We start from the raw sequence: 56,445 nt of genomic DNA on the forward strand, positions 1-56,445 counted from the left end.
TGTACGAGGCCGTCCGGGCCTTGTGGAAATAGGGGGCCGGAAACGGCTGAATTTGGCGGTGAACCTAGACTTTACCGCCATTTTTTTTTATAATAAATTAGTTAAGATGATTTTTCCGGCGACAGGAGGCAGGCCATGTACGAGCAGTATTTTCAGGATATTATCGGCCACGGCGCCATCAAGGAGCGGCTGATCCGCCTGCTGGAAAAGGACCGCCTGCCTCACGCCATGATTTTTGCCGGTCCGTCCGGCGTCGGCAAGACGATGATGGCCTTTGCCGTCGCGTCGGCCCTGGCCGGCCGCCGCGTCTTTGCCGGTCAGGACATGAAAGGCGACGGGCCCTTCGCGGCCGACGGCGACGAGGCCTATTACGTAGCGCCGCAGGGGGCGATGCTGAAGGTGGACCAGTTCCGCCAGCTTCAAAGCCGCCTGATACTGCAGGGACGGGTCGGCTGCATGCGGGTCTGCATCATCGACCACGTAGAGACGATGAACGCCGAGTTTGCCAACCGCATGCTGAAAATATTGGAAGAACCGCCGCAGGGCGTCTGCTTCATCCTCGTGACGGACCAGCCGTCTCTGCTGCTGCCGACGATCGTGTCCCGCTGCGCTGAGATCGCTTTTGAGCCCGTCGGCGACGCGGAGCTGACGGAAGGGCTCCTTCGCCTGCGCGGCGGCCGGCCTGCCGACTACGAGCAGGCCGTGGCCTGGGGCGGCGGCATCGTCCAGTCCGTCCTGGCCCATCTGGACGGCGGCGGGGGTGAGGAGGCGGCGCGGGCCCTGGAATTTCTCCGCATCGCGGCGACGCACCGCTGCCCCTACGCCAAGTGGCTGTCCGTCTGCGCCGATATGACCGAAACGGAAACGATAGAAACGCTGCGTTGGGCCGGCATGTTCCTGCGGGATATGGCTGTGCTGCGCAGCGGCGCCGAGCCGTCATTGTTGCGGCTGAAACGGCATACCGAAGACATGATGAAGCTCATGACCTATTGGACAGACGAGGCCATATTCGCCATGCTCCGGGCCTTCGACGAAGGCATGGAAGCGGCAGGCCGCCACGTCAATACGCGCCTTGTATGGGATTACGTCTGTATACAGTGCATACAGGCCAAAGGAGGTATTTAGTTGATAGTAGTAGGTATACGATTTAAACCTGCTGGTAAGATATATTATTTCGATCCGACGGGCATCCCCCTGGATTTGGAAGACGGCGTCATCGTCGAGACGGCCCGGGGCATGGAATACGGCTCCGTCGTCATCGCCCCGCGCAGCGTCGACTCGGCCGAGGTGGTGCAGCCCTTGAAGCCGATCATCCGGAAGGCCACGGCCAAGGACCTGCGCCAGGTAGAACGCAACAAAGAGCGGGAAAAGAAAGCCTTCGGCATCTGCCAGGAAAAAATTGCCAAGCATAAGCTGCCCATGAAGCTCATCGACGTGGACTACACCTTCGACATGGGCAAGATCATATTCTTTTTTACGGCCGACGGGCGCATCGACTTCCGCGAGCTGGTCCGCGATTTGGCCGCCGTGTTCCGCACCCGCATCGAGCTGCGCCAGATAGGCCTGCGCGACGAAGCGAAGATGGTCGGCGGCATCGGCTGCTGCGGCCGGCCCCTGTGCTGCGCCACCTTCCTGGGCGATTTCAAGCCCGTGTCGATCCGCATGGCCAAGAGCCAGGGCATGAGCCTGAACCCGACGAAGATTTCCGGTATCTGCGGCCGCCTCATGTGCTGCCTGCGCTATGAAAACTCCCTGTACACGTCGGGCGAGCTGAAATGCGCAAGCTGCCAGCAGAAGGCGGAGCAGCAGAAGCCGCCGGCCGTAGGCCGCAAGGTCATTACCGACGAAGGGACGGGCACGGTCCTGCGGGTCCACATGAAGGACCACACCGTCAAGGTACAGCTGGAAAACGGCCATACCATCAACGTGTCCTGGTCCGACGTAGCGGAAGTGGAACATGACTGACCTGCTGCGGCCCCACGAGCGCCTCGACGACCTCGTATTGGACGGCATGAAGCTCATCCAGCGGGACGACCAGTTCTGCTTTTCCATCGATACGGTGCTCTTGGCCCATTTCGGCCCGGTCCTGTGCGGCCCGGCCCTGGACCTGGGGACGGGGACGGCGGCCATTCCCCTCATCCTGACGGCCCGCGGCGCGGCGGACGTGACGGGCGTAGAGCTCAATCCGGTCATGGCCGACATCGCCCGCCGCAACGCGGCTCTCAACGGGCGGGACGACAGGATACGCATCGTCGAAGGCGACTACCGCCGCATTAAGGAATGGTCGCCCAGCGGCTATTACAGCGTCGTTTACGCCAACCCGCCGTACCGGGAAAAGAGCCGCGGCGCTTACAGCGAGGCCGACGGCATCCGCCGGGCCCGCCACGAAGAGACGGCTACCCTGGACGACGTGATGGAAGCCGTCAAATACGCCTTGAAATACCGGGGGCGGTTCCGCATGGTCCACATTACGGAACGGCTGACGGACATACTGGAATCCATGCGCCGCCACGACGTAGAGCCTAAGGTACTGCAGATGATTCACGGCCGGCCCGATAAAAAGGCCAAGCTGTTTCTCGTCGAAGGCGTCCGCGGCGGCAGCGCCGGCTTAGACGTACTGCCGCCCCTCGTCGTCCACGAAGCAGACGGCTCGTACAGCCGGGCCGTCCTGGATATGTACGGCAAGGAATAGGGGAAAGGAGATACGATGGCTGAAGTTTTTCAAAAGGGAACGCTCTATTTATGCGCGACGCCCATAGGAAATTTGGAAGATATTACGTACCGCGTCGTCCGCTGCCTGCGCGAGGCCGACGTCGTCGCCGCCGAAGACACGCGCCACACGAAGCAGCTTCTGGCGGCCTATGATATCGATACGCCCCTGACGAGCTATCATGAGCACAACAAGGCCGAAAAGGGGCCCCAGCTCATCGACCTGCTCCGCCAGGGGCAGATGGTGGCCCTGGTCAGCGACGCCGGCATGCCGGCCATCTGCGACCCCGGCAGCGACCTCGTGCGGCTGGCTATCGAGGCCGGTATTCCCATCGTGCCCCTGCCCGGGGCCAACGCCGGCCTGACGGGCCTCATCGCGTCGGGCATGGACACGACGCAGTTTACTTTTATCGGATTTCTGCCCAAGACACAGAAGCATCGCCGGCCCGTGCTGGAGCGCGTGAAACACTACGGCGGGACGCTCATCTTTTACGAAGCGCCCCACCGCATCCAGACGGTGCTCCGGGAGCTCCTGGACGTCCTGGGCGACCGGCAGGCCGTACTCTGCCGGGAACTGACCAAACGGTATGAACAATATATGCGCGGCCCCTTGAGCCAGGTGACGCAGGAGCTGGCCGAACAGGGCGCGCGCGGAGAATTTGTCATTCTCGTCGCCGGGGCGGCCGATTCGGAAGACGCGCCTGCCGGCGACGGCGATTACGCCGCCCAGGTCCGGGAACTCATGGATCAGGGCGTCGATAAAAAAGAAGCCGTCCGCATCGTAGCCAAGCGTTGCGGCGCGCCGAAACGCAGCGTCTATCAGGCTGCGCTCACGTTATCATAAGCCGGCTCATTTGCCGGTATAGGAGGAACAGAACTCATGGCTGAAAAGAAGACCTATTACATTACGACTCCCATCTACTACCCCAGCGCCAAGCTGCACATCGGGCATACGTACTGCACGACCATCGCCGACTCGCTGGCCCGTTTCCACCGCCTCCGCGGCGACGACGTCTTTTTCCTGACCGGCTCGGACGAACACGGCCAGAAAATCCAGCGTGCCGCCGAAGCCAAAGGCGTCAAACCTATCGAATACGTCGACGAAATCGTCGCCCTCTTCCAGCAGCTCTGGAAAAAGCTCAACATTTCCAACGACGACTTCATCCGCACGACGGAAGAACGGCACGAAAAGGTCGTACAGAAGCTCATGCAGATTTCCTACGACAACGGCGACATCTACAAGGGCGAATACGCCGGCTGGTACTGCACGCCCTGCGAATCCTTCTGGCCGGAAAACAAGCTGCCTGAAGGACAGCACATCTGCCCGGACTGCGGCCGTCCCCTTGAGCTGGTCAAGGAAGAAGCCTACTTCCTGAAAATGAATAAATACGCCGACCGCTGGCTGAAATTCATCGAAGAAAATCCCGATTTCATCCAGCCCGAATCGCGGCGCAACGAAATGATCGCCTTCGTCAAGAGCGGCCTCGAAGACCTGTGCGTATCCCGCACGTCCTTCGACTGGGGCATCAAGGTACCCTGGGACCCGAAGCACGTCGTATACGTCTGGTTCGACGCCCTGGCAAACTACCTGACGGCGGCGGGTTACATCGACGACCCGGAAAAATTTGAAAAATTCTGGCCGGCCAACCTGCACCTCGTCGGCAAGGAAATCGTCCGCTTCCATACGATCATCTGGCCGATCATGCTCATGAGCTGCGGCCTGCCCCTGCCGAAGAAGGTCTTTGGCCACGGCTGGCTCATCGTCGACGGCACGAAGATGAGCAAATCTTTGGGCAACGTCGTCGACCCCATTCCCCTCATCGAACGGTACGGGGCCGACGCCCTGCGCTACTACCTGCTCAAGGAAGTGCGCCTCGGCCAGGACGGCAACTTCTCCCTGCCGTCGTTCATCAACCGCATCAATTCCGATCTGGCCAACGACCTGGGCAACCTCCTGCAGCGCACCCTGGCCATGGTTGAAAAATACGAAGGCGGCGTCGCCGCCGGCCCGACGGTCAAAGAACCTGTCGACGACGAACTGGCAGCCTGCGCCGTCGAAACGGCCAAGCAGTTTGAAGCCCTCATGGACGACATGAAGATCAACGACGCCATCAACGACGTCTGGGGCCTCATCCGCCGCAGCAATAAATACATCGACGAAACGACGCCGTGGGTCCTGGCCAAAGACGAAGCCAAGGCCGAACGCCTCCAGACCGTCTTGTACAACCTCCTCGAATCGCTGCGGGTCATCGCCCTCCTCGTCAGCCCCTTCATCCCTGTCAGCGCCGCCGACATGTGGAAACAGCTCGGCCTGGCTGACTTCGACAAGGCCCTCCTTTCCGACGGCCAGACCTGGGGCGGCTATCCGGCCGGTACGAAGGTCTGCAAGGGCAATGCCCTCTTCCCGCGGTACGACTTGAAGGAAGAAATCGCTGAAGACGAAGCGGCTAAGAAGGCGGCCCAGGCCTGCCCGGCAGCGCAGGAACCGACGAAGCCGGAAATCTCCATCGACGATTTCGGCGCCGTAGATCTGCGCGTCGGCAAGGTCGTCGCCTGCGATAAGATTCCCAAGGCGAAAAAACTCCTGAAGCTGCAGATCGACCTCGGCACGGAAACGCGCCAAGTCGTCAGCGGCATTTCCCAGTACTACGAACCGCAGGACCTCGTCGGCAAGAGCGTCGTCGTCGTGACGAACTTGAAGCCCGTGAAGCTGTGCGGCGTCGAATCGAAGGGCATGATTTTGGCAGCCTCCGACGGCAATGGCAACCTGCAGGTCGTCTTCGCCGACGGCATGGCGCCGGGAAGCCGGGTGCGCTGATGCTGTTCGATACGCACTGCCACATTACGTCGGGCTCGTATACCAAAGACCGGGAAGACGTGATCCAGCGGGCCTTTGACGCCGGCATGAAATATATGATGTGCCCCGGTACGGACGTGCCGTCGTCTGCGGCGGCCGTCGCCCTGAGCCATCAGTACAAGGAAGTCTACGCCGCCGTTGGCATCCATCCCGAAGACGCGGCGTCGGCGACTCCCGAAGGCTTCGAGCAGATTCGCCAGTGGCTCAAGACGGAGCCGAAGGTCGTGGCTATTGGCGAAGTCGGCCTCGATTATTACTGGCCCGAGCCGTCCCACGAAATCCAGCAGGAAGTATTTATCGAGCAGATCAAGATGGCCCTCGAATTCGACATGCCCCTGGATATTCATGACCGGGAAGCCCACGGCGACACGATGGACCTCCTGCGCAAATACGGCAAGGGGACGCGGGGCGTCTTCCACTGCTATTCGGGGAGCCTCGAAATGGCCGAAGAGCTCATCAAGATGGGCTATTACATCGGCTTTACAGGTACTATGGTGTTCCCGAAGTCGACGAAGCTCAAGCGCATCGCCGCCGAACTGCCCATCGACCGCATCCTCATCGAAACGGACTGCCCGTACCTTACGCCGCCGCCGTACCGGGGCAAGCGGAACGAACCGGCCTACGTCCAGTACGTAGCCGACGAAATCGCCCGCCTGCGGGGCATGACGACGGAAGAAGTGCGGCAGATTACCCTGGAAAACGGCAAGCGCATCTTCGGCATCACCGGTGACGAAGGATGACGCGGCCGAAGATCAAGCTGACGCTCATCGATAAGAAGGGCCCCTGCGGATGCCATCGGGGCCACCGCATCGGCGATACCTTTGATTACGACACGGAGCGGGGCAAGCTCTGCCCCATGGCGATGCACGTCGCCTTTCCCTACGTCGATATCCTGCGCTATGGCGGCGCCATTCCGGGACAGCCCGAGGGCACGGCTGTCTTCTGCTGCCCCGACGCCGACGTCATCAACGTATTCAAAGCGGAAATCGTAACGGAATAACAACGAAGCAGCAGGCCGGTCCCGCGGGGCAGCCTGCTGCTTGCTATATCCTGTGATATTATTTGCTGCAAAGGAGCGAATCGGCATGATCCAACAGCTGTACCACAACCCCGACATCTACCAGATTCACGTAGATTTGCCGGACAACCCCCTGAAATACCTCAACTCGTACGTCGTCAAGGGGCCGACGCGCCACCTGGTCATCGACACGGGGTTCAACCGGCCCGAATGCCAGGCGGCCTTGTGCGGCGGCCTGCGCGAGTTGGACGTCGACCTGAGCCGGACGGACTTGTTTCTGACCCACCTCCACGGCGACCACAGCGGCCTCGTCGGCTTGTTTACCGCCGCCGGCTGCCCCGTATACATGAATGAAATAGACTATACCTATTTGTGCGACGAACACGCCGGACAAGCCTGGCAGTTCATCGAAGACACGTACATGAAGGAAGGCATGCCGCCGGAGGACATCAAGAGCCAGTTCACCAATCAGGCCCGCCGCTACTCGCCGCGCATCGATTTCCCCATCCATGCCGTAGCCGACGGCGACGTCGTGCGCCTGGCCGACATCGACTTTCACGTCATTCATACGCCGGGACACACGAAGGGTATCTGCTGCCTCTACCTGCCGGAGCAGGAAATCTTCTTCACCAGCGACCACATCCTCTTCGACATTACGCCGAACATCCAGGTGTGGCCCAATATGAGCGATTCGTTGGACCATTACCTGGAAAGCCTGGAAAAGGTGCGGAGCCTGCCGGTCAAGCTGGCCCTGCCGGGACACCGCAAGGGCAGTACGTCCATCGTCGGGCGCATCGACGAAATCAAGGAACACCACCGCCGCCGCCTGAACGAAGTCCTGTCCATCGCCGCCGCCCAGCCGGGCTCGACGGCCTACGACATCGCTCCCCATATGACCTGGTCCATGCGCGGCAAGAAGTGGCATGAATTCCCGCCGACGCAGAAATGGTTCGCCATGGGCGAGACCCTAGCCCACATCGAATACCTGCTCCATCACGGCCAGCTGCGCCGGGAAGAGCAGGGCGGATTGTTCCGCTATTATCCCGTATAAGGGAATGCAAAAAGACTCGTACTGCACGGAAGCGTACGAGTCTTTTTATGAAGAGGGGACACTTATTTTGCAATCAAGTTCAAAGCTTGTTCCAGGTCGGCGATGATGTCTTCTGCGTTTTCTAGCCCTACGGACAGGCGGACCAGCCCTTCGCTGATGCCGGCCATTTTTAATTCGTCCGGCGTGTAGGTCGAATGAGTCATGGATGCGGCGTGCTCGATGAGGGTTTCGGCGTCGCCTAAGGACACGGCCAGCTTGCAGAGTTTGACGTTGTCCATGACGACGGCTCCTTCGGCCTTGCCGCCCTTGAGCTCAAAGGAAATCATGCCGCCGGGCAGGGCCATCTGCTTCTTAGCCAGGTCGTACTGGGGGAAGCTCTTGAGGCCGGGATAGCTGACCGAGGCTACGGCCGGGTGGTCTTCCAGGAATGCGGCTACCTTCATGGCGTTGGCGCAGTGCCGTTCCATGCGGATTTCCAGCGTTTTCAGGCCGCGGGCGATGAGGAAGGCGTCGAAGGGGCTCAGGACGGAGCCTGTCATGTCCTTGATGCCGAAGAGGCGGACCTGGTCGATGTAGTCCTTGCGGCCGCAGACGAAGCCGGCGATGACGTCGCCGTGGCCGTTCAGGTACTTCGTCGCCGAGTGGACGACGATATCGGCGCCCAATTCGACGGGCCGCTGGATGTAGGGCGTGCAGAAGGTGTTGTCGACGACGACTTGGCAGCCCTCGATCTGGTGGGCCATGGCGCTGATTGTTTCGATATCCATGATTTTCAGCGTCGGGTTGGCCGGCGTTTCCAGATAGACGGCCTTCGTGTCAGGGCGCAGGGCCTTCTGCACGGCGTCTAGATCGGTCATGTCGACGAAGGTCACGTCGACGCCGTAGCGGGTCAGGCCGTGGTTCATGAGGGCGAAGGTGCAGCCGTACAGCGTTTCGCTGGCTACGAGGTGGCCGCCCTGCCCCAGGAGAGTCCACAGGGCCGAGGAAATAGCACCCATGCCCGAGCCGGCGGACACGCAGGATTCCGTGCCTTCCAGCAGGGCGATTTTTTCTTCGGCGACGGCGCAGGTCGGGTTTCCCAAGCGGCTGTAAATGTAGCCGTCCTCCTGCAGGGCGAAGCGGCTGCCGCCCTGGGCGGCCGAGTCGAAGACAAAGGTCGACGTCTGATAGATCGGGGCGGATAAGGCTCCGAACGTATTGGGCGCGGCTCCGCCGTGAATAGCCCGCGTAGCAAATCCTAACTGCATTAATTCTTCTCGTTTCATAAGTACCAGCCTCCTTGTCATACTATCGGCATGTATATAAATCCGAATGGCGAGGGCTTATCGGGCCCTCTTGCTATCTCAAAGTATATCAGCTATACTTTGACTTGAATAATATCGGGTAATGCCAATAAACCATAGATAAAAACTATGGAATAACGAGGAGGCGACAAAATATGACGCTGCAGCAGCTTAGGTATATCGTGGAGGTGTATAAGTGCGGGTCCATTACGGAGGCAGCCCACCGGCTGTTTATTGCCCAGCCGAGCCTGAGCAAGGCCATTAAGGACGTAGAGGACGAATTTCACATTACGATTTTAAAGCGCGGCCGCCACGGCGCGTCGTTTACGGAAGACGGCATGAAATTTCTCCAGTTTGCCCATCGGGTTCTGGACGCGTCCGACGACATCTACGAGTATTTCTCTCAGGGCCAGCCTAAGGAAAAGGATATCTATCTGTCCGTATCGTCGCAGCACTACATGTTCCCCGTCGACGCGCTGATACGGTTCATGCAGCGGAAGGCCGGCGCGGCGGGCTACGTCGCGCGCATTCGGGAGGTCAAGACGCTGCAGGTCGTACAGGACGTCCTCGTGCAGGACAGCCAGATCGGGATTTTATATGTGTCCGACCTCATCGCCTCGTATATGCACCGGCTGTTTGAGAAAAACAACTTGGAGTTTATCCCCTTTTATAAATTCCCGCCCTACGTCTATCTCAGCAAGCGTCATCCCCTGGCGGGGCAGAAATCGCTGACCGTGCAGAAGCTGGCCCGCTATCCCTATGTGCGGTATGAGCAGGGAGGCGATCCCTATCAGTTTTCCGAAGAATTCGTCATACCGGAAATCTGCTCCCAAAAGGTCGTCTACGTGACGGACCGCTCGACGATGTTCAGCATCTTGTCCCATACGGACGCCTACAATCTGGGCACGGGCTGCCTGATTCCTTCCGTTGCCAGCGACGACATTACGGCTATTCCCCTCAAAGGGGAATTCGGCGGCATGACGATCGGCTGGATACAGCTCAAGAACATGTCTCTCAGCGCGGAAATGGAAGAATACATCCGCCTCCTGCGGGAATCGCTGTGCCAGGTAGCCCATGTCAGGACATAGGATATATCCTGGGATGAATTTCCTATCCATATAAAATATCTATGGAATACTGTTACGGATATATATTTTTTGTTTGCCGCCGTTCATGGTATCATGAAGGAAAAATACATATGCCGCGGACGTATGTATATCTTGCGTGAAGAGTTTGATTATTTTTATACAGGAAGGAGCGAATACATGGATATTAAGGAAGAAATCAAAACGGGGAAAAAGCTGCTTCGCCAATCCGCCGTCGAGCCGAGCGGAAAGGCACTGATTCCCTTCGCCATCTTTGTCATCGTGTATTTAGGCTGCGGCGTCATCTTGGAATATCAAGGGGCGGAAATGGCCTTTTATCAGTTCCCGGCGCCGCTGGCAGCGATTATCGGCGTCATGGCCGCCTTCGTCTTGCTGACGGGGAGCTTTGACGAGAAGTTTGAGACCTTCGTCCGGGGCTGCGGCGATTCGAACATCCTCATCATGTGCATTATCTACCTGCTGGCCGGGGGCTTTGCCGCCGTGTGCAATGCCAGCGGCTGTCTGGACTCGACGGTCAACCTGGGGTTGACCTATATTCCGGCAGAATACTTGGCTGCAGGGATTTTCATCATTTCCGGCTTCATCGCGACGGCTACGGGCACGTCCTGCGGCAGCGCCGCCGCCGTCGGGCCCATCGCCATTGCTGTCGCCGACAAGGCGGGCATTTCCCTGCCCTTTATCATGGGCTGCGTTATCGGCGGCATCATGCTGGGCGACAACCTGTCCATCATTTCCGACACGACCATCGCGTCGACGCGGACTCAGGGCTGCGAAATGAAGGACAAGTTCAAGCTGAATTTCTGGCTGACCTTAGCGCCGGCAGTCATTACGGTCATCTTACTCATCGCCTTCGGCGAATCGGGAGCCGGCGCGACGTCGGGGCCTTACGAATTCGACTGGATCAAGGTCTTGCCGTATATCGCCGTGCTGGTGACGGCCGTCATGGGCGTGAACGTGTTCGTCGTCCTCGTAGGCGGTATTTTCCTGGCCGGAGCCATCGGCCTGTGGTACGGCGCGCTGGCTCCCTTGTCCTTTGCCCAGGCCATATATAAGGGCTTCCTCAGCATGAGCGACATTTTCCTCCTGTCCTTATTCACCGGCGGCCTGGCGGAAATGGTCAGCCGCGCCGGCGGCATCGCCTTCCTGCTGGACCGGGTGCAGCGCTTTATCCACGGGAAGAATTCGGCCGAGCTGGGGATTTCGGCCCTCGTGTCCATTACGGACATCGCCCTGGCCAACAATACCGTGGCCATCATCATCAACGGCGAAGTCGCCAAGGGAATCTGCTGTACCTTCCGCGTCGACCCGCGCCGCAGCGCCGCGTTGCTCAGCACCTTTTCCTCCATCTTCCAGGGCCTCATCCCCTACGGCGCCCAGATGCTCATTGTGACCAGCTTCGCCGCCGGCAGAGTCTCGCCGCTGGAAGTCATCCCCTACGCCTGGTTCATTTACCTCTTAGCCATTTCAGCTATCGTCTCGGTTTTCATCCCCTTTTCTGACGGCTTTATCAAGAAAGACCCGTGGAACTTTGAAACGGGGAAGCCGCAGAGCAAGTCGGCTCTGTAATTTCATAGGACGTTCGTGCAGACCTGCCCTCGTATTGCCGGGGGCAGGTTTTTTCTGTGTGAACTAGTTGACCGAAAAAAGAATACTTTGCTATAATGAGTAACATAAAAGAACAAATAAAAACATAAAATTTAGAAATCTAGGCTATATACCCTAAAGGAGGAGTACCCATGCTGCCTGTAGAACGACGGCAGTTCATTCTGGACGAACTGTATAAGAACAAGGCCGTGGCAGTAAACGAGCTGGCGCAGCAGCTCGGCGTCACGACGATGACCATACGAAGGGACTTGCAGCTGCTGGAAGACAACGGATTGGTGGAAAAGAGTCACGGCGGAGCCGTGCTGACGGAATCGCTAATCAAGGAAGCGACGTATCACAACCGCAAGCTGGTGCGGATACAAGAAAAGCGGCAGATTGCAGAAGCCGCCTTGCCGCTCATCGAATCGTCCATGAGCATTTACCTAGACGCTGGGACGACGAATTACGAATTGGCTGAATTGATCGCCAAGAAGCGCTGGGACGGGCTGACCGTCGTCACGAACGACCTGGCCATCGCCCAGGTATTGATGCCGGCGGCGGGGCTGGACGTGATTATGCTGGGCGGCTACGTCGACGAAGAATCGGGTTCGACCTGCGGCGCCTTGGCTACGAACATGGTCCGGCAGATGCATTTCGATTTGAACTTCCTGGGGACCCAGGCCGTGACGCCTGATTGGCGGGTCATGACGGCCAACGCCCAGAAAATTGATTTGAAGCGGGCCTGCGTGGAAGCCGCTGACAAGACCGTGCTGGCGGCGGATCATTCCAAGTTCAAAAAGCACAAGCTGCATTATATTTTTGATATCTGGGCCATGGATGTGGTCATCAGCGATTACGTCCTGGAGCCGGAGGAAGAAAAGCTGTTTCAAGAGCATAACGTGACGTTTATACACGTGTAACGGAGGGATAGCATGCATGAATTTGTTGTAATTGCCGACGATTTTACCGGCGCGAACGACACGGGCGTCCAGATCTGCAAGAAGGGGATTCCCGTGCGAGTGCTATTGGATGCGGCGCAGGTTGCCGGCAGCGAAGACAGCCTCGTCGTCGATACGGAGAGCCGTGTCGTATCGCCCCAGGAAGCGTACGACAAGGTCTTTGGCGCCGTACAGGCCGTCATGGCTTCCGGCGGCTGCCGCTATTTGTACAAAAAGGTGGATTCTACCCTGCGCGGCCATATACGGGAAGAAGTCCGGGCTGCTATAGACGCCTATGAGCCGGAAACGATTCTTTTCGCGCCGTCCTATCCGGCCCAGGGACGATGGGTGCAGGGGAAGCGACTGTATGTGCAGGGAACGGCGCTGCTGGATACGGAAATCGCCAAGGACCCGCGCAATCCGCTGGAGTGCGATAATATTGCCGAGCTGCTGGAGCCCTGTACGGGATCGGTTCGTCATTATGCCGTGTCCGATTTAGAAGGAGAGACCGTGCGCATTGGCGCAGGAGCCTATACCTTTGACGCCGTGTCGCCGGACCATTTGACGTATATCGCCCGGCAGGCCGTAGATTCGGGCCGCCGGATCCTGTGGATTGGTTCCGCCGGCTTGGCGGAAGCCTTGCTGAACGTCCTGTATCCGCCGAAACCGGCCGTCGCCATCGTCGGCAGCATCAGCGGCAAGACGATGGAGCAAATCGCCTATTGCCGGGCCCAGGGCGTGCCTGTCATTCGCATCGACATGGCGAAGGCTCATCAGACCGGCAGCATACGGGAAGAGCTTGCTCAGGCGGCGGCGTTCCTGCAGAGCGGTACGGATGTCGTCGTTACGGCGGCGGCCTGCCGGCAGGATTATGAAGACTTCGTCGCTTATGGAAAGCGGATCGGCTTGTCGACGGATGCCTTAGCCGAATGTACGAAGCGCACCCTGAGCGAGGCCGTCCCGCAGCTGCTGCAGAAGGCCGACGCGGCGGGATTGTTCCTGACTGGCGGAGACACGGCGATCGCCGTCATTCAGGCCCTGCAGTGCGCAGGCTCGCATATTCAGCAGGAAATCCTGCCGGGATTTGTGCAGGGACGACTTTGCGGCGGCCCATGGGACAGCATGGCTGTCGTCACGAAAGCCGGGGCCTTCGGCAGCAAGGCGGACATATGGGCCTGCATGCAGCGCTTGCGAATGCTGTAAAGAACATAAAGCCTAAATGAACGAAAAAGCTGCGGAATGGAGAAAGAATCTTCATTTCGCAGCCTTTTTGTTTGAATATGTTTGTTTGTGTTTTGGTCATGTTAAAATATCATAATGCAGACGTATTCAGCAGTTCAGAATCATGAACTAAAATAGCCGTACAGGCTGAAATGTTGCGGCGTATCGGCCGTTGCGGCACATGATAAAAAAGCATGCCGTCGATATGACTTTTGTATTGACTTATAGGGCGTTGAAATTTATAATAAAAGCAACAAAAATAAACAAAACAAAACAACATAAAACTTGCATATCTGTTGCTTTGTGGAAGGAGGAGCTGTCTTGGCAGCAAAATTTGTCGGCATTACGATGGGCGATCCTGCCGGTATCGGCCCTGAAATATCGTTAAAAGCTCTGGAATATCATCATGAATATCAGCAATCTACGGTGATTTACGGCAGCTACGGCGTGTTGAAATACTATCATGACGCGCTGAAGATGAAGACGCCCTTGGCGCGTATCGACAGCGTGGGAGATTTCAAACCGGGCTGTATCAACGTCATTTCCGTCGTAGAGTTGGAAGTGGGAAAGGACTTTAAAATCGGTCAGGTATCTGCCGCCGCCGGCGACGGCGCGTATCAGTATATCGCCCGGGCTATCGACGACGCCATGAAAGGCGATATCAGCGTCGTCACGACGGCGCCGCTCAATAAGGAAGCCCTTCACAAGGGCGGCCATAACTTCGACGGCCACACGGAAATATTCGCGACGCTGACCGGCACTCAGACGTATACGATGATGCTCTGGTGCGAAACGATGTCCGTCGTCCACGTTTCGACGCACTGTTCCCTGCGGGAAGCCTGCGACAGGGCGACGAAGGCCCGCGTCCTCGAATGCATCCATTTAGCCGACGACGCCATGAAGCGGCTGGGAAAACCGTCGCCGCGAATTGCCGTCGCCGGGCTCAATCCGCACAGCGGGGAAGCAGGTATCTTCGGCCGGGAAGAAATTGAAGAAATCACGCCGGCCATTGAAGCTGCGAAGCAGGAAGGCCTTTGCGTAGACGGGCCCGTATCGCCGGACACGGTATTCTTAAAGGCCCATAAGGGCGTATACGACATCGTCGTGGCCATGTACCATGACCAGGGACATATCCCCGTGAAGATGATGGCCTTTGATTCGGGCGTCAACGTCACCCTGGGCCTGCCGATCATCCGCACGTCTGTCGACCACGGCACGGCCTTCGATATTGCCGGAAAGGGAATCGCCAACGAAGAAAGCATGCTGTACGCCTTGGATTTAGGAAAAAACTTTATTACACAATAAGATGATCTTGAGGGAGGGGATAGAATGGCGTTTAAAGCGAAAGGGCTTATTACACCGGTAGTTACTGCATTGACAGAGGCAGAAGCGTTTAATAAATTAGAATATCAATCTTTTATTAACCATTTGATTGAAGCGGGAGTTCACGGTATTTTCCCTTTGGGGACGAACGGTGAATTTTACGCCTTTACGGCCAAAGAAAAATTGGAAATCATCGAAGCTGCTGTAGAAGCCGTCGACGGCCGCGTTCCCGTTTACGCCGGTACGGGCTGCGTGACGACGAAAGAAACGATTGAATTGTCCAAAGCTGTACAGGCTATGGGCGGCGTAGACTGTTTGTCCATCATCACGCCGTACTTCGCAAAGGCCTCTCAGGGCGATCTCATCGAGCACTACAGCGCCATTGCCAAGAGCGTAGATATGCCTATTCTCCTGTACAATATTCCAGCCCGGACGGGAAATTCTATCGAATATAAAACGGTGAAGCAGCTGGCGGCATATGAAAACATCATCGGCATTAAGGACTCGAGCGGCAACTTCGACAACATGCTCAAATATATCGAAAATACGGATCCGCGCTTGTGTGTATTAGCCGGCAGCGATTCTCTCATCCTGTGGACCCTCATGGCTGGCGGTACGGGAGCCATCTCGGGCTGCTCCAACGTCTTCCCCGAATTGATGGTCAGCATTTACAACTATTGGGAAGCAGGCGACATGGAAAAAGCGAACGAATCGCAGAAGAAAATCCGCGCCTTCCGCAACGTCATGCAGATGGGCAATCCCAACTCGGTCGTTAAATTAGCCGTCAACATGAGAGGCTACAACGTAGGGCCGGCCCGGCAACCGTTAAATTGTACGGATCCCAGTATAGTACAAGCGCTTAAAGAAGTATTCAAACTGTATGAGTAAGGAGTGATTCATCATGTCTATTTCCAGCACGTATCTCGATTCTTTAACTCCGTCGGCAATTCGCAGTATTACTGCAAAAATTAGAGATAAGGCAAGCCAAGGAATCAAAATTGATTCTTTTGCCGGGGGATTGCCGGCGCCGGATTTATTCCCTGTAAAGGAATTGGAAGAAATTACAGTTAAAGCCTTCCAAGAAGAAGGTGGAGAAGTAATTCAATATGCGGCATCAGATGGATATACTCCTTTACGAGAAGAGATTGCCCGCTTGATGAAAGAGAAATTTGATGTAACGAATATTACTTTTAAAAATGTCTTCATTACTTGCGGGTCTCAACAGGGCCTCAACTATATATCCAAAGGGCTGATTGAAGACGGAGATTGCGTTGTATGTGAGACACCGACATATGTAGGAGCCATTGACAGTATAAAAGCTTATAACCCGACTGTAATCGGCGTTCATATGGATGACGACGGTATTAATTTAGAGGAATTAGAAGCCGTTTTAAGAGGAAATACCGTAAAATTTATTTATCTGATTCCCGACTTTCAAAATCCCAGCGGCCGCAGTATGTCGGTCGAAAAACGCAAACAAATTGTAGAACTGGCAGAAAAATACGATACATATATTTATGAAGATGCGCCGTACAGTCTCATTTCGTTTACTGGTAACATTATGCCAGCTGTCAAATCCTTCGATAAATATAACAGAGTGATATATGCGGGATCTTTTTCTAAAACGATTGCTCCGGGACTTCGTGTAGGTTGGATCGTTGCAGACGAAGAAAGCATTACAAAATTAGTATATATGAAAATGAGGGATGACTTGCAGGTTAACAATATTGCGCAAAGACAAGTATACGGATATCTGTACAACTATAATTTTGATGAGCATTTAGCTACGATTCAAGGCATATACAAAGAACGCAGAGACTGCATGTTGCAGGCTGTTAAAACCTATTTCCCTGAAGATACGAAAGTGGTCGTGCCGGAAGGCGGATTATTCATGTGGTTGGAATTAAATCCGTCTATTGATACGCTGCAAATGTTTGATTATGTTTTTAGCAAAAATATTGCATATGTGCCGGGAACGTTCTTTTGCGTAGGGGAAAAGGGACTCAATACGATGCGGCTGAATTTTGCGACGCTGGATACGGACGTTATCCAAACGAAAATTGCCGAATTAGGAACGCTGATAAAATCTTATATGGAAGCCCGTAAATAGGGGAAAAGAGGGTGTGACTGATGACAAGTAAAAAGAAAATGTCCCTTGGGACTAAATCTTTGATTGGCGTAGGATTAGGGTTATTATTAGGCGCGGTATTAGTACAAATTCCGCCGGGAATGATTCGAGACGAATTCTTGGTCAATGGGGTATTCGAATTTATTGGAAAAGCGTATTTAACGTTATTAAAGATGACCATCATTCCCTTCGTATTTTGTTCGTTGATTGTGGGAATGTCTTCGGCGACTGACGTAAAACAGGTAGGCCGCGTAGGTTCTAAAATATTAATGTTATACGTTGTCTTTGAAATCGTAGCGTCTGCCTTTGGTATTTTAGGTGGCATCATACTGCAGCCCGGCAGCGGCGTCGATATGGGAACTATTTCGCTGGAAGAAACTGCCGCAGCTAAAGCTACGTCCATATCTTTTGTAAACGTATTGCTGAATATGCTGCCTTCCAACATCTTTGCGTCCTTAGCTAAAGGGGACATGATACATGTTGTCTTATTTGCCACATTGATCGGCGTTGTTATCAGTTTAATTCAAGAAAAGGCTAAACCGGTTAAAGACGTCGTTGATTCGTCTTATGCTATCATGACCAAAGTTGTTGATATCGTCATGCAGTTAACTCCTATCGGCGTTTTTTGCCTGATGGCTAAGACGGTTGTAACGGCGGGATATGCAGTCATTTTTGCCTTGGCTAAGTATGCTGTTTGTGAAATTTTCTTATTTGTTCTATTTGGGATTATCGTTTATATTCCGCTGTTAAAGTTTGGAGCAAAAGTCAGTCCTATCCCCTATTTGAGAAAATTCTCTCAAATGGCAATTATTCCCTTTTCCACTACGTCGTCTAATATCAGTATCCCTTATTCCTTAAAGCTATGTGATAATTTGGGCGTGTCGAATAAGATATCTTCCTTTACTATTCCTCTTGGTGCTACGGTAAATATGGATGGCAGCGCTATTATGCAGGGGATGACAGCGATGTTTGTGGCGCAGTTATATGGAATTGAACTGACGGCCTCTATGATTATTACCATTGTTATTACGGCTACGTTAGGGACAATCGGTTCGCCCGGTATGCCTGGCGTAGTTATGGTTACGCTGCTGACCGTGCTTTCGTCGGTAGGCTTTCCGTTGGATGCGATTGCTATCATTGTTGGTATTGACCGCTTTACCGATATGTTCAAAACCGTACTAAATGTCATGGGGGATTCTGTTTGCACTTGCGTTGTAGGTCGTTCTGAAGGCGAATTAAACGAAGCAGTTTATTATGACATGAGTAGGAAGATTGACTTCAATTGAGGAGGAACACGATGAATCAATGCCAGTTAACGATTCCCGGCGTTACGTATGCCGGCCCGGGAAGTATTGAAAAGATTTCAGAGATTATAGAAAAAGAAGGGGTTTCTTCCGTCTTATTGTTTACGGATAAGGGGATTCGCAGTACGGGCTTGACGGCCCCGATTGAAGCTCTTTGTGCAGACGTGGCCTTGACTGTCATCGACGATTTGGCGACGGAGCCTTCCTATCAGGATGTAGAGCGGGTCATCGCCGAAGTCGAAGACAGCCGTATTGACCTGATTATCGGCGTCGGCGGCGGCAGCGTCATGGATGCGGCGAAATTGGCCAGCATCGTCATCGGCGCCGACTACGGCGTCCGCGATCTCTTAAAGGACCCGACGATTGCTAAGAAGTACATCAAGTCGCTCATGATTCCTACGACTTGCGGCACTGGCTCGGAAGCGACGTGCAATTCTATCGTCGCCGTGCCGGAACAGCAATCCAAGCAGGGCATCGTCAATACCTGCATGATTCCCGACTACGTTATTTTGGATGCGGCCATGATTCACGGGCTGCCGCCGAAGATTGTGGCCTCTACGGGCGTAGACGCCTTGGCGCATGTCGTCGAATGCTTTACGTCTAAAAAGGCGACGATTCTCAGCGACACCTATGCAAAGGAAGGGGCGCGCAAGATATTCCGCAACATTCGCGAAGCCTATGCCGACGCCGATAATATGAAAGCGAAGACGGAGCTGCTCATCGGCGCATATTACGGCGGCATCGCCATTACCGGCTCCGGCACGACAGCCGTCCACGCCTTGTCTTATCCGCTAGGCGGGAAATATCATATTCCCCACGGCGTGTCGAACGCTATCCTCTTCGCCCACGTCATGGAGTTCAATAAGGACGCCTGCGCCGACCGCCTGGCTCTTCTCTGCGATGCCGTGTACCCGGAAAAGTACGCTGAAACGGTCGAAGCGAAGGCAGATTACATCATTTCGGAAATCAAGGACATCGTTGCCAAAGTACAGATTCCGACCAATCTGGAAGAATTAGGCGTAAAGAAAGAAGATATTGATTTCCTCGTAGAGGCCGGCAGCCAGCAGCAGCGCCTTTTGGTAAACAACTGCAAGGAACTGAGCCTGGACGATATTCGATACTTATATAATAAGTTGTTTTAAAAAGACTTTAATATCATAGCCTCCCAAGCGATAATACAGTAACAAAAAAAAACGGTAATTCCTGTGACAGGGAATTACCGTTTTTTTGTTATAAATGCATGCTCTCCTGATTGTTCATGGAGAAGCCGCCCCGTTCTACGTTGTCGAAGTCCAGGGCCGGGTCGTATTCTGCTTTGATGGCTTTTAGTTTTTTTACGAGGCCCCAGGGCTCCTGTACGGACAGGGTTTCGCCGCGGCCGGAGAGGACCCACAGGACTTTATAGCCTCGCGGCGGCTCGGCGAGCTTGGTTTCGCCCTTGCCGTCGGTGAAGTAGATGAGGAGGTCGGTGTCCTTGGCCTCGTTGGCGTATTGGAAGACCGGCGAGTAGGACGTGCCGCCTCGGACGTCGAGGCGGTTTTTGATGTCGGCCAGCTCGCGGACTTGATAGACGCGGCGGATTTCGTCGTCGCATTCGATGAGGGTGATGTCGTGCTTATAGTTGCGGACGATGTGGAAGACTTCCTGCATGGCCTGCTTGAACTCGCTGTCGCTGATGCTGCCGCTGATGTCGACGGCGACGATGAGCCTGGCCACGTGGGCCCGCAGGTGGCCGGGCAGGTCCAGCCGTTCCGGCTGGCGGCGGTTGCGCCGGGCCGTCGTCTTTTTCTTGCCGCTGGCGATGGAGCCGACCAGTTTTTTCAGGTACCAGTGCCAGGGCAGGTCTTCGTCTTCCGCTTTCAGGGCGGAAATCATGCTTTCCAAATAGTTGGAGAGCTGGCCCTTGTGGGCCGAATCGATGTATTTAGCCGTAAACTTCCGCAGGGTTTGTTCGTCTATGTCGTCCGATTCGTCCCAGGCGTCGTGAGTCTGGTCGGGACTGTAGGACACGGCGATGGTTTCGTCGCGGCGGCTCCCTTCTTCAATGGCGTCTTTTTTGTCCGTCCGCAGATCCAGGGCCGTCTGTATTTTTTCCACGTAGTATTCGAAGGACTCGAACGGCGTCAGCAGGAGGTCGAAGTTGATGTTGACCCAGTCGATGGTCGTGGAAAAGGGCGGCAAATGGTCCAGGTAGGTATTAACGACGACGTCCATGGCCAGGTTAATGGCCTGCTTGCTGTAGCTGCCCTTCAGCTCTTTGGCACGGACGAGGTGCATGGAGACGACGTGCAGGATTTGGTGCTTGATGGACGTTTCCATCTGCTCCGGCGACAGGGCGAGGAAGATGAGGGGGTTGAAATAGAGGATATACCGCGTGCCTTTGAAGGTGACGCTGGTGGCGTCGGCGATGCTGAAGCGGATTTCCTTGCCCATTTGAAACAGGAAATAGCCGAAGAAATTGTCCTTGTCCTCCATGAGGCGCAGGTTCAGCCTGTCGATGAAGGCGAAAAATTCCCTGGCGAAGGCCCTTGGGACGGGAGGCCGGGTTCCCTGGTTTTGCTGCTTCCGCAGGTCGTCGGCGACGAGGGAGGCTTTTTGGTACAGCAGGATGGCTTCGACGGTCAGATTGTGTTCCATAGGATCACCTGATAGGGCGGTACGCCTTGAAGTAGGCGTCGACGAAATTGGCGTTTTCGATAGCGTAGGCGTAGACCCGTTCGTTCGTGGCCTTGATGTCCTTCATGATGCCGATGAGGAGATCGACGGGATAGAGGGACAGGTATTCCATGAGGCGGTCTATCGCTTCGTCGGCCTGGCCGTCGTCTATGACATCGTCCAGGCGGCGGAGGATGTTCTTGGCCGCCAGGTACAGGCGCGTGTGGCTTTCGCCGGCGACGCGCTCTGCCAGGGACGGGTTCAGGGCCGGGCCGGAGAACACGTCGTCGTAGCCGATGAGGGGCTGGGCGTCCGATTCGATGAAGTTTACGAATTCTTCGGCGATGAGCTTGCCCACGTTGCCGCGGATGACGTTGAAGAATACAGCCTTCGGCACGTCGCCCTGCTGCGTGTAGAGCTTGTAGAGGTCGGAAATGCGCTCGTAGCTGCGCGGCGTGGCGTTGATGTCGCCGTCGTTGTGTTTATCCAGGTATTCCGGGAAGGTGGAAATAAATTCCATGACCTTCGGGTCGATGCCGGCGTCGGCGGCCCAGTCCAGCCACTGCAGGTAGTCCGCTTCCATATACAGCCAGACGAAGCGGTTTTCCTGGGCGGCATCCATGGCGACGGCTTCGTAGTCGTATGAGTCTGCCGGGTTCATGGCGGCGACGATGCGCACGTCCTTCGACAGGACGTAGCCGTTGATTTCCCTGTTGAGGATGAGGTTCATCAATTCCTGCTGCACGGCGTGCTCGCAGCGGTTGATTTCGTCGATAAACAGCAGTACGGTGCCGCCGGTGGCGATGACTTCGTCGATGGCCCGCAGCTTATGATGGACGGCGTAGACCGTCGTCTTTTCTTCGACGGTCTGTCCCGCGTCGTCGCGGCGCGTGTAGGTTTCAATCGTCGGCAGGCCGCCGATTTCCCCCTCCTTCAGGAGGTTGCCGTCGATATTGATGAGGGTCCAGCCGTGTTTTTCCGCCAGCTGGTGAGCCAGGGAGGTCTTGCCGATGCCGGTCTCGCCGACGAGAAGGGGCACTTCGCCGGCGGCCAGGACTAATTCTACGCTTCGTAAGGTGTCGATAAAATTCATGATAGTCTCCTATTTTATGGTTAATTTTTCGTCTACGGTGATTTTTTTGGCCTTGGCGCTGCCCCACTGGTCGACGAACAGGACCTTGTCGACGGGGCTCATGTCCAGGGCGCTGCAGTTGATAAAGGCGCGGACGTACGGCTCCGATACGTCGTCTTGAGACAGGACGCGCCGCAGCACCTCTTTGAGCTCGTCCCGGCTGATAACGCAGTCCTTGGGCACGTATTTCATGACCATCGGGTTGAGGGCGAAGAAGGACAGCATTTGTTCCTTCGTCGGATGGGAGAGGAGCAGGACGGCCTGCTCGGCCTTCTGGACGGCGGCGAAGACTGCCGACGGGGCCGGGGACTCGATATAGCGCAGGGCCTCATAGTTTTCGGCGATGGCCGCTTCCTGAACAGCTGCGCTGGGGTTCTTGATGTATTTTACGGCGTCGTAATTCTTGCGCACGGCCTGCAGCTGCAGCTCTTCGCTGGGATTGGGGATGTAGCGGATAGCCCATCCCGACTGGGAGAGAGCCGCCTGAATGAGGGCCGGCGACGGGTTTTCCACGTAGGCCAGGTTGTTCCAGCCGCTCTGCACGGCATGGAGCAGCAGGTCTTCCGGCGGATTGTCGATGAACTGGATAGCCCGCGCCGTATTGGCGATGGCCGCTTCTTCCATCTCCCGCGTCGGATTGTCGATGTACTGGAGGGCCAGGCCGTTGGTCTGGACGGCGAGGAGCTTCATAGCGTCGGTCGGGTTTTCTATGCGAGCGATGACGTAGGGGTTGTTCCGTATCATCTTCATGTATTTTTCAGTTTCCATAGAACGCTTCCTTTTCTTCATATACTATAAAACAATACAATGGGCGTATGGTAAGGCCCATACATGATTATATTAAACAAAAAAAAACAGGCCTGCAACTACATTTTGAAAAATGCGTTGGGCCTGCTGCTAAGGGCGGCTTATTTCCGTATCAGCGCCGCCGCGCGGTGGATGTTGATGAACGTCCCCATGACGTCGCGGAGGCGGAGGGGATCACCGGATGTATTGACGTAGAAGGACTGGCCGTCCGGCGCGTATACGCCGGTCAGGGTGCTGTCGAAGGAATAGGACTGCTCCCGCTTATTGGCGTGGAACGACGCCTTGTATTCGTTGATCTGGCGAATCAGCCGGCCCGATTGATAGGCTTCGGCGTCTAAGGGGTCGGCATACGTTTCGACGTAGAGGGTGCAGGACAGGTTTTCGAGGCTGTTGGGATAATCCATGGTCTGAATGGCCTGAATGGTATTGATATCGACGTAGACGACGCTGTCGTTCTGGGCGCTGACGACGCGGTAGCGGTCGGGCGACTGGAGCAGCGTGTCCGAATCCATAGCCTGGGACGTAGCGGAACCAGCTAGGAGCAGGAACGACAGGGATAAGAGGGAGAGAAGTTTTTTCATAGGGCTTCATCCTTTCTTCAGAGCGTATAGTATAAGAGAATTGTACATATTGTACCATACTCCAGAAGAAACGCAACGTCGGAAACGGTCGGGGCATGGCAGCGCCCGGCGGGAAAATGGAAGAAATATATTGAAAAATATATAAAGAATAGATATAATGGCAAGGTATTGTAAACGTCTGCGTGGGAACGCATCAGTCCCGATAACTAAGGCGTTTTCAGCCGTATTCCACTTGCGGAATCAAGGAAAATATCATAAAATACTCCTATGGAAAACGTAAATCCGTAATGTTGAATGGAGTTCTTGATGACCATATTGTAGTATACGGGAAAGGATTGGTTCATATGTTAGATTTTCGTATCCATACATTTTTATGCGTTTGCCGCTACATGAATTATACGAAGGCTGCCGCCGAATTGCAGATTACGCAGCCTGCCGTATCGCAGCATATCCGGCATTTGGAAAAAGAGTACCAGACTAAATTGTTCGACTACACGGGCAAGCGGCTGGAACTGACCCAGGCCGGTCAAATACTGCTCAACGCGGCGACGACGATCAGCCATGACAACGTCATGCTCAAGCAGCGCCTGCAGGACCTGCAGCAAAACAATAAATCCGTCGCCTTTGGGGCGACCCACACGATCGGCGAATTCGAGATCATCGACCGCCTGGCCGATTTCCTCCACGAGCACGCCGACGTGAACATCCGGATGAAGATTGCCGATACGGACAAGCTGCTGAAAGCCGTCGACGAGGGGATTATTGATTTTGCCATCGTCGAAGGGTTCTTCGACCAGGACCAGTACGAAACGCTGCTGTTTTCCAACGAGCCGCTCATCGCCGTATGCGGGCCCGATTACGACGCGCCGTCGGAAATGTCTTTGGCCGACTTGATGCGCTATCGGCTCATCGTCAGGGAAAAAAGCGCCGGCACCCGGGAGCTCCTGGAACGGAGCCTGGCCGAGCACAGCCTGACGATTTCCGATTTCCCCCTTCGCCATGAAGTAGGGAGCCCCCAGGCCGTAAAGGGACTGACGTGCCGCAACTGCGGCGTTGCCTTTTTATATGAAAAGTCCGTGCGGCAGGAAGTAAACGACGGACGGCTCAAAGAAATCGCCATCCGCGATTTTTCCGTTACCCACGCCGTGACGTTTTTGTGGCGTAAAGGCAGTATGTACAGCGCGATGTTCCGGCAGATGTACAATCAGCTCAAAGGCTGAGGGACGCGTCGCTGATTCATGATGTAGTAGTTATGTTTTCTGAAAGGGTGAAATATCATGTTATATTCGACAGAAGTAAAGAATATGTGTCCCGTAAAAAAGGGCGCGTATCACGGCCCGGCACCGATTCCTGAAGAAGGCAAATGGGTGCAGGTCAAAGAAATTAAGGATATCAGCGGTCTGACTCACGGCGTAGGCTGGTGCGCTCCTCAGCAGGGCGCCTGCAAGCTGACGCTGAACGTAAAGGACGGCATCATCGAAGAAGCCCTCGTAGAAACCCTCGGCTGCTCCGGCATGACCCATTCGGCAGCGATGGCTTCGGAAATCCTGCCGGGCAAGACGCTCCTCGAAGCGCTGAATACCGACTTGGTATGCGACGCTATCAACGTAGCTATGCGCCAGCTCTTCCTGCAGATCGTATACGGCCGCACGCAGACGGCCTTCTCCGAAGGCGGCCTTCCCATCGGCGCCAGCCTGGAAGATTTGGGCAAGGGCCTGCGCAGCCAGGTCGGCACGATGCTCGGCACGAAAGCCAAGGGCACGCGCTATCTGGAAATGACCGAAGGCTATGTCACCCGCATGGCTCTCGACGAAGAAAACCAGGTCATCGGCTATGAATTCATCCACCTCGGCAAGATGATGGACGCTATCAAAAAAGGCGTAGAACCGGCGCAGGCCATGGAAGACGCCAAAGGCCATTACGGCCGCTTTGACGAAGCAGCTTCGTATATCGATCCGAGAAAAGAATAAGGAGGGCTCATCATGGAATTGTTTGAAAGCTACGACAGAAGAATAGATAAAATCCTCGGCGTGCTGAAAGAATACGGCATCGGCAGCGTGGAAGAATGCCGCGACATCTGCGCCGCCGCAGGCATCGATCCGTATCAGATCGTAAAGACCGTTCAGCCTATCGCCTTTGAAAACGCCGGCTGGGCCTATACGGTAGGCGCGGCCATCGCCATCAAGAAGAACGCCCGCACGGCTGTAGAAGCGGCGAAAGCTATCGGCGAAGGCCTGCAGGCCTTCTGTATTCCCGGCTCCGTCGCCGACGACCGCAAGGTAGGCCTCGGCCACGGCAACCTGGCGGCTATGCTGCTCCAGGACGAAACGCAGTGCTTCTGCTTCCTTGCCGGCCACGAATCCTTCGCCGCCGCTGAAGGCGCTATCGGCATCGTCCGCAACGCCAACAAGGCCCGCAAGGTGCCCCTGCGGGTTATCCTGAACGGCCTCGGCAAGGACGCTGCCCAGATTATTTCCCGCATCAACGGCTTTACGTACGTACAGACCCAGTTTGATTACGGAACGGGCGAACTCCACATCGTCCGCGAAATCCCCTATTCCAAGGGTGAACGGGCCAACGTCCGCTGCTTCGGCGCCGACGACGTCCGCGAAGGCGTGGCTATCATGCATCACGAAGGCGTCGACGTATCCATTACGGGCAACTCGACGAACCCGACCCGCTTCCAGCATCCCGTTGCCGGCACGTACAAGAAAGAATGCGTCGAAATGGGCAAGAAGTACTTCTCCGTCGCTTCCGGCGGCGGTACGGGCCGCACGCTCCATCCGGACAACATGGCTGCCGGTCCGGCTTCGTACGGCATGACCGATACGATGGGCCGCATGCACTCTGACGCTCAGTTTGCCGGCTCGTCTTCCGTACCGGCTCACGTAGAAATGATGGGCTTCCTCGGCATGGGCAACAACCCCATGGTCGGCGCGTCCGTCGCTGTCGCCGTAGCCGTAGAAGGCGCAGCCAAGGAAGGCAAATTCTAATTCGGCATTGCCTCATATTCGCAAAGTGCAAAACGCAGTTTCCCAATCGGGAAGCTGCGTTTTTTGACGCTCCTGTAGTATTGTGATATAATATATCCCGACAAAAATATATAAAGCGACAAAAGGCTATCCGGCAAGATGCGTTTCGGTCTGTTGCGGATAGCTTGTTTCTTGTGAAATCATATATAACCTGCTAATAAGACAAGATGTAAACGGTAATGACGTAGTAGTGAAATGGGGTATTCGATGAAGACGAGAAAAAAAATTGCAGCTATGATATGTTTCATGATGATGACTTCTGTATCGGTTGTCGGCGCGACGTTTCATCCCGGTGACCGGGGCGATCAGATCGTGGCGATTCAAAACGCCTTAGTCCGCAACGGCAGCGACATCGCCGTCGACGGCGATTACGGCACGGGGACGAAGGAAGCCGTCAAGGCCTTTCAGGAACGGCACGGCCTGGACGTAGACGGCATCGTCGGCGCTCAGACCTACGAAGCGCTCATGGGAGCGGCTATGCCGGAAAACGTGAGCAGCCACTTTATTGAAAAAAAAGCGATTAAAAACAAGGGGAAAGAAAACCTCATGTTCCCTCTGGTCACGGCGGACAACGCCATCAGCGTCGTCCAGCAGGCCTTGGCCAATAAGGGCTATAACCTCGACGTAGACGGCGTCTTCGGCGTTGGCACGGAACAGGCCGTCCGCAAATTCCAGGCTGACAACGGCCTCGACGTAGACGGCGTCGTCGGCAAGGCGACATTCTACGCCCTGACAGGGGAAGCGCTGCCCGGCGGCCCCCTGCGCCGCTTCGGAAACGGCGGCTACGGCAGCGCGACGGGCACTGCTAACTCCCGCCTCGCCAAGCAGCTCCTGGGTATCGCCAACCAGTATAAGGGCGTGCCCTACGTCTTCGGCGGTTCTACGCCGTCGGGCTTCGACTGCTCAGGCTTTACGCGCTACGTCTATTCGGCCGTAGGCATCAGCCTGCCCCGCTGCGCCGACGAACAGTACAGCGTCGGCAGCGACGTATCTATGTCCAACCTCCAGCCCGGCGACCTGGTATTCTTCTCGACGTATGAACCGGGCATTTCCCACGTAGGCATCTACATCGGCGACAGCCAGTTTATCAACGCCTCCAACGACGGCGTCAGCGTAGCCGACCTCAACAGCCGCTACTGGGCGTCCCGCTACGTAGGAGCCAAACGGGTCATCAACGGATAAACCGCACGAATTTCATATGGCAACATACAGCGCGCCCTTCTGCGCCAGATAGAGTTATCTGGTACAGAAGGGCGCGTTTTGTCATTTCAGCAGTTTATGGGCTAAGGCGTAGTCGACGAGCTCTGATTTCGTCGTGCAGCCCAGCTTCTGCATGAGCCGCGACTTGTACGTCGATACGGTCTTGATGGAAATGTGGAGCGTATCGGCGATGGCCGCCAGGGAATAGCCGTGGACGAGGTAGGTCAGGACTTCCCGCTCGCGGGCCGACAGGTCGACGGGGTCCTTCGGCGGGTCGATGAGGCTGTTTAAGAGGGTGTGGGCGTCCTTGTCGCTGAGGTAGCGGCGGCCGCTCATGACGGTGCGCAGGGCCTGGAACAGCTCCGTGTCGATGGCGTCCTTGCAGATGTAGCCGTCGGCCTCCTGGGTCATGACCTCCTTGATGTACTGCTGCTCGCTGTACATGGTGAGGACCAGTATTTTGACGGCCAGGCCGCGCCGTTTGATTTCCTTCAGGCAGTCGAGGCCGCTCATGACCGGCATGGACAGATCGAGCAGGACGACGTCGACAGGCGTCGTTTTTAAGATGTCCAGTACCTCGCGGCCGTTGGAGGCCTCGGCGGCGACGTGAAAATCGCCTTGGGACGACAGGAGCAGCTTGAGGCCCGTGCGCAGGATGCGGTGGTCGTCGGCGAGCAGTATGTTAATCGGTTTGGTCATGGGAGACGCCTCCTTCGTCAGATGAATCTTTCAGCGGCAAGGTAATGACGATGCACGTGCCGTCGTTGGGGTAGCTGTCGATATAAAAATGGCCGTTGAGCAGCTCCGCCCGTTCGCGCATGCTGACGATGCCCAGGTGGTTGTCGAGGCGGGCCTGCTCCAGCGTATCTTCGCTGAAGCCGACGCCGTTGTCCGTAATAGACAGGGTCAGGGTCTCGTCGTCGGTTTTGATTGTAATATCTACCGCATCGGCCTGGGAATGGCGGACGATGTTGGTCAGGGCTTCCTGCATCAGGCGGTAGCACAAGAGGGAAATCGGATGGGACAGGTGGGAAAAATCGCCGCTTTGGGAAAAGGAAATGTGAATGTGCGGCTGGGCGCGGCGGAACGTGTCGAGGTATTTTTCCATGGCGACGATGAGGCCCAGGTCGTCGAGCAGGGGCGGGTGCAGGTTGACGGCCAGGTGGCGCAGCCCTTCCAGGGTGTCCTTCATCAGGTCGCGGACGCCGCACAGTAGCTCCTTGGCGTCGGCGTCGCTTGTCTTATCCATGATGATGCGCAGATAGGCCAGCATGGTGACCATGGACTGGCTCGTCTCGTCATGGAGCTCCCGGGAAATACGCCGCCGCTCGTCTTCGCGGGCCGAAAAGAGCTGGCTGATGAGCCACATCCGCATTTTTTCCTTTTCCTGCAGGGCCTGGAGCAGGCGTGAGTTTTCCTGCTCGCGGGCAGACAGGCGCAACGACAGGGTGTTGAAGGCCCGGGCCAGGCGGCCTACGTCGTCAGGCGTCTTTTCCGGTACCTTTACCTGATAATTGCCCCGTCCCAGCTGGCGCACGGCGGCGGCCATCTGCTGGATCGGCTTGAGGAAGCTGCGGGCGTAACGCGTAGCCAGCCATGAAGAAGCGAGGCAAATGAGGATGATGAGGACGATCATTTCCAGAAAGCGGCGCTGCATGACCTGTGTCATGGTCTTTTCCGACAAGCCGATGCGGAAATATCCGACCAGGCCGTTGTCGATGGGGCAGAGCACTTCGCGGATGTACCCTTCGTTGCTGTCGAAGGTCATCGTATCTACGGTGACGCCGGGCTTCGGCTCCCGCACCAGGGGCAGGCCCTTGGGGATGCCGTTCGTAAAGGTGCTGGCTAAAATCTGGCCGTTGGGGTGGAAGACGATGATGTAGCGGATCTGGTCGTTCAGGGACTGAATCTGCATGAGCCGCTCCGTCATGGAAAACCGGTCGTCCAGGAGAATGTCGCTGCTGATGACGGCGCTCATGGTCTGGCCGATTTCGACGCCCGACTTGTCGAGCTCCCGCTCCATTTCGGAGCTCGTCGTGTACAGCAGGAGGCTGCCGATGAGCAGGCCGCAGATGAAGATGGTGCCGACGATGAGGGCGTTAAATTTTACGTACAAACTGTAATTTCTCATGGTTATTCTCCAGGTACGTTGTTGCGGATACTGTATTTATGGCGGAGGGCGGCGTACAATTCCGGCTCAGGCGGCACGAATTTGTCGATGAGGGTGCGCTGCATGGCCTCGTGCAGGGCCGGGTCCTGGTCCATGCTGTAGAAGATGCGGCGCAGCTCGGCCTTTTCGGCGTCGGGCAAATCGCTGCGCATCACGACGGGCCCTGTCGGAGCCGCCGGCAGGACGGCGAAGACCCGGACCTTTTCGCACAGCTGGGGATTCCGCCGGTTTACGAAGTCGTAAATCTGGCTGTCGACGCTGGCAGCGTCGGCCAGGTGGTTGGCGACGGCCCAAATGGATTTATCGTGGTTATAGGTGTAAAAGGTCGATTTGAAATAGGCCGAAGCCGACGTATTCATGTCCAGCAGGAGAAAGTCGATGGCCTGCCGGCCCGAATAGCTGAGGGGGTCCGTAAAGGCGAAGACCCGGCCCTGCAGCTGGCTGAAGTCGGTAATGTCGCTGTCCGAGGCGGCGATGAGATAGGTCTGGTACAGTACGGACCCGTTGGTCTGGGTCATGGCCAGCAGCTCGATCGGCGTTTTGCCCCGGTAGGCCGAGTAGGCCCCGGTGGAGAAAAAGGCGATGTCGGCGCCGCCGTTGTCCATGAGCTTGTTTAGTTCCTCGTAGGTCCGCTTTTGCAGGAGGACGGCCGGCTTCTGCCGCTCCTGGGAAATGTGGTTGACAAACTGCTGGTACGACTGGCGCGTTTCCTTAGGCGACATGACCGAGGCGAAGGCGATGCGCAGGGGCTGGACGGACGACGCCGTCGCCGCCGGGGCCGTCTGCGGCTGAGTCTGGGTAAAGTCGATGTTTCCCGCCGGCCGGTCGCAGCCGGCGCAGCACATCAGGACGGCTGCCGCCGCCGCAGCGAGCAGGCGAAGCCAGGTTTTGCTCCGTTTCATAGCATAGCTCCTTCACAGAATGATACGTAGTCTTTATATGTATCATATCATGAAATGACAGAGAGAGAAACTGACGGCGCCGTATAAAAAAAGAAGCAAAGAACGATGTCTTCGCTTCTTTTTCTAACTGCCGGAGCAGTTCCCTAGAAGAGTTTTGAGATGTATATGAAAGAGAGAAAGCAAGAGGGATTAATCTTCCTGCGGCTTGGCGTTCCAAACGAGGAGAGCCAGGAGCGTCGAGGCGACAGCCGCGCCGACCCAGAATTCCGTAGCGTAGCCGAAGTCGTATACCTTTTCGCCGCCTACGACGGTGATGGTCATGAGCTTGCCTGTGACGAATTCCTGAATGGCCGCGCCGGCATAGCTCAGGAGGCCGATCATGCCCATAGCCGCGCCGGTAACGCGCTTCGGCACGATGTCGACAGCCATGAGGCCGCCCATGTAGCAGACCAGAGCGCCCATCGTAAATCCGTAGAAGGTCATGCAGAGCATGTCGACCGTAAAGGAATGGGGAGCCCAGACGAATCCTGCAATAGACATGGAGTACAAAATACCGTAAAGCAGAGCCGGCTTATTGCGCTTATGATTGAAGAACTTGTCGGAAATGAGGCCGCACAGGAGGGCACCGAAAATACCGGCAACCTGCATGTAAGCCATAACGCCTGCAGCGCCCATGATGTCGTAGCCTTTTTCCGTCGTCAGATAGATGACGCCCCAGCTTTCGACGGCATAGCGGGCGATGTATACGCAAAGGGAAGACAAGCCGAGAATCCAGACAGCAGGATTTTTGACGACGGCGTTCCACTGCTGAGAGCTGACGGATTTTTTCTTTTCCGCGTCGACTTGTTCCTGTGTCTTTTCACCGTAGTAAACGGCACCGTTGGGAAGCCCCATCGTTTCGGGACGGTCGCTCATGCCGAAGTAAATGAAAGCCGTGCCGATCAAGGAAATGATACCGGCGGCAACGAAGCCCATGGACCAGTTGTAGGCCGATACGATGGCGGCGATGGCGAAATAGGCGAAGGAAGAACCGAGGTTATGGCTCGTAAACCATACGCCGTACAAGGTGCCGCGCTGCTTGTTGCTGAACCACTGGTTCAGGGCGACGATGGACGGGCCTGCGCCGTAGGACTGGAACCAGCCGTTGAGGCCCCATAATACGGCTAAGGGGACGAAGGAGTTTACCAGGCCCATGCCGACCATCGTAAGAGATGAAATGAAAAGACCGAAGGAAAAGAACCGCTTATTGTTCATTCGGTCGGCGAGGAAGCTGTTGGTAAATTTCCCTAAGCCGTACGTGACGAAGAAGATAGAACCGATAATACCGATTTCCGTCGGCGTGACGATGCCCGACGCCAGGAGCGGCTTTTTGATGACCGAATAGCTCTGGCGGATGATGTAGTAAAAGGCATAGCCAATGGTGATGGAGGCGAATACGCGCCAGCGGACGCTGTTGAACTTCCGCTTGACGACTTCCGAATCGGCGATCTGCGCGATATCCGGACCGGTTTTGAAGAACTGCCACAATAAATTCAACATACAGAAAAACTCCTTTCTTCATACTGCCTGTGTTTGGTCGTTCTTATTTGTTGAATTTATTATAATAAAACATAGTAACCATGCGGTATCGGAAAAAGTCTGATTTTGTTGTAGGAATTTTTCTGACAAAGAAAAGGCCGCGGCGATAAACGGAATAAGCGTATCCCTTTATCGCCGCGGATTGCGTTCATTTGATGAAATATGAATTTTATTGACGGAAACGATAACAGGTCGTTTCGATGGATGTCACTTCTTCTTTGGTAAGACCGGGAAGCTCCGTTGTCATGGCCTGTTCGATGGCCTTGGCATCGACGGTCCAGCGGGTTTTCTTCATGTCTTCGCCGTGGGCCTGGAGGTACCGGGCTGTGCTGCGGGCCGCGGCGCTGCAGGGCAGGCTTTGGACGACGTAGCGGAAGTTGGTCCGCGGCACTGATTTCATGGGCTGCTTCCACACGTCTTCGATTTCCAGGGTATAGTCGCATTCGTGGTAGCCGTTGGACACGGCTTCGCGGCCGATGTCTTCCGTGTTTTTCAGGCCCATATCGAGGAGCAGGTAGTCATAGAGAAGGACATGTTCCCATTTGTCCTTAAGAAATTCCCGTTCGGGAAAGAGGCCGCACGGGTCATCGCCGTATAGCCGGAGCAAATCCAGCAGGAAGGCCAGGCGGTGGCGCTTGAAGGTGAAGGACACGGCTTTGAGGAATATCTCGCGCATCATGACGTATCGCTCCGCTTCGTCGCGGAAGTCGGCGTCAAAGTAGCTCAGCGGCGTTTCTTCCCGTATGTAGCGGACGAGCTTGCCCTCCAGGTCGACGAGGCGCCGGCGGGCTGCCCTTCGTTCTGCCGGCGGCAGGGACGGGTCCAGCCGCCTCCGGTTCAGCCGTTCCATGCGGTTCAGGCAGGCCGTTTCCACGGCTAAGGCGCTGAACAGGCCGTTGGCCTGCTGGCGTGAAAATATTTCCGATATATCGTCTTTCGATAAGGACTGGGCCATTAGATATCATGCTCCTTATGGCGAGATTAGTCGTCGATGGTAATTTTTACGTCGGCGAATTTACAATACAAGTGCAACACCTATAAAAAATGACACATAGGTTTCTGATATAATAATGCTACCAAACAAAATCTATATCTCGGAGGAAACCTATGTGCCACTATCATCATCTTACTCTATCTGAACGAGAAAATCTACTCTTTTTTCGCGCGCAGTCCTATTCTATCTCTCGAATTGCGGCGGCCCTCGGCCGAGATAAATCCACGATCTCACGGGAACTACGCAGAAATACAGTGAACGGCAAGTATCTGCCCATCACCGCACAACAACAGTATGCCCGCCGCCGTAAGGCATGCAAGCCTCACAAGCGGTTAGAGAATGCCGAGCTATTCGCATTGGTTAAAAATCTCTTCCTGGTGCATCATTGGTCCCCAGAAGAAATTGCCGGACGCTTGCAGCTGGAACATCAGAAGGCACTCCTTAGCTATGCAACGATTTACCGCGCCATATATGCCGGTATGTTTGATGAAACGTCGTCCTCCCATGGGTCCCGCGGTGCGGTCCGCCGCTTGCGGCATCATGGAAAATCCCGGCATACCCGGCAATATCAGGAACGACGGGGTTCTATTCCCATCTCTCACGATATTTCGGAACGGCCAGCAGGAGCCGCTAACCGCTCCCGGCGAGGACATTGGGAATGTGATACCATAGCAGGAAAGACAGGAAAAGCCTGTCTGGTTACGTTGGTAGATAGAAAGAGCCGGTATCTGGTAGGAGGCAAAGCAGCCAAAAAGACAGCACAAGCCGTCAATACGGTATTGCTTCAGGTACTGCAAGGGCAACCTGTAAAAAGCCTTACGCCGGACAGAGGAAAAGAGTTCGCCCATCATGCCGCTGTCACGGAGGCCTTGAACGGCGTGCCGTTTTATTTCCCGCCGCCGCATCAGCCCTGGCAGCGGGGAAGCAACGAAAATACCAATGGCCTAGTCCGAGAGTATTTCCCGAAAGGGACGGACATCACACTCGTTCCAGAAGCCTATGTGCAAGCTGTTTTTGCAGAACTAAATCGCCGTCCCCGAAAATGTTTAGGATACAAAACGCCATACGAAGTACATTACTCTAAAAAGTTGCACTTAGCTTGACAATTCGCCGTCTTTAAAATAGTCTTTAAAGGATTGGACCCACGTGCGGGCCGGATGGGACAGGAAGCCCTTGCTCTTCCATATCAGGGCCAGGGTCCAGTAGATAGACGGGGCGACGAGGGGCACGTGGACGGCCTTGTCGGCGGGAATGCGCTGACAGATGCTCCGCGGCAGCAGGGCAATGCCCATGCGGGCGATGACCATTTCTATCTGCAAATCCCAGTTGTTGCTCTGGCAGATGATCTTGGGATGGGCCATGATGTTCTGGTAGAACGAGTGTATGTACGGATTGAGGGCAAAAGACGGCGCATAGTATACGAGGGGCTCGTCTTTGATGTCGTCGAGGGTCAGCTCGCGGGCCTTCGCCAGCCGGTGGTCGGGAGGCATGACGATTTCCAGGGGTTCCCGGTGGAAAATGAAGAAATCGTAGGGCATTTCCGTCGTAATCGGCAAGGCGACGAAGCCGACCTGCACGAGACCGTCGTCGATGGCCGAGACGATGTCCAGTGAGCCAACCTCTGTCAGTTCCAGCTCGATTTGCGGATAAGACGTGATGAAATGGCCGATAAACGGCGAAATGAGAGACGACGCGATCATCGGCGGGACGCCGACGGTCAGCTTTCCGGCATTCAGCAGCTGCGGCGATTCCATTTCTTCGTTCAGCGCTGTGAAGTCGTTTAAAATGCCTTCAATACGGGGAAGGAGATACGCACCCATTTCCGTCAGCTCGACGTTTTTTCCCTTGCGGTCAAAGAGGCGTATGTTCCAATGTTCTTCCAGCGCCTTGATGCCTTTGCTGATGGAAGGCTGACTGATATGAAGCGCTTTGGACGCTTTTGTAAAGCTTTTTTTATGGGCTACTTCGACGAAGTAGGTCAGCTGGAATAAATCCATAGTTATATTTCACCTCGCATTAATATCCTTAATAGTACCATATTTCAAAAGAGAATAGAATACGGTTGCCTTCGATTCCTTCCGAATTTCGTCACTTCGGCGGGATATGCTGAGATTTTAAGCGCAGGCTGTGGACAGGCGCAGGTTTTTGTGGGAAAATTTAATATGGATACGATTCTGTTTTACAGAGACAAAAGGATGTATAATACTTACAGAGAGAAGACGAAAAGGAGGAGCCTATGACGACGGTACGTTGGATCATGCACGTCGATATGGACGCGTTTTACGCGTCTATCGAGCAGCGGGACAATCCGGCCCTGCAGGGGATGCCGGTCATCGTCGGCGGACTGACGGGGCGCGGCGTCGTCGCGACGGCGTCGTACGAGGCGCGGCAGTTCGGCGTGCATTCGGCTATGAGCATGAAGCTGGCCCGCAGGCTGTGCCCGAACGGCGTGTTCCTGCCGGTGCGCATGTCCCATTACCGGCGTATTTCCCACCAGATTCGGCTCATCCTGTCCCATTACTCGCCCTTCGTAGAGCCCCTGGCGCTGGATGAAGCTTTTCTGGATGTGTCGGGCATGGGACTGAAATATCCGAACATCGTCGACATCGCCAAGGCGGTCAAGCAGGATATCCGGCGGACGACGGGCCTCGTCGCCTCGGCCGGCATCGGGCCGAATAAGTTTTTGGCCAAGCTGGCGTCGGATTTGAAAAAGCCCGATGGACTGATGTGGATTCCCTACGGCGAGGAACGGGCCATCCTGGCGCCCCTGCCGGTGAGCCGCCTGTGGGGCGTCGGCAAGGTGACGGAGCAGGCCCTGCGGCGGGCTGGATTTCATACCATCGGCGACGTTGCCGATGCCGGCCCGGAGGCGCTGATGCCCATTGTCGGCAATCAGGCTCATCGGCTGCACGACCTGGCGTTAGGCAAGGACAACCGGCCCCTGGAGGTCAGTCGCCGTCCCCAATCTGTCGGCAACGAGCATACCTACGCCCACGATTTGGTCAGCGACGACGAAGTGGACGAGCAGTTCCGCCTGCTGGCCAACGAGGTGTCGTGGCGGCTGCGGCAGAATCATCTGATGGGGCGGACGATTACGATCAAAGTGCGCTTCGCCTCGTTCCGCACCATTACGCGGTCCCTGACGATCGACGGCATGGGGACCTGCTCGGAAGAGCAGCTGTATTTCTCGGCCAAGCGGCTGTACAATAAATGTAGCGGTGCAGAGCCTATCCGGCTGCTGGGATTGTCCGTCAGCCAGCTGCAGCCCCTGCAGGTACAGTGCGATTTATTTTCCGACGATTCGGAAACGAAGGCCAAGGTAGCCGAGGCCATCGACAAGCTGCAGAAGCGGTTTGGCCGCCAGGCTATCATGAAGGGATTTTTATGGGAAATGTCTCATGAAAAAGACTAAAGCACCATATACTATAAACGAGGAGTGTATATCATGGCGATTTTTAAAGTAGCAGCCCATACGGGAGACAACAACAACGGATACATCGAATACGATACGGAAACGAAGGAGCTGGGCGTCCATCTGAACGACGAAGACATCAATGCCAAGGTCCGGGAGTACTTGACGACGGAACGGCCCCTGCACCGTTTTACGGATTTGTCGTACTACGAAACGGTCAGCGTCGTGCCGACGGACGACGTAGAGTCGCTGAAATTAGCCTTGTGCTATATCTGGCTGGCTCTGGGTGTCCACGTCGACTGGAGCCGCCCTGTCGAAGGGTAAGGCGAAACGAGAGGGAAAACGACATGTCCACAAGATATCCACATTCTGTGCCCTGCGGTGTGGCTAGAATGTGGATGTTTTTTGCAAACGGCGAAAATACGCCGTCCGCGGCGGTGCATAACTTGGCGGATGAAGCGGGCAAAATGTGTATAACTGGACGCCAGGCTATGAAAACAAGCGTTTGCGTTAACATAAAAACCGCATAGCTGCGCCGTTTTCAGAAATTTGTAAAGACTTGTTTACAATGTGCATAACTGACGATGAATTGTGGATAATTTTTACGCACAGCCTGTGGATATCTGAAGGGAAGAGAAAATATCAGGTAAATACAGGCTGTGCGGGAATTTTCTTGCTGTGAAATTTTCCAGTTATCCACAATGTGTGCAGTGAATTTGATATGTAGGAGTGGAGTAGACAAATGAAAGCGATTATTGACGGATTACTCGTATTGTCTAATGAAATCGTAACGGGACATATTCTGATGTATGAAAAGGACATATGGAAAATCGTACCGCGGCACCAGTTCCGCGCCGGCATGTGCACGGAATTGATTGACGCCAACGGCGGCTTTGTCGTGCCGGGCTTTATTAACGAGCACATCCACGGCTGCGCCGGCGCCGACGTGATGGACGAAGACGGGCAGGCCTTGGAAACGATGCGGAAGGCCCTGCCGGCTACGGGCGTCACGTCCTTTGTGGCGACGACTATGACCCAGTCGAAGGAAGCGATGGCCGGGGCGCTGGAACGCATTCGCCAGGCCATGGGCAAGCAGGGCGGCGCCCAGGTTCTCGGCGCCCATCTGGAAGGACCCTTCGTGAGCGAAGCCTATAAGGGGGCCCAGGCGGCGGGACACCTCGCCGCTCCCGATTTTTCCTGGATTGCGCCCTATGCTGACGTCGTGAAGATCGTCACCGTAGCGCCGGAAGTATTGAAGAACAAAGACTTTTTGAAGGATTGCCGGGACCATCAGATTCTCGTGTCGCTGGGACACAGCGCGGCGACGTATGAAGAGGTCATGGAAATCGTCGACGCCGGCGGACTGTGCCATGCGACGCACCTGTACAACGCCATGGCTCCCTTCCACCATCGGCAGCCCGGCCTTGTCGGCGCGGCCCTGCTGTCGCCGAAGGTACACTGCGAGTTGATCTGCGACAACCTGCATGTCCATCCGGCGGCGCAGAAGCTGGCTTATCAGCTGAAAGGCCGCGACGGCATTATTCTCGTAACCGATTCGATGCGGGCCTGCCTGCAGGGCGACGGCGAATCGGAATTGGGCGGCCAGGCCGTATACGTCAAGGATGGACAGGCTCGTTTGGCCGACGGTACGCTGGCCGGAAGCACAGCCGTCATGAATCAGGTCGTGCTCAACTTCCTCATCAACAGCGGCGCGTCCCTGCCCGACGTCGTGGCCATGGCTTCAGCTAATCCGGCAAAGGACTTGGGCCTGTACGACCGCCTGGGCTCGCTGGAAGAAGGAAAGCAGGCCGACGTCGTCGTATTGGACAGCAACGATTTCCACGTGAAGCAGACGGTCATCGCCGGCGAGCTTGTGTATGATGAATTGGCAAAATAGGTTAAATCGATGGATCACAATCGGGGTCGGTTTTCTCGTAGCAGCAGCGCTGCTTACGGCCTGTCAGCCGGCCCCGGAAACAAAGGCAAATGTATCTGGCAGCGAAACAGTGGAAGAACGAGCTGCGCGCATCGTTGCGGCCATGTCGCCGGAAGATAAGGCCGGACAGGTGATGATGGTCGGTTTAATGAATGAGAAGCTGCAGCCTGAAGACCTGCGGCAGCTGGCAATCTGCCGGGCCGGCAACGTCATTTTGTTTGACCGCAATATGCAGTCGCCGGCGCAAGTCCGGGCTTTGTCCGGCGAAGTGAAACAAACGATTGAAAGGCAATGCGGCATAGCGCCATTTATTGCTGTTGACCAAGAAGGCGGACAGGTACTGCGCATGCGGGATCAGTTTCTTCCTGTTCCCAGTCAGGAAGAAATCGGCCGCGGCGGCAGCCCTGGGAAAGCCAGACAATGGGCTGCCGATACAGGACGTGAATTGAAGTCTATGGGGATTAACGTCAATTTTGCGCCCGTTGTCGATTTAGGTTCTTCGGCAGAGCGCTCATACGGCAGCGATCCGGAAATGGTATCGGCATATGCAGTACAGGCTTGTCAAGGCTATGCAGAGGCGGGTATTTGGTGTGCTATTAAACACTTTCCCGGAATCGGCAAGGTTCAGACAGATCCGCATATAGACGGAGACAGCGTTGCGGCTTCTAAAGACGAGCTGATGCAGCAGGATCTGAAGCCCTTTGCAGTGATTATACGGCAAATACCTGCTGATGCCATGCTCATTATGGTGTCGAATGTTACCTTTCCCTCTTTGGATGCGGAATATCCGGCATGCGTATCGCAGACGGTTATGACGGATTTGTTGCGGGAGACATATGGCTACAAGGGCCTTATCGTATCGGACGATATGGAAATGGGCGCCATGGCCAAGCATTATGCCTTTTCCGACATGGGTGTCATGGCCTTGAAAGCTGGTGCCGATATGGTGCTGGTTTGTCATGATTACGGTCATGAACAAGAGACACATGACGGCATAGTAAGGGAATATAAGGCAAATCCGGAATTTCGCCAAATGGTTGATGAAAAAGTAATGCATATTGTAGAAACAAAATTGAAAATGAATTATTTGTAAACTGTGTTCTGTAGAATATAGTAAAAGACCATGCAGCGTCGGTTCGTAACGGCCGAACGAGGCATGGTCTTCTTTGTTTCCGAAACGGCTTCAGCGAGGAGCCTTTCGGTATGTTTTTCTGTAGTCGCGGGGAAGAAGCTGCGTCGCTTCCTTGAAGGCCTTGGTGAATTTTCCCTGCGTTTCGTAGCCTACGGCGGCGGCAATCGCGGCGATGGAGTCGTCCGTCTGCTGCAGGAGCTCCATAGCCCGGCGGATTCGGTAGGATCGCATGTAGGCGGCGATGGGCTGGCCGTAGACGGCTTTGAAGGTCGTTTTCAGGGACGACGTGTTGATGAAATACGTCTTGGCTAATTCGTCGATGGTGTACCGCTTGTCCAAATTCGCCGTCATGAGGGCGTGGATGTCCTGTACGACCGACGCCAGCTGGGCGTCGCAGCTTTGCTGGGCCGCGGGAGCGTCGATGTCGGCGCGGACGAGATACAGGAGCAGCTCCAGGGCGGCGATCTTGCAGGCCGCCGGGCGGTAGGGCTCCGGCGTGTCGTACAGGGAGGAAAAGAGACGTTCCAGCTCCTGATTCGGCGGGAAAACGACGGGCGCCGCACCGTATTTTTCGATGAGTTTCTCCGCCGTCGTGCCGGCGCTGGCGATGATGTCGGCCGGCGTGCCATTCAGAGCGCGGAAATCGACGGCCAGTCCCGCCCCTTCAAAATAGCCTAAAGGCAGGGACATGGCCGAATCGGCGCAGCAGTCCATCATGTGAGCTGCCGTCGCTCCCGCGCCGACGTAAGAGACGAAGCCCTTCGTCAGGTTCCAGCCGGCCCGGCCGCTGCGGCAGAAGGTGACTTCGATGGCGTCGTGCAGCGCTTCATGGCGGAACGATACGGTCGGCGCGAGGATTTGCCAATAGGACAGCTCGATGCCGGGAAATATCGTCGCCGCCGTCATGCATCCCTTGCCCTCTGTGCGGACGGTCACGCTGCGGATAGGCGGCAGGCCCGTTTCCAGTATCTGAATGGAGCAGACGCCGTCCGGAATAGAGCGCAGCGCGTCTTCTAACTGAGCCCGGCGGTCATTCATAGGAATCACCTTCCTTGTCCGGCATCGGGCAGGCGATGTCGACGAGTTGCTCCGTCATGGCGTGCAGTGCTTCGGCTTGCCGGGTTCGTACGGCCTGATAGTATACTTCTTTGCCGTCGCGGCGGCTGGTAATGAGGCCGCCGGCCTTCAGCAGCTTTAAGTGATGGGATACGGCGGGGCTGCTCATGCCGACGAGGGCGGAAATATTGATGACGCATTCTTCGCAGTGGCACAGCAGCCAGAAAATGCGCAGGCGGCTGGCGTCGCCCAATAATTTGAATATATTCGATACGGTTTCAAAATCCTGTACGGCCGGCATGTGCTCCAGATGCTCGATAGACTGGCCGTGATGGTGCGGCAACGTAATCGGTTCCATAGGATCGGGTCTCCTTTCGCCTTTATTGTATCATAGGGGGCTGCCGAAGAAAACGGGAAGATAGGCTGCGGAAGCGGCGACACTGGACGATTTTGCCCGATTGGAAATGGTTTTTGCCCAAACGGAACGGACTGGCTAGGCTGCGTTGACTTTCGCCGCCTCTATGGTATGATGTAGTCAAGAAAACGATTAAACAATTATTTAATCGTAAATGCCTATACAACGAGAGGAGAGCTTACACATGAAAAAGACCTATAAAATCGACGTAGACTGCGCGAACTGCGCCAATAAGATGGAAGATGCGGCCCGCCATACGGCAGGTGTCGCGGCGGCGACGGTAAACTTCATGACCTTGAAGATGATCGTCGAATTCGAAGACGGGGCCGACGTAAAGGCCGTCATGGAGGAAGTCCGCAAGAACTGCAAAAAGGTCGAAGACGATTGCGAGGTTTTCATCTGATGTACAGAAGCCGCCTGGTACAAGGCGGCATTTGCTTTACGAGGTGACAGAATATGAATAAGAAACAGAAAAAAATGCTCCTGCGCATCGTCGCTGCGGCCATACTCATGGTGGCCCTGGCCTTTGCGCCTGTCGGTGGAGCGGCCCGGTTCATGGCGTACGCCGTGCCGTACCTGCTTGTCGGCTACGATATTTTATGGAAAGCCCTGAAGGGCATTAAGAACCGTCAGGTCTTCGACGAAAACTTCCTCATGGCCGTAGCGACGGTCGGAGCCATCGCCCTGGCCGTATACAGCGGCAGCGGCGACTATACGGAAGCCGTCGCCGTCATGCTCTTTTATCAGATCGGCGAGCTCTTCCAGAGCTACGCCGTCGGCAAGAGCCGCCGCAATATCAGCGAGCTCATGGATATCCGCCCCGATTACGCCAATATAGAACGAAACGGCCAGTTGGAACAGGTCGACCCTGACGAAGTGGAAATCGGCAGCGTCATCGTCGTCCAGCCTGGCGAAAAGGTGCCCATCGACGGCATCGTAACAGAAGGAATGTCGAATTTGAATACGAGCGCCCTGACCGGCGAAAGCCTGCCGCGAGACGTCGCGCCGGGAGATGAAATCATCAGCGGCTGCATCAACATGACCGGCGTCCTGCGCATTCGGACGACGAAGGACTTCGGCGAATCGACAGTATCGAAGATTTTGGATTTGGTCGAAAACGCCAGCTCCCGCAAGTCCAAGTCGGAAGACTTCATTTCCAAGTTCGCCCGCGTCTATACGCCGGCCGTCTGCATCAGCGCCCTCGTCCTGGCTATTGCGCCGCCTGTCGTCCGCATGGCCGCCATGGGCCTTGCGCCTGAATGGGGCACGTGGATTTACCGGGCTCTGACCTTCCTGGTCATCAGCTGCCCCTGCGCGCTGGTCATCAGCATTCCCCTGAGCTTCTTCGCCGGTATCGGCGGGGCCAGCAAGGAAGGCGTTCTCGTCAAGGGCTCCAACTATTTGGAAACCCTGTCCCAGACGAACATCGTCGTCTTTGATAAGACGGGCACCCTGACCCAGGGCGTCTTTGAAGTCAACGGCATTCACCACAGCGGCATGGATGAGGCCGAACTCATCGAGCTGGCGGCCCTGGCTGAAAGCGCTTCGTCCCATCCTATCAGCAAGAGCCTCCAAAAGGCTTACGGCAAGCCGATCGACAGAAGCCGCGCGACGGATATTCAGGAAATCAGCGGCCACGGCGTCATAGCCATGGTAGACGGCCGGCAGGTCGCCGTCGGCAACGACAAGCTCATGGCCAAGCTCGGCGTCAAAGCCATTCCCTGCCATCAGGCCGGCACGATTATCCACATGGCCGTCGACGGGGTCTATGCCGGCCATATCGTCATTTCCGATGTCGTAAAGCCCACGTCCCGCCGGGCCATCGCGGCCTTGAAGGACGCCGGCGTTCGCAAGACCGTCATGCTGACGGGCGACGCCAAGGCTGTGGCCGCACAGGTTGCCTCGTTCTTAGGCATCGACGAAGTATTCAGCCAGCTCCTGCCGGCCGATAAGGTGACAAAGGTAGAAGAGCTGCTGAGCCGGAAAGGGAAGAAGGAAAAGCTGGCCTTTGTCGGCGACGGCATCAACGACGCGCCGGTCCTGCGCCGGGCTGATATCGGCATCGCCATGGGGGCCATGGGCTCCGACGCGGCCATCGAGGCGGCCGACGTAGTCCTCATGGACGACGACCCGCTGAAAATCGCCAAGGCTATCCGCATTTCCCGCAAATGCCTGGGCATCGTATACCAAAACATCGTCTTTGCCATCGGCGTCAAGCTCCTCTGCCTTGCCTTGGGAGCTGTGGGCCTGGCCAACATGTGGCTGGCCATCTTCGCCGACGTCGGCGTCATGATCCTCGCCGTCCTCAACGCCATCCGGGCGTTATTCGTACACAACCTAGGAGGAACAGACTATGAAATTTCAACAGATTCGCAACGCGACGACCAAGCTGGAGTACGGGGGAACGACGTTCCTCGTCGATCCGTGGCTGGCTGATACCGGTGCTATGGGCTCGTTTCGCCAGATCAATAATCCTGACTTTTCCCCAATGCTGGACGAACAGCTCGATATTCCCATGCCTATGTGCGGATTGCCCATGGCGGCCAACGAAGTATTAAAAGGCGTCGACGCCTATATCGTGACGCACGTGCACCCGGACCATATCGATATGGGCCCCGACGGAACCTGCGGCGGACCACTCTGCCATGATACGCCCCTATGGGTGCAGAACGAAGGCGACGCCGCTGTCATGAAGGCATCCGGCTTTACCGATGTTCGCCTGCTATCGGAACAAGGGACGACGGTACAGGGCGTTAAGTTGACGAAGATTGAAGGTCAGCACGGTACCATCGAGCCCTGCGGCCCGTCGTGCGGCGTCGTCTTAGAGGCTGAAGGCGAACCGACGGTATACCTCGTCGGCGATACGGTCTGGTTTGACGCCGTAGAGCAGGCTCTTCGGACCTATAGGCCCGCCGTCATCGTCGTCAACGCCTGCGCGGCGTACCTCAAAAAGAACGGCCGCCTCATCATGAATGCCGACGACATTGAGCTGATTCGCCGGGTTTGCCCCGACGCCTGGATTATTGCCAGCCATATGGACACAGTAGCCCACGCGGCTTTGACGAGGTATTCCCTGCGCCTGGTCTTGGAGGCTAAGGGCTTAGACAACGTATATATCCCCGACGACGGCGAAACGTACGTCTTCGATTGATATATTCATATCCCCTCTTTAATATATAAACGCGGCGGGGCAGATTCCACGATGCAGTGGGAATCTGCCCCGCCTTTGCTATGCGCTGTCGGATATTGTGCATTTGCAGTGAAAAAGACATGTCGGAACTTCTGGCGAGAATATAAGCTGGCGATACGATTGGCGATAAGCAGATAGTTGTTATGCCTGCCATGTTTTGATGGTATAATATAAATGAATAGAATTTTGTTTGCCATAGCAAAAGAATGAGAGGAGGCGATTGTTTTGAGTGAAATGGCTATGTTTTTTGGCGAGTCTCGGTACATAGAATATAAGCGGGAAGTTCCGAAAGATAGTTTAAAATACATGAAATCTGTTGTAGCGTTTGCTAATGGTGACGGCGGACAAATTATCTTTGGCGTTGAGGATAATACCGAAAAGGTTATTGGTGTACCTGCCGAGACCTTATTTCAAACGATGGATGCGTTGACGAATGCCGTAACGGATAGTTGTGAACCCATGATTATACCTAATATAATGGTTAGAGAAATAGATGAAAAGCAAATTATTATCATGGAGATAATGCCGGGAATGGAACGGCCATATTTTATTAAAAGCAAAGGAATGATTAACGGTACCTATATCAGGACTGCTGGAACGACTCGTCCTGCCGATCAAGTTATACTGCAAGAGCTAATTTTAGAAGGCCGTAATAAATTTTTTGATCAGGAACCTGTTTGGCATGGAATGGTTGCCGACTATGAAATTGATGCATTATGCCGGCAGTTGTATGAGATTGCGTTAAAAAATGCTAAAACGGCAGAACAAAGACAGGCTGTAAAAAGAGTTACAAAGAATACGCTGTTGTCTTGGGGCGTATTAGCGGAACGGCAGCATATGGTGCTGCCGACGAATGCATATTCCATGCTGACGAATACGAACGGTTTGCCGCCGCTTATCCAATGCGCCGTCTTTAAAACGGAAAACAGAGCTATATTTGTAGATCGCAGGGAAATAACCGGGACAGTACAGGAGCAAATAGAAAAGGCGCTGCAATATGTGCTGGAAAAAATAAATATGGGTGCCCGATTTCACGGCATCTATCGAGAAGATGTGTATGAATTGCCGCCAGATAGTCTAAGAGAATTAATTGCGAATGCAGTAGTACATCGAAGTTATTTAGAACCAGCTCCCATACAAATTGCCTTATTTGCCAATCGACTGGAGATTACATCTCCTGGTGGTTTGATGCGCGGCGTGACCGTGGCAAAAATGAAAGAAGGCTTTTCGAAGATTAGAAATAGAGCTTTAGCAAGCGCTTTTGCTTACATGAATATCATTGAGCAATGGGGAAGTGGTATTCCTAGAATTATGCATGAGTGCCAAGAGTATGGGCTTCCAGAATTGGAAATTATAGACTTAGACGGAGATATGCGAGTTAATTTATATAGGTGTACCAAGGCGAAGACTGACCAAAAGACTGACCAAAAGACTGACCAAAAGACTGACCAAAAGACTGACCAAAAGACTGACCAAAAGACTGAAAGCAACCCTATACTAACAGACAATGAAGCGGCTATTTGGCAAATATTGCTGCAAAAACCAAGTTGTACGCAGAAGGAAATGGCCGGGATCCTGCGATGGAAGCCGGGAAAAATTAAATACCATATCCGCAATTTGCAGGCAAAAGGCCGAATCATACGAGTTGGGTCCCATAGGAAGGGATATTGGCAGCTCGTTCAGCCAGAAAAATGATGAATATTCCCGATTCGAAATGAAGAAGCCGGCGATGCCGTTTACATTTTAGACTATACGCACAACGCTCCGGCTTTATAACGAGAAAACGCCCCGTGTCAGCAGTATGACTGATACAGGGCGTTTTGTCATTTCTTCGTATTGGACAGGACGATGGCGGCGACCATGAGGACGCTGCCCAGGCATTCCTGGAGGCTGACGCCGTGGTTGTAGAACCAGACGGCCAGGAGAAAGCCGAAGACGGCTTCCATGGAAATGATGAGCGAGGCGTGGGAGTCGCTCGTGTGCTGCTGGGCGATGTTTTGGGCCGAGAAGGCGAAGACCGTATTGAGCAGGACGAGGTAAGCGATGCCGATCAGGGCGTTTTCGCCGGCGCAGATCAGTGTGTCGGGCAGGCCGGAAAAGGGCAGGGCCAGCAGCCCCGGCGTCAGGAGCTGAAAGAAGGTCATGGAAAACATGTCAGCCCCCTTGATGAAGTTGCCGACATATACGATTTGAATGGAAAAGCAGATGGCCGCCATGAGGGACAGGACGTCGCCCAAGGTAGGCGTCAGATTTCCCGGCTTCAGGCACAGCAGGGCCAGGCCGGTTACGGCCAGCAGGGCGCAGCCGACGTCGCGGCGGCGCAGGGGATTGTGAGCCAGGGCGACGGACAGAAAGGGGACGAAAATGGCGTAGGACGTGACGAGGAAGGAATGGCGCTCTACTGTCGTCAGGGCCAGGCCGTTGAGCTGGAAGATGAAGGCGATGAACTGAATGGCGCCGATAATGACGCCGTATCGTATTTCGCGCCCCGTGCCGCGGAGTATCTGCTTATGGAAGAGCAGGAACATGACGGCGGCGGACAGGAGGAAGCGGGAGCTCATGACGCCGAAGGCCGACAGGGAGGACAAGGCTTCTTTCGATGCGATAAAGCCGCCGCCCCAGATGACGGCGACGAGGAGAAGGGCAAGGTCTGCGGCGAGCATTTTAAGCCGCGGCGTACGGGACAGGTTCATGAAAACACCTCTGTATCAATGTGGCTGAAGACGCGGCGATGGCGTCTTGACTAATTACTGTATTATAACAAGTTTTTGCCATGCTTAAAAGGTAGGGCGAGACATGTGTCCAAAGTATTTGCCTGTCGGGGCTTTTCTTTTTATAATGGAAGACATGAAACCGAGAGCGCCGCAGCAGGCGCACTATAGAAAGGGAGAATATACGATGAAACGCGTACTGATAATTACTTCGAGCCTGCGGGCTCACAGCAATTCCGACGCCCTGGCCGAGTCCTTTGCCCGCGGGGCGAAGGACGGCGGCTGCGACGTGACCTGCGTCAGCCTGAAAGGAAAGGACATCGCCTTCTGCCGGGGCTGCCTGGCCTGTCAGGAACGGCAGGACTGCGTCATTGCCGACGACGCCGCGCCCATTGCCGAAGCGATGAAAGAGGCCGACGTCATCGCCTTCGCTACGCCCGTGTACTATTACGGTTTGGCAGGACAGCTCAAGACCTTGCTGGACCGGGCCAACTGCCTGTTCTCGTCGGACTACCGGTTCCGTGATATTTACCTGCTGGCTTCGGCGGCCGAAAACGAGGCGACGACGATGGACGGGCCTATCCGCGGCATACAGGGCTGGATCGACTGCTTTGAAAAGGCACGGCTGGCCGGTACGGTCTTTGCCGGCGGCGTCAACGACGGCGGCGATATCGAAGGCCATCCGTCGCTGCAGCAGGCCTACGAAATGGGAAAAGAAATCTAAAAAAAGAGTTGAAATCGCCGTTTTTTGGTGATATAATTAAAAAGCTTGAATCGTGTCAAGCTCCTAACCCTTCTGCGGGAAGGGTCATATGTCCAAAAGAGGAGGTGATTTCGTGAACAAGTACGAAGTCATATTTATTGCAAAGCCGCTTGAAGAAGCAGAAGTAGATCCGATCGTTGAATTCGTGTCCAATTTGCTTACGAAAAACAGCTGCAATATCGAAAAGGTAGATCGCTGGGGCAAACGCCATTTAGCTTACCCGGTCAAGAAACAGGCCGACGGCTACTATGTGTTGATTAACTTTGAAGCAGATCCTGCTACGATCAAAGAAATCGACCGCGTTTTGAAGATCCGCGACGAAGTCCTGAAACACTTGATCGTCAAGATCGACGAATAACCGGAGGCGCGAAGGTATGAATTCAGTACAGTTATTAGGCAATTTGGCCCGTGACCCGGAAATCCGTTTTACGAAGACGGGCAGAGCCGTAGCCATGTTTACCGTCGCCTGCACTCGCACGTACGTGCCGATGGGCAGCACGGAACAGAGAGAATTAACTGATTTTATTCCTTGTGTTGCTTGGGGTAATTTGGCGGAAAGCTGCGGCAACAACTTAGCAAAAGGCAGCCGCGTGTTCGTTCAGGGCCGTATTTCCGTGCGTTCCTATGAAACGCCGGACGGTCAGAAACGGTACCGCACTGAAGTCGTTTGCGATCTCGTTGCCCAGGCCTTGGGAAGCGATCACCAGCAGATGCCTGTTCATCAGGCCGCTCCCGTACAGTCCAGACCGGCCGCTCCCGGCGCAGGTTTCGGCAGCATGGGGTCCGACGCTGTTGACGAAGAAATCCCATTCTAAAGTCAAACAAAGCCCTTCTTAATTTTTGAAGGAGGATACATAGATGAGAAGAGAACGCTCGAGAAAACCGAGAAGAAAAGTTTGCAGCTTCTGCGTAGATCATGCTGAACAGATCGACTACAAAGATATTGCAAAACTTCGCCGTTTCACAACAGAACGCGGCAAAATCCTGCCGCGCCGCATTTCCGGCGTTTGCGCGAAACATCAGCGCAAACTGACTGTTGCAATCAAACGGGCAAGAGCTATCGCTCTGCTTCCGTACACGGCAGAATAATACACCATGACATGAACTGTCCTGTAAGATCGTCTTGCAGGACAGTTTTTTTTGCGCCTGTTTTGCGGCAGATGCAAGGGGCGAAATATGGTATAATTTGAAGCGTAACTGCGAAGGAGAAAGGGAGGGGCCGCGCGTGTCGATGGTGGAAGAAATACTGTTTTTGCTTGTCCTGTTTGGGGCGAACGTCATTCAGGGGATTACGGGCTTTGCCGGGACGCTCCTGGCGATGCCAGCGTCGATTCTGCTCATCGGGCCGGATAAGGCCAAGGCTATTTTGAATATCATGGCCGTGCTGTCGTGCAGCATCATCGCCGTGCAGTCCCTGCGGTACGTCGACGTCCGGGAGCTGCTGAAAATCATCGCGGCGATGCTGGTGGGCATGGGCGTCGGCATGTATGCCTACGCCGTCTGTCCATTGACCTATCTGATTCCCGTGTACGGAGCCTTCGTCATGGCCGTCGGAGCGCGGAATCTGTATGCGAAAAAAGCCCCTTCCTTCTCGCGGAAAGGGGCTTGGGCCGTTCTCCTGGGAGCCGGCGTCGTCCACGGCATGTTCGTGTCCGGCAGGGCCCTCCTCGTCGTGTATGCGGCGGCGACGTTCCGGGACAAAGAGGTGTTCCGCAGCACCCTGGCCGCCGTGTGGGTCATTCTCAACGGACTGCTCATGGGAAAGGATTTTTTCAGCGGCGTGTATGACGGCGACGTCGTCTTTCTTACGGCGGTCAGCGTCGTCCCCCTGGCGGCGGCTATTTACGTCGGCACGGCGATTCACCGCCGCATCAACCAGGCCCTGTTCATGAAGCTGTCCTACGCCCTGCTGATCCTGTCGGGAGCCATGCTCGTCCTTTAGCGGCGGAGGATTTTTTCGATGCCTTCAATAGACGTAACGAAATTTGCCTTTTCACGGCCGGCTTGATTGAGAAAGCCGGCCTTTACCATGTGGTCGAATAATTTCTCTAAGTGGTCGTAGCAGCCATGGATGTTGTACAGCATACAGGGCTTGGCGTGGCGTCCCAGGCGGGCCGCCGAGATGGCTTCGGCGATTTCCTCCAGTGTGCCGGCTCCGCCGGGCAGGGCGATGAAGGCGTCTCCCATTTGAAGCATGGTGTCCTTGCGCTGGCTCATCGTGTTTACCGTAATGAGCCGAGTCAGGCCCGTGTGGACCTCTTCGGCTGTCTTGAGAAATTCCGGGATGACGCCGATGGCCTTGCCGCCGTTAGCTAAAACGGCGTTTGCCAGCTTGCCCATCAGGCCGGTCCGGCCGCCGCCGTATACCAGCGTAATGTTGTGGGCGGCCAGCCATTGGCCCAATTCCGACGCCTTGTGTTCATAAATCGGTTCGCTGCCGGCGCTGGCGCCGCAGTAGACGGTAATATTCACGAGTGTGTCCTCCTGTCTTTGTCTTTTCTTTATTATACAGTAATATGCCTTCGGCTTTTGTAATCCCTTGGCGAAATATACGTAATATTTTTGTCGGAGCCTTGGAACGGGCCGTCGTTTTTCTGCGATTTTCGTTGTATTCCGGGAAGGGCAGGCGTATAATGTGATGTTGCAAGAGGTAACAAAAGGAGTTGACCTGAATTGAAAGCAACTACATGTATCGCCTGCGCAGTCTGTGCCTTAGGCCTGACGGCGCCGTGTCTGGCTGAGGAACCGCTGCCCGCCGCGGCTGTCGCCGTCGTATCGGTTCAGCCGGCGCAGGATGCGTCGGCTGCGTCGTGGCTCGAACCGGCTGCCGGCGAATGGTACGACCTGAAGGGCGAATTGGCTATGACGATCAGCGGCAGCACGATCAACGGCTGCCCCGTCGCGGCATCAGGAAACTGTACGTATGGATATCCCCGCACGGGCCATTTCACGATTTCCGAAAGCCAGGGGACGAGAACTCTGACGTTGGATTTGCTGGGCCATAAATCCCACCAGTATCTCATCGTCGACGGCAAGACGACCCTGCGCCGCTCCATTCATCCCGAATACAGCGAATCGGTCGGCGGCATATACCTGGGCATGACGAGAGACGACGTGACGGCAAAGTACGGCTATCCCAATGAAATCACGGCCGATCAGGGCATGGAGCACTGGTCGTACGGCCTTCACCGTATGGACGTATTTTTCCAGGGCGGCATCGTCATGGCCGTCCGCCTGTATAAAGGCAGCGATATCAAATTTGATAAGTCCGGCCTGGGAGCCGACGCGGCGATGGCGGCCTACGCCGAAGCGTATAAGCTCGCCGCAGTGCCGGTTATTCCGGCGGAAGACGGCGTCCTGTCGCCGGCCTACGACTTGCCTCAGGGCGAAAAATTCCACGTCAGCCAGCGTTACGTCCAGCTGTCCGTGGACTGACGAAAATATATTCATAACGCAGGTTCTTTACCCTGTTTTGCGGGGCAAAGGGCTTGCGTTATTTTTGTATAGAACGCTCCATGGCAAAATTGACCAGGACGTGTCCTGCCCGATGAACGCACTGCCGGCGGACGACGGCGTAGCCTCGCTGCTCAAAAAACGGCCGGGCCGTCAGGGAGGCGTTGGTGCGGATCTTCGCATGGCCTTCGGCGGCGGCGCGCCCTTCGATGCGTTCCGCCAGGGCTTTGGCGACGCCGCGGCGCTGGTAGTCCTTGTGGACGTAGAGGCAGTCGAAGTACTCGCCGTCCCGGTTGGCGAATCCGACGATACGGCCGTCCTGCACGGCGACCCACGTGTCTTCCCCTTTTAAGAGGCCCTGCCATCGGGAGAGGTCCGGCTTTTTCGGGGCCCAGGCGTCGGCCTGCTCCGGTGTGTAATCCTTGAGGTTTACGCTGTGAATCGTATCGTAAAACAACGATACGACGGACTGTAAATCCCCTTCGTCGTAGGGGCGCAGGCAGAGCTGCGCTGCTGATGGTTTCATATCCTCTCCTTATCCCGTGACGGCCAGCATGTTGTAGAGCTTTAAAATGCGGATGTCTTCCTTTGAAATATGCAGGGCCTTGATGAAATCGGCCGTTTCCGCAGCCGGCTTCTTCGTAATCAGAGCCTTGGCAGCAATGGGCATGAAGGGCCGCGACGACAAGCCGTAGTTTAAGACCCATTTGTACGGGGCGTCTAAATACGAGGCCAGCATGTTGATGGTATACTGCTCCATGGGCGTGTCCCTGTTCTGAAAAACGAGGCGCGTCAAGGCGTCGTAGTGGACCATGCGGCCTGTGTAGGTGTTTTCGCAGTGCTGATACTGGGAGACGTCGTCATAGGTCATGTACATCATGACCTTGTACGTGTTATCGGCCTGCTTTCCGCCGATTTCGATGAGGCTCCGCGACAGGCTGTTGTTGCGGCCGTCGAAGGTGTACATATACAGGCGGCGTATTCCCTGGAAAAAGGAGGGGACGGCGTCTTCCTGGCGGACGGGCTCCGGCTCGGGCGCATAATACAGAAGCTGCTCCGGCGAAACGCCTAAGGCCGCGGCGATGTCGTATAAGGTGTCGACGTCTAAGGAAATCTGCCCCTTTTCATATTTGGAAACGGTGGCCTTGCTCTTGCAGATAGCGTCGCCGAGTTCCTGTACGGTCCAACCCTTCTTTTTTCTGAAAATATTAATTTTTTTGCCTATTTCCTCGCTTATATGCATGATGCTCACCTGTTTCTTATAAATCTTTCTGGAATCGGAAATACGAGGTTATATACATAGTATAAGGAAAAAATCGGAGATTTTCTACTATAAGGAAACAAATTTAGAAATATTGTTTCGTTTCGCGAGAAAGGCCCTGCTTTGACGAGGGACGTCTTCTTTGGTATGCTGTGTACATAACGAAACGCATACTGATGAAGGAGATGACTGCCATGACTTACGATTTTGATGAAATCATCGACCGCCGCCATACAAACGCCCTCAATACGGACGGCTTCCGCGGCTATATTTTCCACGCCGGGCCGGAAAAGAAGTTTCCCTTTGCTGACGACGAATTCGTCCGCATGTGGGTGGCCGACATGGAATTTGCCACGCCGCCGGAAATCTGCCAGGCCATGAAAGACCGCATCGACCGCCGCATTTTCGGCTATACCCTGCTGTGCGACGACTCCTACTACGACGTCTTTGCCGGCTGGTGCCAAAAGATGTACGGCTGGACCTTCCCCAAGGAAGAGCTCGTCTTTTCGCCGGGCATCATTCCGGCCCTGTACGAGCTCGTCGAAGACCTCGTCAAGGACACGGAAAAAATCCTCATGGTATCGCCGGCGTACGGCTTTTTCCAGCACGCCGCCGAATACGCCGATCGGACTTACGTATGCTCGCCCTTGATGTACGATGCGGGCAAATTTTCCATCGACTTCGACGACTTCGAGGCGAAGGCCGCCGACCCGCACATGAAGCTGGTCATCTGGTGCAATCCTCACAACCCGACGGGCCGCATCTGGACGGAAGAGGAGCTCCGGCGCGTCGCGGCCATCGTAGAAAAGTATAACCTCTGGATTATCAGCGACGAAATTCACTGCGATCTCCTGCGCTGCGGCAAGACCCACACGCCGATGGGCAAAATCATGGCGGATTATCCCAAGCTCGTGACATGCATGTCGGCAAGCAAGACCTTCAACATGGCCGGCCTCATGTTCTCGGACATCATCATCCGCGACGCCGAGCTGCGGCGCCATTTTGCGGCCCGCGACAAGACTGTGGGATTCATCAATCCCTTGTCCCTCGAAGCCCACAAGGCGGCTTACCTCTCTTGCGGCGACTGGCTCGACCAGCTCCGGGCATATCTGGACGGCAACTTCCAGTTTGTCAAGGACTACGCAGCGGAGCACCTGCCGAAGATTTCCTTTGAAATTCCCGACGCGACGTACCTGGCTTGGATGGACATGAGCCCCTACCTCGGCGACGTAGAAAATATCCCCGATTTCTTTGCTAACGAAGCGGGTGTACTCCTCGAAGGCGGCGACAGCCTGTTCGTCGGCAACGCTAAGGGCTTTATCCGCCTGAACCTGGCCATGCCCCGTTCGATCATAGCCGAAGGCCTGAGGCGAATGGACGAAGCGATTCAAAAGCATTTGGCGACGAAATAAGAAGGCTTATTTTATAGCAATAAATTGACATGCCTCTCCGGCGAAGATGCGCCTTGCCTTTGCCGGAGAGGTTTTTGCTGCCGATGCGGTTGGGCAGATATTTGACGTGTTTTCGCAAATTCAGTATAATGGAGGCATGCTGAGGCAGGGGCAGTGCTTGTATGGAACCGGCTCGGCGTACCGGGATGATACCGGTTATTTTTTTGCAGTTTTGATGACGTGTTTGATGCGAAATTGTGAGGAGTCTCTATGTATACAGTAACGAAACGGCTGGAAATTGCGGCGGCTCACCGCCTGAGCCTGAACTACGAAAGCCAGTGCGAAAACCTGCACGGCCACAACTGGATTATCTACGTGACGTGCCGGCGGGAAGAGCTGAATGAAAACGGCATGGTCGTCGATTTCAAGGAAATATCCAATATCGTGAAGGGGAAGCTGGATCACGCCTATCTGAACGACGTGATTCCCGGCAATCCGACGGCGGAAAACATCGCCAAGTGGATCTGCGATTCTATCCCCTTTTGCGTCAAGGTAAGCGTACAGGAGTCGGAAGGGAACGTGGCGACGTATGAAGTATAAGTTTCCCGTCGTAGAAATCTTCGACAGCATCGAGGGAGAAGGAAAGCGAACAGGCTACATGAGTACCTTTATCCGCTTCGCCGGCTGCAATCTCCGCTGCTCGTACTGCGATACGGCCTATGCCTTGTCGGCAGACGACGCGGCGGCGGAATACACGGCAGACGAATTGGCGCAGCTCGTACAGTCTAAGCCGTGGAGCCGCGTGACCCTGACGGGAGGCGAGCCCATGCTGCAGCCCCTGCAGGAGCTGACGGAACGGCTTTGCCGCGGCGGCTGCGAGATCAATATCGAGACGAACGGGGCCGTCCTCTTGCCGAAGGAGCGTCCTGCGGGCCTGTTTTATACGATGGACTGGAAATCCCCCTCGTCGGGCATGAGCGAAGCCATGAAGCTGGAAAACCTGCAGGAACGGCTGACGCCTGCCGACGTCGTCAAGTTCGTCGTCGCGACGAAGGACGATTTGGACGACATGGCCTATACGATTTCCCACCTGCTGCCGGCAGCGCGGCCCCTGCTGTACGTATCGCCCGTGTGGGGCGAAATCGAACCGGCGGCTCTCGTCGATTTCGTCAAGGAGAAGGGCCTGGACGACGTGTGCGTGCAGGTGCAGCTCCATAAAATCATCTACGATCCGGAGGCCAGAGGCGTATAATGGACAGAGAAAAATTAAAGCAGGCAGCGGCGCTGATCCTGGAAGCCGTCGGGCAGGATGGCCGCGACGAGACGAAGGAGACGCCGGAGCGGTTTGCCAAGATGATGGAGGAACGGCTGGCCTATGCCGGCGTTTCCAACGAAGAAATCGCTAAGGAATTCGATAAGGTGTTTCCCTGTGATGACGGCAATATGGTCGTTGTCAAGGACATCGACGTGTTCAGCTTTTGCGAGCATCACATCGCCCTCATGTACGATATGAAAATCGCTATCGGCTATATCCCCAAGGGATGCGTCATCGGCTTGTCGAAGCTGGCCCGCATTGCCGACGCCGTCTGCCGGCGCCTTCAGCTGCAGGAGCGCATCGGCGCCGATATATACGACGTGCTGCGGCGCATCGTCAAGACCGACGACATCATCGTCTGCATTCAGGGCGAGCATTCCTGCATGACGGCCCGGGGCATCAAAAAGCCGGGCTCCCAGACGCGGACCTTGTACGCTGGCGGCGTCTTTGACGATCCCCTGCGGAGAAATGAATTTTTTAACCTCATACGGTAATGCATACAGGCTCCCCATCAGACGGATACGCTGTCTGATGGGGAGCCTGACGTCGTTTGGGCCTTATGGGATGATTTGAATGGTGTCTTGCAGTTCTTTTTCTAATTTCAGGCGGTGGGCTTTTTCATATAAGCCGGCCATGCTGCCGTCGTGGAGGAAAATGACCTGCCGCCCTAATTTGATTTTCTTTTCCTTGATCATGTCGAGGACGGCGGCGAAGGCCTTGCCGGAACTCGTCGGGTCGAGGAGAATTCCCTCGTGGCCGGCCATGAGGCGGACGGCGTCGCGGACATGGCGGTCCGGTTCGCCGTATCCCTTGCGGATATAGGCCGTCTCGATGTGC

At 55.3% G+C, this 56,445-nt stretch carries 59 protein-coding genes (2 of these 59 cut by a window edge); 41 read left to right on the forward strand and 18 right to left on the reverse strand.

Annotation, left to right across the window (positions count from 1 at the left end):
* From DKB62_RS07260 to DKB62_RS07300, 9 genes are all read left to right on the forward strand, one after another.
* Positions 1-32, forward strand: the 3' end of a protein-coding gene (locus tag DKB62_RS07260) for a dTMP kinase (RefSeq protein WP_087478568.1). It extends 643 nt beyond the left edge of the window; only the last 32 of its 675 coding nucleotides appear in the window; its start codon lies off the left edge, out of view; the stop codon is at positions 30-32.
* Positions 33-135: 103 nt separating this feature from the next.
* On the forward strand, positions 136-1,125 hold the full coding sequence (locus DKB62_RS07265) for a DNA polymerase III subunit (RefSeq protein WP_107195616.1): 990 nt from the start codon (positions 136-138) through the stop codon (positions 1,123-1,125).
* Positions 1,126-1,965: a PSP1 domain-containing protein gene (locus DKB62_RS07270; protein ID WP_087478570.1), complete on the forward strand. Its 840-nt coding sequence runs from the start codon at positions 1,126-1,128 to the stop codon at positions 1,963-1,965.
* Complete coding sequence (locus tag DKB62_RS07275; protein ID WP_107195617.1) at positions 1,958-2,692, forward strand: tRNA1(Val) (adenine(37)-N6)-methyltransferase; 735 nt, start codon at positions 1,958-1,960, stop codon at positions 2,690-2,692. Before DKB62_RS07270 ends, DKB62_RS07275 begins: the two co-directional genes overlap by 8 nt.
* Positions 2,693-2,707: 15 nt before the next feature.
* Positions 2,708-3,553 carry a 16S rRNA (cytidine(1402)-2'-O)-methyltransferase gene (rsmI, locus tag DKB62_RS07280; protein WP_107195618.1) on the forward strand — a complete coding sequence of 282 codons (846 nt, stop codon included), beginning with the start codon at positions 2,708-2,710 and terminating at the stop codon, positions 3,551-3,553.
* A gap of 36 nt (positions 3,554-3,589) precedes the next feature.
* Positions 3,590-5,527, forward strand: a complete 1,938-nt coding sequence (gene metG, locus DKB62_RS07285) for a methionine--tRNA ligase (protein WP_095629062.1) — start codon at positions 3,590-3,592, stop codon at positions 5,525-5,527.
* Positions 5,527-6,306, forward strand: coding sequence for a TatD family hydrolase (locus tag DKB62_RS07290; protein ID WP_095629063.1), 780 nt, complete (start codon positions 5,527-5,529; stop codon positions 6,304-6,306). The genes metG and DKB62_RS07290 overlap by 1 nt, the downstream gene beginning before the upstream one ends.
* Positions 6,303-6,566 carry a TIGR04076 family protein gene (locus tag DKB62_RS07295; protein WP_087478575.1) on the forward strand — a complete coding sequence of 88 codons (264 nt, stop codon included), beginning with the start codon at positions 6,303-6,305 and terminating at the stop codon, positions 6,564-6,566. The genes DKB62_RS07290 and DKB62_RS07295 overlap by 4 nt, the downstream gene beginning before the upstream one ends.
* A gap of 52 nt (positions 6,567-6,618) precedes the next feature.
* Complete coding sequence (locus DKB62_RS07300) at positions 6,619-7,635, forward strand: MBL fold metallo-hydrolase (protein ID WP_240320085.1); 1,017 nt, start codon at positions 6,619-6,621, stop codon at positions 7,633-7,635.
* A 62-nt stretch (positions 7,636-7,697) separates the two neighbouring features.
* Here DKB62_RS07300 and megL read toward each other — a convergent pair whose 3' ends face one another.
* Positions 7,698-8,900 carry a methionine gamma-lyase gene (gene megL, locus DKB62_RS07305; protein ID WP_107195620.1) on the reverse strand — a complete coding sequence of 401 codons (1,203 nt, stop codon included), beginning with the start codon at positions 8,898-8,900 and terminating at the stop codon, positions 7,698-7,700.
* A gap of 173 nt (positions 8,901-9,073) precedes the next feature.
* On the opposite strand from megL, the gene DKB62_RS07310 reads away from it, so the two are divergent.
* The 9 genes from DKB62_RS07310 (at position 9,074) to DKB62_RS07350 (ending at position 19,664) form a co-directional block, all read left to right on the forward strand.
* Complete coding sequence (locus DKB62_RS07310; protein WP_087478578.1) at positions 9,074-10,006, forward strand: LysR family transcriptional regulator; 933 nt, start codon at positions 9,074-9,076, stop codon at positions 10,004-10,006.
* Positions 10,007-10,183: 177 nt separating this feature from the next.
* On the forward strand, positions 10,184-11,590 hold the full coding sequence (locus tag DKB62_RS07315; protein WP_107195637.1) for a Na+/H+ antiporter NhaC family protein: 1,407 nt from the start codon (positions 10,184-10,186) through the stop codon (positions 11,588-11,590).
* A 170-nt stretch (positions 11,591-11,760) separates the two neighbouring features.
* Positions 11,761-12,528, forward strand: coding sequence for a DeoR/GlpR family DNA-binding transcription regulator (locus DKB62_RS07320; protein ID WP_095629068.1), 768 nt, complete (start codon positions 11,761-11,763; stop codon positions 12,526-12,528).
* Positions 12,529-12,540: 12 nt separating this feature from the next.
* Complete coding sequence (locus tag DKB62_RS07325; RefSeq protein ID WP_107195621.1) at positions 12,541-13,749, forward strand: four-carbon acid sugar kinase family protein; 1,209 nt, start codon at positions 12,541-12,543, stop codon at positions 13,747-13,749.
* A 339-nt stretch (positions 13,750-14,088) separates the two neighbouring features.
* A complete protein-coding gene (gene pdxA / locus DKB62_RS07330; protein WP_107195622.1) occupies positions 14,089-15,072 on the forward strand; it encodes a 4-hydroxythreonine-4-phosphate dehydrogenase PdxA in 984 nt (327 codons plus the stop codon).
* A gap of 24 nt (positions 15,073-15,096) precedes the next feature.
* Complete coding sequence (gene dapA / locus DKB62_RS07335) at positions 15,097-15,978, forward strand: 4-hydroxy-tetrahydrodipicolinate synthase (RefSeq protein WP_107195623.1); 882 nt, start codon at positions 15,097-15,099, stop codon at positions 15,976-15,978.
* A 13-nt stretch (positions 15,979-15,991) separates the two neighbouring features.
* Positions 15,992-17,200: an aminotransferase-like domain-containing protein gene (locus tag DKB62_RS07340; RefSeq protein WP_107195624.1), complete on the forward strand. Its 1,209-nt coding sequence runs from the start codon at positions 15,992-15,994 to the stop codon at positions 17,198-17,200.
* A 20-nt stretch (positions 17,201-17,220) separates the two neighbouring features.
* Positions 17,221-18,504: a dicarboxylate/amino acid:cation symporter gene (locus DKB62_RS07345; RefSeq protein WP_107195625.1), complete on the forward strand. Its 1,284-nt coding sequence runs from the start codon at positions 17,221-17,223 to the stop codon at positions 18,502-18,504.
* A gap of 11 nt (positions 18,505-18,515) precedes the next feature.
* The gene (locus tag DKB62_RS07350) at positions 18,516-19,664 is read left to right on the forward strand and encodes an iron-containing alcohol dehydrogenase (RefSeq protein ID WP_107195626.1); all 1,149 of its coding nucleotides are present in this window, start codon (positions 18,516-18,518) and stop codon (positions 19,662-19,664) included.
* Between the two features lie 88 nt (positions 19,665-19,752).
* Here DKB62_RS07350 and DKB62_RS07355 read toward each other — a convergent pair whose 3' ends face one another.
* The 4 genes from DKB62_RS07355 to DKB62_RS07370 form a co-directional block, all read right to left on the reverse strand.
* Entirely contained in the window at positions 19,753-21,159 is a 1,407-nt protein-coding gene (locus DKB62_RS07355) for a vWA domain-containing protein (protein ID WP_107195627.1), read from the reverse strand.
* 4 nt (positions 21,160-21,163) lie between these two features.
* Entirely contained in the window at positions 21,164-22,270 is a 1,107-nt protein-coding gene (locus DKB62_RS07360) for an ATP-binding protein (RefSeq protein WP_107195628.1), read from the reverse strand.
* A gap of 9 nt (positions 22,271-22,279) precedes the next feature.
* Positions 22,280-23,077 carry a hypothetical protein gene (locus DKB62_RS07365; RefSeq protein WP_107195629.1) on the reverse strand — a complete coding sequence of 266 codons (798 nt, stop codon included), beginning with the start codon at positions 23,075-23,077 and terminating at the stop codon, positions 22,280-22,282.
* A 140-nt stretch (positions 23,078-23,217) separates the two neighbouring features.
* Entirely contained in the window at positions 23,218-23,697 is a 480-nt protein-coding gene (locus DKB62_RS07370; RefSeq protein ID WP_107195630.1) for a hypothetical protein, read from the reverse strand.
* Positions 23,698-24,041: 344 nt separating this feature from the next.
* On the opposite strand from DKB62_RS07370, the gene DKB62_RS07375 reads away from it, so the two are divergent.
* The 4 genes from DKB62_RS07375 to DKB62_RS07390 all read left to right on the forward strand — a co-directional run bounded on the left by DKB62_RS07375 (position 24,042) and on the right by DKB62_RS07390 (position 27,911).
* The gene (locus DKB62_RS07375; protein ID WP_107195631.1) at positions 24,042-24,917 is read left to right on the forward strand and encodes a LysR family transcriptional regulator; all 876 of its coding nucleotides are present in this window, start codon (positions 24,042-24,044) and stop codon (positions 24,915-24,917) included.
* 57 nt (positions 24,918-24,974) lie between these two features.
* On the forward strand, positions 24,975-25,667 hold the full coding sequence (locus tag DKB62_RS07380; protein WP_095629074.1) for an iron-sulfur cluster assembly scaffold protein: 693 nt from the start codon (positions 24,975-24,977) through the stop codon (positions 25,665-25,667).
* Positions 25,668-25,679: 12 nt separating this feature from the next.
* Positions 25,680-26,690, forward strand: coding sequence for a GGGtGRT protein (locus DKB62_RS07385; RefSeq protein WP_087478588.1), 1,011 nt, complete (start codon positions 25,680-25,682; stop codon positions 26,688-26,690).
* A gap of 285 nt (positions 26,691-26,975) precedes the next feature.
* On the forward strand, positions 26,976-27,911 hold the full coding sequence (locus DKB62_RS07390) for a C40 family peptidase (RefSeq protein WP_232818754.1): 936 nt from the start codon (positions 26,976-26,978) through the stop codon (positions 27,909-27,911).
* An 81-nt stretch (positions 27,912-27,992) separates the two neighbouring features.
* Here DKB62_RS07390 and DKB62_RS07395 read toward each other — a convergent pair whose 3' ends face one another.
* The 5 genes from DKB62_RS07395 to DKB62_RS07415 all read right to left on the reverse strand — a co-directional run bounded on the left by DKB62_RS07395 (position 27,993) and on the right by DKB62_RS07415 (position 33,534).
* Positions 27,993-28,628, reverse strand: a complete 636-nt coding sequence (locus tag DKB62_RS07395; RefSeq protein ID WP_162860299.1) for a response regulator transcription factor — start codon at positions 28,626-28,628, stop codon at positions 27,993-27,995.
* Positions 28,612-30,060 carry a HAMP domain-containing sensor histidine kinase gene (locus DKB62_RS07400; RefSeq protein ID WP_107195632.1) on the reverse strand — a complete coding sequence of 483 codons (1,449 nt, stop codon included), beginning with the start codon at positions 30,058-30,060 and terminating at the stop codon, positions 28,612-28,614. The genes DKB62_RS07395 and DKB62_RS07400 overlap by 17 nt, the downstream gene beginning before the upstream one ends.
* A gap of 2 nt (positions 30,061-30,062) precedes the next feature.
* Positions 30,063-31,001, reverse strand: coding sequence for a substrate-binding domain-containing protein (locus DKB62_RS07405; RefSeq protein WP_095629076.1), 939 nt, complete (start codon positions 30,999-31,001; stop codon positions 30,063-30,065).
* A gap of 189 nt (positions 31,002-31,190) precedes the next feature.
* Complete coding sequence (locus DKB62_RS07410) at positions 31,191-32,540, reverse strand: MFS transporter (RefSeq protein WP_107195633.1); 1,350 nt, start codon at positions 32,538-32,540, stop codon at positions 31,191-31,193.
* A 208-nt stretch (positions 32,541-32,748) separates the two neighbouring features.
* Entirely contained in the window at positions 32,749-33,534 is a 786-nt protein-coding gene (locus DKB62_RS07415) for a hypothetical protein (protein ID WP_107195634.1), read from the reverse strand.
* A gap of 152 nt (positions 33,535-33,686) precedes the next feature.
* On the opposite strand from DKB62_RS07415, the gene DKB62_RS07420 reads away from it, so the two are divergent.
* Positions 33,687-34,676 carry an IS30 family transposase gene (locus DKB62_RS07420; RefSeq protein WP_107196804.1) on the forward strand — a complete coding sequence of 330 codons (990 nt, stop codon included), beginning with the start codon at positions 33,687-33,689 and terminating at the stop codon, positions 34,674-34,676.
* Here DKB62_RS07420 and DKB62_RS07425 read toward each other — a convergent pair.
* Positions 34,668-35,570 (reverse strand): LysR family transcriptional regulator, encoded by a 903-nt coding sequence (locus DKB62_RS07425; RefSeq protein WP_107195362.1) that lies wholly within the window; start codon positions 35,568-35,570, stop codon positions 34,668-34,670. The genes DKB62_RS07420 and DKB62_RS07425 overlap by 9 nt on opposite strands.
* A gap of 239 nt (positions 35,571-35,809) precedes the next feature.
* On the opposite strand from DKB62_RS07425, the gene DKB62_RS07430 reads away from it, so the two are divergent.
* The 4 genes from DKB62_RS07430 to nagZ all read left to right on the forward strand — a co-directional run bounded on the left by DKB62_RS07430 (position 35,810) and on the right by nagZ (position 40,014).
* The gene (locus DKB62_RS07430; protein ID WP_095629080.1) at positions 35,810-36,985 is read left to right on the forward strand and encodes a DNA polymerase IV; all 1,176 of its coding nucleotides are present in this window, start codon (positions 35,810-35,812) and stop codon (positions 36,983-36,985) included.
* A gap of 33 nt (positions 36,986-37,018) precedes the next feature.
* Positions 37,019-37,309, forward strand: coding sequence for a hypothetical protein (locus DKB62_RS07435; RefSeq protein WP_087477199.1), 291 nt, complete (start codon positions 37,019-37,021; stop codon positions 37,307-37,309).
* 418 nt (positions 37,310-37,727) lie between these two features.
* The gene (gene nagA, locus DKB62_RS07440) at positions 37,728-38,882 is read left to right on the forward strand and encodes an N-acetylglucosamine-6-phosphate deacetylase (protein ID WP_107195361.1); all 1,155 of its coding nucleotides are present in this window, start codon (positions 37,728-37,730) and stop codon (positions 38,880-38,882) included.
* A gap of 109 nt (positions 38,883-38,991) precedes the next feature.
* A complete protein-coding gene (gene nagZ / locus DKB62_RS07445; protein ID WP_232818729.1) occupies positions 38,992-40,014 on the forward strand; it encodes a beta-N-acetylhexosaminidase in 1,023 nt (340 codons plus the stop codon).
* A gap of 90 nt (positions 40,015-40,104) precedes the next feature.
* On the opposite strand, the gene DKB62_RS07450 is transcribed toward nagZ, so the two are convergent.
* Both DKB62_RS07450 and DKB62_RS07455 read right to left on the reverse strand, forming a co-directional pair.
* Positions 40,105-41,091, reverse strand: coding sequence for a helix-turn-helix domain-containing protein (locus tag DKB62_RS07450; RefSeq protein WP_107195360.1), 987 nt, complete (start codon positions 41,089-41,091; stop codon positions 40,105-40,107).
* Complete coding sequence (locus DKB62_RS07455) at positions 41,084-41,467, reverse strand: ArsR/SmtB family transcription factor (protein ID WP_087477203.1); 384 nt, start codon at positions 41,465-41,467, stop codon at positions 41,084-41,086. Before DKB62_RS07455 ends, DKB62_RS07450 begins: the two co-directional genes overlap by 8 nt.
* 241 nt (positions 41,468-41,708) lie before the next feature.
* Between DKB62_RS07455 and DKB62_RS07460 the strand changes: the two genes are divergently transcribed.
* The 4 genes from DKB62_RS07460 to DKB62_RS07475 all read left to right on the forward strand — a co-directional run bounded on the left by DKB62_RS07460 (position 41,709) and on the right by DKB62_RS07475 (position 46,409).
* Positions 41,709-41,927: a cation transporter gene (locus DKB62_RS07460; RefSeq protein WP_107195359.1), complete on the forward strand. Its 219-nt coding sequence runs from the start codon at positions 41,709-41,711 to the stop codon at positions 41,925-41,927.
* Between the two features lie 53 nt (positions 41,928-41,980).
* Positions 41,981-43,960 (forward strand): heavy metal translocating P-type ATPase, encoded by a 1,980-nt coding sequence (locus DKB62_RS07465; RefSeq protein WP_107195358.1) that lies wholly within the window; start codon positions 41,981-41,983, stop codon positions 43,958-43,960.
* Positions 43,878-44,675 (forward strand): MBL fold metallo-hydrolase, encoded by a 798-nt coding sequence (locus DKB62_RS07470; RefSeq protein ID WP_107195357.1) that lies wholly within the window; start codon positions 43,878-43,880, stop codon positions 44,673-44,675. The genes DKB62_RS07465 and DKB62_RS07470 overlap by 83 nt, the downstream gene beginning before the upstream one ends.
* 273 nt (positions 44,676-44,948) lie before the next feature.
* A complete protein-coding gene (locus tag DKB62_RS07475; protein ID WP_198643440.1) occupies positions 44,949-46,409 on the forward strand; it encodes an ATP-binding protein in 1,461 nt (486 codons plus the stop codon).
* A gap of 128 nt (positions 46,410-46,537) precedes the next feature.
* Here DKB62_RS07475 and DKB62_RS07480 read toward each other — a convergent pair whose 3' ends face one another.
* Positions 46,538-47,407 carry a DMT family transporter gene (locus tag DKB62_RS07480; RefSeq protein ID WP_107195355.1) on the reverse strand — a complete coding sequence of 290 codons (870 nt, stop codon included), beginning with the start codon at positions 47,405-47,407 and terminating at the stop codon, positions 46,538-46,540.
* Between the two features lie 205 nt (positions 47,408-47,612).
* Between DKB62_RS07480 and DKB62_RS07485 the strand changes: the two genes are divergently transcribed.
* The 5 genes from DKB62_RS07485 (at position 47,613) to DKB62_RS07505 (ending at position 50,130) form a co-directional block, all read left to right on the forward strand.
* Positions 47,613-48,149 carry a flavodoxin family protein gene (locus DKB62_RS07485; RefSeq protein ID WP_107195354.1) on the forward strand — a complete coding sequence of 179 codons (537 nt, stop codon included), beginning with the start codon at positions 47,613-47,615 and terminating at the stop codon, positions 48,147-48,149.
* Between the two features lie 112 nt (positions 48,150-48,261).
* Complete coding sequence (gene rpsF / locus DKB62_RS07490) at positions 48,262-48,546, forward strand: 30S ribosomal protein S6 (protein ID WP_087477210.1); 285 nt, start codon at positions 48,262-48,264, stop codon at positions 48,544-48,546.
* A 16-nt stretch (positions 48,547-48,562) separates the two neighbouring features.
* A complete protein-coding gene (locus tag DKB62_RS07495; RefSeq protein WP_095629089.1) occupies positions 48,563-49,003 on the forward strand; it encodes a single-stranded DNA-binding protein in 441 nt (146 codons plus the stop codon).
* Between the two features lie 43 nt (positions 49,004-49,046).
* Positions 49,047-49,277, forward strand: coding sequence for a 30S ribosomal protein S18 (rpsR, locus tag DKB62_RS07500; protein WP_087477212.1), 231 nt, complete (start codon positions 49,047-49,049; stop codon positions 49,275-49,277).
* Positions 49,278-49,419: 142 nt separating this feature from the next.
* Positions 49,420-50,130 (forward strand): sulfite exporter TauE/SafE family protein, encoded by a 711-nt coding sequence (locus DKB62_RS07505; protein WP_107195353.1) that lies wholly within the window; start codon positions 49,420-49,422, stop codon positions 50,128-50,130.
* Here the strand turns inward: DKB62_RS07505 and DKB62_RS07510 are convergent.
* On the reverse strand, positions 50,127-50,660 hold the full coding sequence (locus DKB62_RS07510) for an LOG family protein (protein WP_107195352.1): 534 nt from the start codon (positions 50,658-50,660) through the stop codon (positions 50,127-50,129). The two genes, DKB62_RS07505 and DKB62_RS07510, sit on opposite strands and share 4 nt — an antisense overlap.
* 201 nt (positions 50,661-50,861) lie before the next feature.
* On the opposite strand from DKB62_RS07510, the gene DKB62_RS07515 reads away from it, so the two are divergent.
* Positions 50,862-51,623 (forward strand): hypothetical protein, encoded by a 762-nt coding sequence (locus DKB62_RS07515; protein WP_107195351.1) that lies wholly within the window; start codon positions 50,862-50,864, stop codon positions 51,621-51,623.
* 58 nt (positions 51,624-51,681) lie between these two features.
* Here DKB62_RS07515 and DKB62_RS07520 read toward each other — a convergent pair whose 3' ends face one another.
* Complete coding sequence (locus tag DKB62_RS07520; protein WP_107195350.1) at positions 51,682-52,167, reverse strand: GNAT family N-acetyltransferase; 486 nt, start codon at positions 52,165-52,167, stop codon at positions 51,682-51,684.
* Between the two features lie 9 nt (positions 52,168-52,176).
* Positions 52,177-52,884 (reverse strand): helix-turn-helix domain-containing protein, encoded by a 708-nt coding sequence (locus DKB62_RS07525; RefSeq protein ID WP_232818728.1) that lies wholly within the window; start codon positions 52,882-52,884, stop codon positions 52,177-52,179.
* Positions 52,885-53,096: 212 nt separating this feature from the next.
* Here DKB62_RS07525 and DKB62_RS07530 point away from each other — a divergent pair, with 212 nt between their 5' ends.
* The 4 genes from DKB62_RS07530 to folE all read left to right on the forward strand — a co-directional run bounded on the left by DKB62_RS07530 (position 53,097) and on the right by folE (position 56,102).
* A complete protein-coding gene (locus DKB62_RS07530; RefSeq protein WP_107195349.1) occupies positions 53,097-54,314 on the forward strand; it encodes a MalY/PatB family protein in 1,218 nt (405 codons plus the stop codon).
* 249 nt (positions 54,315-54,563) lie between these two features.
* Positions 54,564-54,893 carry a 6-carboxytetrahydropterin synthase QueD gene (queD, locus tag DKB62_RS07535; RefSeq protein ID WP_107195348.1) on the forward strand — a complete coding sequence of 110 codons (330 nt, stop codon included), beginning with the start codon at positions 54,564-54,566 and terminating at the stop codon, positions 54,891-54,893.
* Entirely contained in the window at positions 54,883-55,545 is a 663-nt protein-coding gene (locus DKB62_RS07540) for a radical SAM protein (RefSeq protein WP_107195347.1), read from the forward strand. The genes queD and DKB62_RS07540 overlap by 11 nt, the downstream gene beginning before the upstream one ends.
* Complete coding sequence (gene folE / locus DKB62_RS07545) at positions 55,545-56,102, forward strand: GTP cyclohydrolase I (RefSeq protein ID WP_107195346.1); 558 nt, start codon at positions 55,545-55,547, stop codon at positions 56,100-56,102. The genes DKB62_RS07540 and folE overlap by 1 nt, the downstream gene beginning before the upstream one ends.
* 63 nt (positions 56,103-56,165) lie before the next feature.
* Here the strand turns inward: folE and DKB62_RS07550 are convergent, their stop codons facing one another.
* On the reverse strand, positions 56,166-56,445 hold the end of the coding sequence (locus tag DKB62_RS07550) for a 1-aminocyclopropane-1-carboxylate deaminase/D-cysteine desulfhydrase (RefSeq protein WP_107195345.1). It continues 737 nt past the right edge of the window; only the last 280 of its 1,017 coding nucleotides appear in the window; its start codon lies off the right edge, out of view — the gene reads right to left on this strand; its stop codon occupies positions 56,166-56,168.

Source organism: Megasphaera stantonii, assembly GCF_003367905.1.
In the GTDB taxonomy this organism is placed as follows: domain Bacteria; phylum Bacillota; class Negativicutes; order Veillonellales; family Megasphaeraceae; genus Megasphaera; species Megasphaera stantonii.

Bases quoted from the DNA above. Each gene is read 5' to 3' on its own strand.
- DKB62_RS07390 (WP_232818754.1), top strand. From the start codon at position 26,976: ATGATGATGACTTCTGTATCGGTTGTCGGCGCGACGTTTCATCCCGGT.
- DKB62_RS07375 (WP_107195631.1), top strand. From the start codon at position 24,042: ATGTTAGATTTTCGTATCCATACATTTTTATGCGTTTGCCGCTACATG.
- queD (WP_107195348.1), top strand. From the start codon at position 54,564: ATGTATACAGTAACGAAACGGCTGGAAATTGCGGCGGCTCACCGCCTG.
- DKB62_RS07265 (WP_107195616.1), top strand. From the start codon at position 136: ATGTACGAGCAGTATTTTCAGGATATTATCGGCCACGGCGCCATCAAG.
- DKB62_RS07540 (WP_107195347.1), top strand. From the start codon at position 54,883: ATGAAGTATAAGTTTCCCGTCGTAGAAATCTTCGACAGCATCGAGGGA.
- DKB62_RS07325 (WP_107195621.1), top strand. From the start codon at position 12,541: ATGCATGAATTTGTTGTAATTGCCGACGATTTTACCGGCGCGAACGAC.
- DKB62_RS07365 (WP_107195629.1), bottom strand. From the start codon at position 23,077: ATGGAAACTGAAAAATACATGAAGATGATACGGAACAACCCCTACGTC.
- DKB62_RS07370 (WP_107195630.1), bottom strand. From the start codon at position 23,697: ATGAAAAAACTTCTCTCCCTCTTATCCCTGTCGTTCCTGCTCCTAGCT.
- DKB62_RS07350 (WP_107195626.1), top strand. From the start codon at position 18,516: ATGAATCAATGCCAGTTAACGATTCCCGGCGTTACGTATGCCGGCCCG.
- metG (WP_095629062.1), top strand. From the start codon at position 3,590: ATGGCTGAAAAGAAGACCTATTACATTACGACTCCCATCTACTACCCC.
- DKB62_RS07430 (WP_095629080.1), top strand. From the start codon at position 35,810: ATGACGACGGTACGTTGGATCATGCACGTCGATATGGACGCGTTTTAC.
- DKB62_RS07355 (WP_107195627.1), bottom strand. From the start codon at position 21,159: ATGGAACACAATCTGACCGTCGAAGCCATCCTGCTGTACCAAAAAGCC.
- DKB62_RS07450 (WP_107195360.1), bottom strand. From the start codon at position 41,091: ATGAATGACCGCCGGGCTCAGTTAGAAGACGCGCTGCGCTCTATTCCG.
- DKB62_RS07425 (WP_107195362.1), bottom strand. From the start codon at position 35,570: ATGGATTTATTCCAGCTGACCTACTTCGTCGAAGTAGCCCATAAAAAA.
- DKB62_RS07360 (WP_107195628.1), bottom strand. From the start codon at position 22,270: ATGAATTTTATCGACACCTTACGAAGCGTAGAATTAGTCCTGGCCGCC.
- DKB62_RS07345 (WP_107195625.1), top strand. From the start codon at position 17,221: ATGACAAGTAAAAAGAAAATGTCCCTTGGGACTAAATCTTTGATTGGC.
- DKB62_RS07420 (WP_107196804.1), top strand. From the start codon at position 33,687: ATGTGCCACTATCATCATCTTACTCTATCTGAACGAGAAAATCTACTC.
- folE (WP_107195346.1), top strand. From the start codon at position 55,545: ATGGACAGAGAAAAATTAAAGCAGGCAGCGGCGCTGATCCTGGAAGCC.
- nagA (WP_107195361.1), top strand. From the start codon at position 37,728: ATGAAAGCGATTATTGACGGATTACTCGTATTGTCTAATGAAATCGTA.
- DKB62_RS07405 (WP_095629076.1), bottom strand. From the start codon at position 31,001: ATGAAACGGAGCAAAACCTGGCTTCGCCTGCTCGCTGCGGCGGCGGCA.
- DKB62_RS07310 (WP_087478578.1), top strand. From the start codon at position 9,074: ATGACGCTGCAGCAGCTTAGGTATATCGTGGAGGTGTATAAGTGCGGG.
- megL (WP_107195620.1), bottom strand. From the start codon at position 8,900: ATGAAACGAGAAGAATTAATGCAGTTAGGATTTGCTACGCGGGCTATT.
- DKB62_RS07455 (WP_087477203.1), bottom strand. From the start codon at position 41,467: ATGGAACCGATTACGTTGCCGCACCATCACGGCCAGTCTATCGAGCAT.
- DKB62_RS07520 (WP_107195350.1), bottom strand. From the start codon at position 52,167: ATGAAACCATCAGCAGCGCAGCTCTGCCTGCGCCCCTACGACGAAGGG.
- DKB62_RS07400 (WP_107195632.1), bottom strand. From the start codon at position 30,060: ATGAGAAATTACAGTTTGTACGTAAAATTTAACGCCCTCATCGTCGGC.
- DKB62_RS07435 (WP_087477199.1), top strand. From the start codon at position 37,019: ATGGCGATTTTTAAAGTAGCAGCCCATACGGGAGACAACAACAACGGA.
- DKB62_RS07505 (WP_107195353.1), top strand. From the start codon at position 49,420: ATGGTGGAAGAAATACTGTTTTTGCTTGTCCTGTTTGGGGCGAACGTC.
- rsmI (WP_107195618.1), top strand. From the start codon at position 2,708: ATGGCTGAAGTTTTTCAAAAGGGAACGCTCTATTTATGCGCGACGCCC.
- DKB62_RS07320 (WP_095629068.1), top strand. From the start codon at position 11,761: ATGCTGCCTGTAGAACGACGGCAGTTCATTCTGGACGAACTGTATAAG.
- DKB62_RS07475 (WP_198643440.1), top strand. From the start codon at position 44,949: ATGGCTATGTTTTTTGGCGAGTCTCGGTACATAGAATATAAGCGGGAA.
- DKB62_RS07385 (WP_087478588.1), top strand. From the start codon at position 25,680: ATGGAATTGTTTGAAAGCTACGACAGAAGAATAGATAAAATCCTCGGC.
- DKB62_RS07315 (WP_107195637.1), top strand. From the start codon at position 10,184: ATGGATATTAAGGAAGAAATCAAAACGGGGAAAAAGCTGCTTCGCCAA.
- DKB62_RS07415 (WP_107195634.1), bottom strand. From the start codon at position 33,534: ATGGCCCAGTCCTTATCGAAAGACGATATATCGGAAATATTTTCACGC.
- DKB62_RS07480 (WP_107195355.1), bottom strand. From the start codon at position 47,407: ATGAACCTGTCCCGTACGCCGCGGCTTAAAATGCTCGCCGCAGACCTT.
- DKB62_RS07290 (WP_095629063.1), top strand. From the start codon at position 5,527: ATGCTGTTCGATACGCACTGCCACATTACGTCGGGCTCGTATACCAAA.
- DKB62_RS07395 (WP_162860299.1), bottom strand. From the start codon at position 28,628: ATGACCAAACCGATTAACATACTGCTCGCCGACGACCACCGCATCCTG.
- dapA (WP_107195623.1), top strand. From the start codon at position 15,097: ATGGCGTTTAAAGCGAAAGGGCTTATTACACCGGTAGTTACTGCATTG.
- DKB62_RS07530 (WP_107195349.1), top strand. From the start codon at position 53,097: ATGACTTACGATTTTGATGAAATCATCGACCGCCGCCATACAAACGCC.
- DKB62_RS07410 (WP_107195633.1), bottom strand. From the start codon at position 32,540: ATGTTGAATTTATTGTGGCAGTTCTTCAAAACCGGTCCGGATATCGCG.
- DKB62_RS07465 (WP_107195358.1), top strand. From the start codon at position 41,981: ATGAATAAGAAACAGAAAAAAATGCTCCTGCGCATCGTCGCTGCGGCC.
- DKB62_RS07380 (WP_095629074.1), top strand. From the start codon at position 24,975: ATGTTATATTCGACAGAAGTAAAGAATATGTGTCCCGTAAAAAAGGGC.
- DKB62_RS07275 (WP_107195617.1), top strand. From the start codon at position 1,958: ATGACTGACCTGCTGCGGCCCCACGAGCGCCTCGACGACCTCGTATTG.
- DKB62_RS07460 (WP_107195359.1), top strand. From the start codon at position 41,709: ATGAAAAAGACCTATAAAATCGACGTAGACTGCGCGAACTGCGCCAAT.
- DKB62_RS07495 (WP_095629089.1), top strand. From the start codon at position 48,563: ATGAATTCAGTACAGTTATTAGGCAATTTGGCCCGTGACCCGGAAATC.
- DKB62_RS07295 (WP_087478575.1), top strand. From the start codon at position 6,303: ATGACGCGGCCGAAGATCAAGCTGACGCTCATCGATAAGAAGGGCCCC.
- DKB62_RS07485 (WP_107195354.1), top strand. From the start codon at position 47,613: ATGAAACGCGTACTGATAATTACTTCGAGCCTGCGGGCTCACAGCAAT.
- DKB62_RS07470 (WP_107195357.1), top strand. From the start codon at position 43,878: ATGAAATTTCAACAGATTCGCAACGCGACGACCAAGCTGGAGTACGGG.
- DKB62_RS07340 (WP_107195624.1), top strand. From the start codon at position 15,992: ATGTCTATTTCCAGCACGTATCTCGATTCTTTAACTCCGTCGGCAATT.
- rpsR (WP_087477212.1), top strand. From the start codon at position 49,047: ATGAGAAGAGAACGCTCGAGAAAACCGAGAAGAAAAGTTTGCAGCTTC.
- DKB62_RS07525 (WP_232818728.1), bottom strand. From the start codon at position 52,884: ATGCATATAAGCGAGGAAATAGGCAAAAAAATTAATATTTTCAGAAAA.